General features: G+C 67.6%; 56 protein-coding genes and 1 tRNA gene (2 of these 57 running past the window's edge). 30 read left to right on the forward strand and 27 right to left on the reverse strand.

Annotated features, from left to right (window positions below):
- On the reverse strand, positions 1–1180 hold the 5' portion of the coding sequence (locus M3330_RS13325; protein WP_255024920.1) for a cytochrome P450. It extends 32 nt beyond the left edge of the window; 1180 of the gene's 1212 nt are visible here — the first part of the coding sequence; its start codon is at positions 1178–1180; its stop codon lies off the left edge, out of view.
- Positions 1181–1345: 165 nt separating this feature from the next.
- On the opposite strand from M3330_RS13325, the gene M3330_RS13330 reads away from it, so the two are divergent.
- The gene (locus M3330_RS13330; protein ID WP_112320135.1) at positions 1346–2269 is read left to right on the forward strand and encodes an AraC family transcriptional regulator; all 924 of its coding nucleotides are present in this window, start codon (positions 1346–1348) and stop codon (positions 2267–2269) included.
- Positions 2270–2346: 77 nt separating this feature from the next.
- Here M3330_RS13330 and M3330_RS13335 read toward each other — a convergent pair whose 3' ends face one another.
- The 3 genes from M3330_RS13335 to M3330_RS13345 all read right to left on the reverse strand — a co-directional run bounded on the left by M3330_RS13335 (position 2347) and on the right by M3330_RS13345 (position 5146).
- Positions 2347–2841 carry a hypothetical protein gene (locus M3330_RS13335; RefSeq protein WP_006553160.1) on the reverse strand — a complete coding sequence of 165 codons (495 nt, stop codon included), beginning with the start codon at positions 2839–2841 and terminating at the stop codon, positions 2347–2349.
- Positions 2842–2931: 90 nt separating this feature from the next.
- Positions 2932–4545 (reverse strand): 4-hydroxyphenylacetate 3-hydroxylase family protein, encoded by a 1614-nt coding sequence (locus M3330_RS13340; RefSeq protein WP_006553161.1) that lies wholly within the window; start codon positions 4543–4545, stop codon positions 2932–2934.
- Positions 4546–4579: 34 nt separating this feature from the next.
- Positions 4580–5146, reverse strand: coding sequence for a flavin reductase family protein (locus tag M3330_RS13345; protein WP_019288825.1), 567 nt, complete (start codon positions 5144–5146; stop codon positions 4580–4582).
- Between the two features lie 254 nt (positions 5147–5400).
- Between M3330_RS13345 and M3330_RS13350 the strand changes: the two genes are divergently transcribed.
- Entirely contained in the window at positions 5401–6321 is a 921-nt protein-coding gene (locus M3330_RS13350; RefSeq protein WP_200360267.1) for an AraC family transcriptional regulator, read from the forward strand.
- 10 nt (positions 6322–6331) lie between these two features.
- On the opposite strand, the gene M3330_RS13355 is transcribed toward M3330_RS13350, so the two are convergent.
- Complete coding sequence (locus tag M3330_RS13355) at positions 6332–7129, reverse strand: IclR family transcriptional regulator C-terminal domain-containing protein (protein WP_255024921.1); 798 nt, start codon at positions 7127–7129, stop codon at positions 6332–6334.
- 190 nt (positions 7130–7319) lie between these two features.
- Between M3330_RS13355 and catA the strand changes: the two genes are divergently transcribed.
- From catA to M3330_RS13380, 5 genes are all read left to right on the forward strand, one after another.
- Positions 7320–8171 carry a catechol 1,2-dioxygenase gene (gene catA, locus M3330_RS13360; RefSeq protein ID WP_006553165.1) on the forward strand — a complete coding sequence of 284 codons (852 nt, stop codon included), beginning with the start codon at positions 7320–7322 and terminating at the stop codon, positions 8169–8171.
- A 151-nt stretch (positions 8172–8322) separates the two neighbouring features.
- Entirely contained in the window at positions 8323–9450 is a 1128-nt protein-coding gene (locus tag M3330_RS13365) for a muconate/chloromuconate family cycloisomerase (RefSeq protein WP_006553166.1), read from the forward strand.
- A gap of 37 nt (positions 9451–9487) precedes the next feature.
- Entirely contained in the window at positions 9488–9769 is a 282-nt protein-coding gene (gene catC / locus M3330_RS13370) for a muconolactone Delta-isomerase (protein WP_006553167.1), read from the forward strand.
- Between the two features lie 34 nt (positions 9770–9803).
- The gene (locus tag M3330_RS13375; RefSeq protein ID WP_064852572.1) at positions 9804–10940 is read left to right on the forward strand and encodes an alkaline phosphatase family protein; all 1137 of its coding nucleotides are present in this window, start codon (positions 9804–9806) and stop codon (positions 10938–10940) included.
- Between the two features lie 75 nt (positions 10941–11015).
- On the forward strand, positions 11016–11984 hold the full coding sequence (locus tag M3330_RS13380) for an alpha/beta hydrolase (RefSeq protein WP_006553169.1): 969 nt from the start codon (positions 11016–11018) through the stop codon (positions 11982–11984).
- Between the two features lie 4 nt (positions 11985–11988).
- Here M3330_RS13380 and ygiD read toward each other — a convergent pair whose 3' ends face one another.
- The gene (gene ygiD / locus M3330_RS13385; RefSeq protein WP_019288822.1) at positions 11989–12831 is read right to left on the reverse strand and encodes a 4,5-DOPA dioxygenase extradiol; all 843 of its coding nucleotides are present in this window, start codon (positions 12829–12831) and stop codon (positions 11989–11991) included.
- 37 nt (positions 12832–12868) lie between these two features.
- Entirely contained in the window at positions 12869–13705 is an 837-nt protein-coding gene (locus tag M3330_RS13390) for an alpha/beta hydrolase (RefSeq protein ID WP_064852571.1), read from the reverse strand.
- 128 nt (positions 13706–13833) lie between these two features.
- Here M3330_RS13390 and M3330_RS13395 point away from each other — a divergent pair, with 128 nt between their 5' ends.
- Both M3330_RS13395 and M3330_RS13400 read left to right on the forward strand, forming a co-directional pair.
- On the forward strand, positions 13834–14580 hold the full coding sequence (locus M3330_RS13395) for a hypothetical protein (RefSeq protein ID WP_064852570.1): 747 nt from the start codon (positions 13834–13836) through the stop codon (positions 14578–14580).
- A gap of 205 nt (positions 14581–14785) precedes the next feature.
- Positions 14786–16465, forward strand: coding sequence for an ABC-F family ATP-binding cassette domain-containing protein (locus M3330_RS13400; RefSeq protein WP_219129594.1), 1680 nt, complete (start codon positions 14786–14788; stop codon positions 16463–16465).
- Positions 16466–16993: 528 nt separating this feature from the next.
- On the opposite strand, the gene M3330_RS13405 is transcribed toward M3330_RS13400, so the two are convergent.
- Positions 16994–17890, reverse strand: a complete 897-nt coding sequence (locus M3330_RS13405; RefSeq protein WP_006553175.1) for a LysR family transcriptional regulator — start codon at positions 17888–17890, stop codon at positions 16994–16996.
- 153 nt (positions 17891–18043) lie between these two features.
- On the opposite strand from M3330_RS13405, the gene M3330_RS13410 reads away from it, so the two are divergent.
- From M3330_RS13410 to M3330_RS13450, 9 genes are all read left to right on the forward strand, one after another.
- Positions 18044–19417, forward strand: a complete 1374-nt coding sequence (locus tag M3330_RS13410) for an NAD(P)/FAD-dependent oxidoreductase (RefSeq protein WP_006553176.1) — start codon at positions 18044–18046, stop codon at positions 19415–19417.
- Positions 19418–19652: 235 nt separating this feature from the next.
- Positions 19653–20081: a holo-ACP synthase gene (acpS, locus tag M3330_RS13415; RefSeq protein WP_033097557.1), complete on the forward strand. Its 429-nt coding sequence runs from the start codon at positions 19653–19655 to the stop codon at positions 20079–20081.
- On the forward strand, positions 20078–20320 hold the full coding sequence (locus tag M3330_RS13420; RefSeq protein WP_024102340.1) for an acyl carrier protein: 243 nt from the start codon (positions 20078–20080) through the stop codon (positions 20318–20320). The genes acpS and M3330_RS13420 overlap by 4 nt, the downstream gene beginning before the upstream one ends.
- Positions 20317–21504, forward strand: coding sequence for an acyl-CoA dehydrogenase family protein (locus M3330_RS13425; protein WP_248690812.1), 1188 nt, complete (start codon positions 20317–20319; stop codon positions 21502–21504). The genes M3330_RS13420 and M3330_RS13425 overlap by 4 nt, the downstream gene beginning before the upstream one ends.
- Positions 21501–22457, forward strand: a complete 957-nt coding sequence (locus tag M3330_RS13430) for an amino acid--[acyl-carrier-protein] ligase (protein ID WP_064256452.1) — start codon at positions 21501–21503, stop codon at positions 22455–22457. The genes M3330_RS13425 and M3330_RS13430 overlap by 4 nt, the downstream gene beginning before the upstream one ends.
- On the forward strand, positions 22454–23413 hold the full coding sequence (locus M3330_RS13435) for a DUF1839 family protein (RefSeq protein ID WP_255024922.1): 960 nt from the start codon (positions 22454–22456) through the stop codon (positions 23411–23413). Before M3330_RS13430 ends, M3330_RS13435 begins: the two co-directional genes overlap by 4 nt.
- A gap of 177 nt (positions 23414–23590) precedes the next feature.
- Positions 23591–25915, forward strand: coding sequence for a glycoside hydrolase family 2 protein (locus tag M3330_RS13440; protein ID WP_255024923.1), 2325 nt, complete (start codon positions 23591–23593; stop codon positions 25913–25915).
- A 165-nt stretch (positions 25916–26080) separates the two neighbouring features.
- Positions 26081–26245, forward strand: a complete 165-nt coding sequence (locus M3330_RS13445; protein WP_169823814.1) for a hypothetical protein — start codon at positions 26081–26083, stop codon at positions 26243–26245.
- An 87-nt stretch (positions 26246–26332) separates the two neighbouring features.
- Positions 26333–27367, forward strand: coding sequence for an NADP-dependent oxidoreductase (locus M3330_RS13450; RefSeq protein ID WP_024102335.1), 1035 nt, complete (start codon positions 26333–26335; stop codon positions 27365–27367).
- A 34-nt stretch (positions 27368–27401) separates the two neighbouring features.
- On the opposite strand, the gene M3330_RS13455 is transcribed toward M3330_RS13450, so the two are convergent.
- The 5 genes from M3330_RS13455 to pcaB all read right to left on the reverse strand — a co-directional run bounded on the left by M3330_RS13455 (position 27402) and on the right by pcaB (position 32473).
- On the reverse strand, positions 27402–27836 hold the full coding sequence (locus M3330_RS13455; protein ID WP_255024924.1) for a hypothetical protein: 435 nt from the start codon (positions 27834–27836) through the stop codon (positions 27402–27404).
- Between the two features lie 66 nt (positions 27837–27902).
- Positions 27903–29114 (reverse strand): acetyl-CoA C-acetyltransferase, encoded by a 1212-nt coding sequence (locus M3330_RS13460; protein ID WP_219129590.1) that lies wholly within the window; start codon positions 29112–29114, stop codon positions 27903–27905.
- A 22-nt stretch (positions 29115–29136) separates the two neighbouring features.
- Positions 29137–29958: an IclR family transcriptional regulator C-terminal domain-containing protein gene (locus M3330_RS13465; RefSeq protein WP_219129589.1), complete on the reverse strand. Its 822-nt coding sequence runs from the start codon at positions 29956–29958 to the stop codon at positions 29137–29139.
- Positions 29955–31127 carry a 3-oxoadipate enol-lactonase gene (gene pcaD / locus M3330_RS13470; RefSeq protein ID WP_219129588.1) on the reverse strand — a complete coding sequence of 391 codons (1173 nt, stop codon included), beginning with the start codon at positions 31125–31127 and terminating at the stop codon, positions 29955–29957. The genes M3330_RS13465 and pcaD overlap by 4 nt, the downstream gene beginning before the upstream one ends.
- Positions 31124–32473 carry a 3-carboxy-cis,cis-muconate cycloisomerase gene (gene pcaB, locus M3330_RS13475; protein ID WP_255024925.1) on the reverse strand — a complete coding sequence of 450 codons (1350 nt, stop codon included), beginning with the start codon at positions 32471–32473 and terminating at the stop codon, positions 31124–31126. Before pcaB ends, pcaD begins: the two co-directional genes overlap by 4 nt.
- Before the next feature lie 154 nt (positions 32474–32627).
- Between pcaB and M3330_RS13480 the strand changes: the two genes are divergently transcribed.
- Entirely contained in the window at positions 32628–33374 is a 747-nt protein-coding gene (locus M3330_RS13480; protein WP_006553189.1) for a CoA transferase subunit A, read from the forward strand.
- The gene (locus tag M3330_RS13485; RefSeq protein WP_019288227.1) at positions 33371–34018 is read left to right on the forward strand and encodes a CoA transferase subunit B; all 648 of its coding nucleotides are present in this window, start codon (positions 33371–33373) and stop codon (positions 34016–34018) included. The genes M3330_RS13480 and M3330_RS13485 overlap by 4 nt, the downstream gene beginning before the upstream one ends.
- Before the next feature lie 55 nt (positions 34019–34073).
- Here the strand turns inward: M3330_RS13485 and M3330_RS13490 are convergent, their stop codons facing one another.
- The 4 genes from M3330_RS13490 to M3330_RS13505 form a co-directional block, all read right to left on the reverse strand.
- Positions 34074–35204 carry an AI-2E family transporter gene (locus M3330_RS13490; protein WP_019288228.1) on the reverse strand — a complete coding sequence of 377 codons (1131 nt, stop codon included), beginning with the start codon at positions 35202–35204 and terminating at the stop codon, positions 34074–34076.
- 130 nt (positions 35205–35334) lie between these two features.
- Positions 35335–35411 (reverse strand) — tRNA-Met (locus M3330_RS13495).
- 148 nt (positions 35412–35559) lie between these two features.
- Positions 35560–36390: an SDR family NAD(P)-dependent oxidoreductase gene (locus tag M3330_RS13500; RefSeq protein ID WP_255024926.1), complete on the reverse strand. Its 831-nt coding sequence runs from the start codon at positions 36388–36390 to the stop codon at positions 35560–35562.
- Positions 36390–36872 carry a nuclear transport factor 2 family protein gene (locus tag M3330_RS13505; RefSeq protein WP_024102330.1) on the reverse strand — a complete coding sequence of 161 codons (483 nt, stop codon included), beginning with the start codon at positions 36870–36872 and terminating at the stop codon, positions 36390–36392. Before M3330_RS13505 ends, M3330_RS13500 begins: the two co-directional genes overlap by 1 nt.
- 227 nt (positions 36873–37099) lie before the next feature.
- On the opposite strand from M3330_RS13505, the gene M3330_RS13510 reads away from it, so the two are divergent.
- A protein-coding gene (locus M3330_RS13510; protein WP_255024927.1) for an IS3 family transposase occupies positions 37100–38316 on the forward strand; the annotation gives its coding sequence in 2 pieces (ribosomal slippage) (positions 37100–37352 and positions 37352–38316; 1218 coding nt in all).
- Positions 38313–39563 carry an IS701 family transposase gene (locus M3330_RS13515; RefSeq protein WP_255024928.1) on the forward strand — a complete coding sequence of 417 codons (1251 nt, stop codon included), beginning with the start codon at positions 38313–38315 and terminating at the stop codon, positions 39561–39563. The genes M3330_RS13510 and M3330_RS13515 overlap by 4 nt, the downstream gene beginning before the upstream one ends.
- Before the next feature lie 161 nt (positions 39564–39724).
- Here M3330_RS13515 and M3330_RS13520 read toward each other — a convergent pair whose 3' ends face one another.
- The 5 genes from M3330_RS13520 to M3330_RS13540 all read right to left on the reverse strand — a co-directional run bounded on the left by M3330_RS13520 (position 39725) and on the right by M3330_RS13540 (position 43594).
- Complete coding sequence (locus M3330_RS13520; RefSeq protein WP_064852561.1) at positions 39725–40345, reverse strand: LON peptidase substrate-binding domain-containing protein; 621 nt, start codon at positions 40343–40345, stop codon at positions 39725–39727.
- Positions 40345–40818: a DUF309 domain-containing protein gene (locus M3330_RS13525; RefSeq protein WP_006553195.1), complete on the reverse strand. Its 474-nt coding sequence runs from the start codon at positions 40816–40818 to the stop codon at positions 40345–40347. Before M3330_RS13525 ends, M3330_RS13520 begins: the two co-directional genes overlap by 1 nt.
- A 37-nt stretch (positions 40819–40855) precedes the next feature.
- Positions 40856–41599: an ESX secretion-associated protein EspG gene (locus M3330_RS13530; RefSeq protein WP_039584226.1), complete on the reverse strand. Its 744-nt coding sequence runs from the start codon at positions 41597–41599 to the stop codon at positions 40856–40858.
- A 5-nt stretch (positions 41600–41604) separates the two neighbouring features.
- The gene (locus M3330_RS13535; protein ID WP_255024929.1) at positions 41605–42888 is read right to left on the reverse strand and encodes a PPE domain-containing protein; all 1284 of its coding nucleotides are present in this window, start codon (positions 42886–42888) and stop codon (positions 41605–41607) included.
- Between the two features lie 103 nt (positions 42889–42991).
- Positions 42992–43594 carry a TetR/AcrR family transcriptional regulator gene (locus M3330_RS13540; RefSeq protein ID WP_255024930.1) on the reverse strand — a complete coding sequence of 201 codons (603 nt, stop codon included), beginning with the start codon at positions 43592–43594 and terminating at the stop codon, positions 42992–42994.
- A gap of 292 nt (positions 43595–43886) precedes the next feature.
- Between M3330_RS13540 and M3330_RS13545 the strand changes: the two genes are divergently transcribed.
- From M3330_RS13545 to M3330_RS13555, 3 genes are all read left to right on the forward strand, one after another.
- Positions 43887–44648, forward strand: coding sequence for an SDR family NAD(P)-dependent oxidoreductase (locus M3330_RS13545; RefSeq protein ID WP_255024931.1), 762 nt, complete (start codon positions 43887–43889; stop codon positions 44646–44648).
- 32 nt (positions 44649–44680) lie between these two features.
- The gene (gene fabG / locus M3330_RS13550; RefSeq protein ID WP_033097457.1) at positions 44681–45439 is read left to right on the forward strand and encodes a 3-oxoacyl-ACP reductase FabG; all 759 of its coding nucleotides are present in this window, start codon (positions 44681–44683) and stop codon (positions 45437–45439) included.
- Positions 45440–45559: 120 nt separating this feature from the next.
- On the forward strand, positions 45560–45772 hold the full coding sequence (locus M3330_RS13555) for a DUF4287 domain-containing protein (RefSeq protein WP_006554713.1): 213 nt from the start codon (positions 45560–45562) through the stop codon (positions 45770–45772).
- Between the two features lie 13 nt (positions 45773–45785).
- On the opposite strand, the gene M3330_RS13560 is transcribed toward M3330_RS13555, so the two are convergent.
- Positions 45786–46889, reverse strand: a complete 1104-nt coding sequence (locus tag M3330_RS13560) for a CaiB/BaiF CoA-transferase family protein (RefSeq protein WP_064852557.1) — start codon at positions 46887–46889, stop codon at positions 45786–45788.
- Positions 46886–48073, reverse strand: a complete 1188-nt coding sequence (locus tag M3330_RS13565; protein WP_019288237.1) for an acyl-CoA dehydrogenase family protein — start codon at positions 48071–48073, stop codon at positions 46886–46888. Before M3330_RS13565 ends, M3330_RS13560 begins: the two co-directional genes overlap by 4 nt.
- A 120-nt stretch (positions 48074–48193) precedes the next feature.
- Here M3330_RS13565 and M3330_RS13570 point away from each other — a divergent pair, with 120 nt between their 5' ends.
- Complete coding sequence (locus M3330_RS13570; protein ID WP_019288238.1) at positions 48194–49225, forward strand: LacI family DNA-binding transcriptional regulator; 1032 nt, start codon at positions 48194–48196, stop codon at positions 49223–49225.
- Between the two features lie 6 nt (positions 49226–49231).
- Here M3330_RS13570 and M3330_RS13575 read toward each other — a convergent pair whose 3' ends face one another.
- Positions 49232–50557 carry a serine/threonine-protein kinase gene (locus M3330_RS13575; protein ID WP_064852556.1) on the reverse strand — a complete coding sequence of 442 codons (1326 nt, stop codon included), beginning with the start codon at positions 50555–50557 and terminating at the stop codon, positions 49232–49234.
- A gap of 194 nt (positions 50558–50751) precedes the next feature.
- On the opposite strand from M3330_RS13575, the gene M3330_RS13580 reads away from it, so the two are divergent.
- From M3330_RS13580 to eutC, 3 genes are all read left to right on the forward strand, one after another.
- Positions 50752–51582 carry an SGNH/GDSL hydrolase family protein gene (locus M3330_RS13580; protein WP_255024932.1) on the forward strand — a complete coding sequence of 277 codons (831 nt, stop codon included), beginning with the start codon at positions 50752–50754 and terminating at the stop codon, positions 51580–51582.
- A gap of 120 nt (positions 51583–51702) precedes the next feature.
- Positions 51703–53115, forward strand: coding sequence for an ethanolamine ammonia-lyase subunit EutB (locus M3330_RS13585; RefSeq protein WP_193902782.1), 1413 nt, complete (start codon positions 51703–51705; stop codon positions 53113–53115).
- A complete protein-coding gene (gene eutC, locus M3330_RS13590) occupies positions 53112–53879 on the forward strand; it encodes an ethanolamine ammonia-lyase subunit EutC (protein ID WP_255024933.1) in 768 nt (255 codons plus the stop codon). Before M3330_RS13585 ends, eutC begins: the two co-directional genes overlap by 4 nt.
- A 319-nt stretch (positions 53880–54198) precedes the next feature.
- On the opposite strand, the gene M3330_RS13595 is transcribed toward eutC, so the two are convergent.
- Positions 54199–54843 (reverse strand): RNase H family protein, encoded by a 645-nt coding sequence (locus M3330_RS13595; protein ID WP_255024934.1) that lies wholly within the window; start codon positions 54841–54843, stop codon positions 54199–54201.
- A gap of 252 nt (positions 54844–55095) precedes the next feature.
- On the opposite strand from M3330_RS13595, the gene M3330_RS13600 reads away from it, so the two are divergent.
- Entirely contained in the window at positions 55096–55869 is a 774-nt protein-coding gene (locus tag M3330_RS13600; protein ID WP_255024935.1) for a PASTA domain-containing protein, read from the forward strand.
- Here the strand turns inward: M3330_RS13600 and M3330_RS13605 are convergent.
- Positions 55866–56038: the final stretch of an NAD(P)/FAD-dependent oxidoreductase gene (locus tag M3330_RS13605; protein ID WP_255024936.1), read on the reverse strand. The gene runs 1012 nt beyond the window's last position; only the last 173 of its 1185 coding nucleotides appear in the window; the start codon falls outside the window, past its right edge; the stop codon is at positions 55866–55868. The two genes, M3330_RS13600 and M3330_RS13605, sit on opposite strands and share 4 nt — an antisense overlap.

Consider the following 56038-nt stretch of genomic DNA (forward strand, 5'->3'; position numbering starts at 1 on the left):
GGCCGCGGAAGCCCCAACCCCAGAATTCGACGTCCTCGGAAGTGCCCCGCTCGAGATTGGGGATGGTCTCGAGCAGTTCTTCGAGACCGATGCGGCTCACGTTGTTCGCGAAGTAGATTCCCGCGCAGGCATGCTTGCCGGCACCGAAGGCGAGGTGGGGGAGCGGCGGGCGGGTCAGGTCGTAGCGGCTGGGGGCGTCGAACACGTCGATGTCGTGGTTCGCCGACCCGTAGGACAGCATGACCACCGACCCTTCGCTGATCTCGATTCCTGATACGACGGTGTCGCGCTTGGCGATACGTGCGGTGCCGGACCAGATCGGGGCGGTCCAGCGCATCCCTTCGGCGATCGCGCGGGGGATGAGTCCCGGTTCGTCCACCACGGCTTCGAACTGTTCGGGGCGGGTGAACAGGCCTGCCAGGGTGGAACTCATGGCGTGTCCCGGTTCCTGCATGGCGCCGAGGAGGAAGACGTACAGCGTCGGGTAGATGTAGTCGCGGTCCCGCGTCTGCCCTTCGGGCATCCCGTCGTGCAGCCAGTGCGAGATGGCGCTGTCGTCGGGATGCTCGATCCAGTGGTCGATCAGCGGGTCGACGACGGAACGGATCTCCTCCTTGGCGCGGTCGCCCTCGTCGAAACGTTCCTGGTTCAGAAAGTTTCCGTCCTCGTCCATCGCTGCGTTGGTGAACGAATCCGACAGTTTGTGGAACCATTCGCGCAGTTTGTCCGAACTGACGTCCTTCAGTCCGAGGAGATCACCGAGCGACCGCACACTCACCGGCTCGCAGAACTGGGCGACGAGATCGGCCCTGCCGTCGGACTCGAACGCCTCGACGTAGCGTCGTGCGATCGGGCGGACGAGATCCTCGATCCAGCGGTCCACCTCGGCGGGCTGGAGGGCGGGTTCGACCATCGACCGCAGGTCGCGGTGGATGTCGCCGTTGACGCCGATGATCGCGGGATGACCGAAGGTGCGGCCACCGGCGGGGGTGATGATGCCGTCGAAGTCGTCGCCGGCCGCGACCGCACGGCACGCTTCGGTCGTGGACGCTACGTAGGCGCCGAGGACGGGCACGAAGGCGACCGGAGCTTCGGCACGCAAGCGCTCGTAGACCGGGTACGGATTGCGCTCGAGTTCTTCCATGGTGATCTCGTCGAGCCACGAAAGGGTGCTGGTCATCGGTGTACCTCCGGGTCGGGAGCCGTCCGGCGACGGCCGGGCCGTTGTTGACGTGGCCAGGACCATACGAGTCGGCCGACGGGCCGGTCGATGCACATTGCGCGGTCCCTGGACGAATCACGCGACTATGTGATCCAGGTCTCGGAAGCGGTTAGTCTCGAAGGCGTGAGTGTGCCCGAGATCGAGGACTGGGACGACGCCTCGCGCGTCGTGGCGGACGTGTACTTCCCGCACCGATTGACGGACCTCGGAAAGGTGGATCGTCCTGAGCTCGAATTGGTCTCGGCCGATCTCGGAGGTGTCACGATCGGTCGGATGGGCTGGGGAGCGGACGTCGCGATCGAATGCGAGTATCCGGGCGCCTACGAGGTGAACATACCGCTGAGCGGGCGGCTCGAATCGCGGGGGCGCTCGGGCACCGTCGTCTCCGAACCCGGCTCGGCGACAGTCTTCCGCGCGGACACCCCGTCGCTCATCACACGGTGGGACGCCGAATGTTCGGTCCTCGGAATCAAGTTCGATCGAGAACATCTCGAACGCGAAGCGGACCGCATTCTCGGTGGTCCGTTGCGGTCGCGCCTCGAACTTCCCGACCGCCTCGATCTGCGGGGGTCGGCGCAGGAATGGCACCGTCTCGTGGCAGCGCTGAGCGAGCAGCTCGCCGGGCCGACCCGGGTGCTCACGAATCCTCTCGTGTCGGCCCAGCTCGGCGGTGCGGTCACCACGGCCTTCGTCCTGGCGGTCGCGCCGGCCGACGAAATGTCACCGGCACCCCGCCCGGGCATGGTCCGGCGGGTGTTGAATGCTCTGCAGGAGGATCCGGGTCGTGTCTGGACGGCAGCCGACATGGCGGAGATCGCCGGAACCAGTGTGCGCAGGTTGCAGGAGGCGTTCTCCGAGTACGTGGGCAGCAGTCCGTCCGCGTGTCTGCGCGACATCCGGCTCGATCGCGCCCACGCGGATCTTACTGCCGGGGGAATCACCGTGGCAGATGTGGCTTTCCGGTGGGGTTTCGGCCATCCGGGGCGTTTCGCCGCCGCCTTCAGGAAGCGGTACGGCGTCACCCCTACGGAAGTCCTGCGGGGCTGAACGCATGCGGATTCGGACGCACGTATGCGGGTGACGACCTCGTGGTCGTCACCCGCTCGTGCGTCCTCCCGGACGGCTCAGCCGAACCAGAGGATGGGTGTGGGCCGATCGAACGAAAGCTCAGGGTAGTCGTCGTCCGCCACCGGCGTCCGCAGCCGCCGCTCGACGTAGTCCAGACCGTTGCTGCGCATGTATTCGATGCAGGACACCGTGTACCCGACGGAATCCGTGCGCGTACTGACGATGGGGCGGAACAGATTCGGGAAGCCGTGCACCGTCAAGGCATCGCGCTCGAGCGCGGCGCCGTCTCGGCCCTGCAGTGTGAGGCCGCCGTGCCCGTCTACGACGAACTTCGCTCGGCCGACGACGGTGCCGCCGATGAGGATCTCCCACCGATGGTCGATGTCGTCGTAGCGGACGGCGCTCGCGGTGCCGATCTCGTGGACCGCCAGCCGTAGTTCGTCGCGCAACCGGGCCGAGACCCGATGGGAGGCGAAGGAGCGTCCGAGGACTACCGCGTCGAATTCCGGTGCAGGGGGATGGGACACGGAGGTCGAAGCGGTCGTGGTCATCTCGGACGCTCCTTCGCGGTGGGTGGAGGTTGGGGGCCGCGCGCGGACGGGCAGGAGAACGGAGATCATCCGCCCGCGCGCGGGAGTCGGTTACTTGTAGAACGCGCTGACGTCGGAGTTGCCGATCAGGTCGGGCACGGTCCAGCCGTCGAGGTCGTACTCACTCATGAACTGCTCCGCGAAGCCCTTCATGGAGGCGACGTCACCGCGGCTCTCGGCGGCGAACAGCAGCTCGGCCTTGACGTTCTCGTGGTTGCCGGCATAGTTCCGTTCGTACAGTTCGTGGCGGCCACCGAACTCGGAGCCGATCGAATCCCACAGTGCCTTCATGACCTTCACGCGGTCGACCGCCTGGATGCCGTCGGAGCCGCGGACATACTTGTCGAGGTAAGGACGCACGTCCGGGTTCTTGAAGTCGGCGGCGGACGAGGGCAGGTAGATCAGGCCCGAGGCGACGTCCTGCTCGATGATCTCCTTGATGCGCGGGTAGCCCTGCATCGCGAACATGCGGTAGGTGAGGCCGTATTCGAGCTTGGGGATTACAGTGCCGTCGATCCACGGCTCCGGGTTGTTCACCATGGAGTCGGTGAGCGACCAGAACAGGTTGCGCCAGCCGATGACCTCACCGACACGGGTCTGCACGCCGCGGAATCCGCCGGCGCCGGTGGCGTCGAGAGCCTTCATGAGGAGACCGGCGATGAAGTCGAGCTTGACCGCGAGTCGCGTGCAGCCCTGCAGCGTGAAGCGCTGGAGGAAGCCGGAGCCGCCGAGGAAGTTGTTGATCTTCTCGACGTCCCCGTACATGAAGACGTTCTCCCAGGGCACGAGCACCTTGTCGAAGATGAAGATCGCGTCGTTCTCGTCCATCCGCGAGGAGATCGGGTAGTCGAACGGGGAGCCGACGATGTTCGCGTTCTGAGAGTAGGAGGCGCGCGAGATGAGCTTGATGCCGGGTGCGTCCATCGGCACCGTGCAGATCAGCGCGAATTCCTTCTTCTTGATCGGCAGACCGTAGTGAGCGATGAAGTTGTAGTTCGTGATGGCCGAGCCGGTCGCGACGACCTTGGCGCCGGAGACGATGAGGCCGGCGTCGGTCTCCTTCTCGACCTTCATGAACACGTCGCCGACCTGGTCCGGCGGTAGCTGACGGTCGACCGGCGGATTGATGATCGCGTGGTTCCAGTACAGGACCTTCTCCTGCGACTCGCGGTACCAGCGCTTCGCGTTGTCCTGGAAGGGCGAGTAGAACTCGTCGTTCGCGCCGAGCGTGCCGAGGAAGGACGCCTTGTAGTCGGGGCTGCGGCCCATCCAGCCGTAGGTCAGCCGTGCCCAGGTGGCGATGGCGTCGCGGTCGGCCCGCAGGTCGTCGGCGGACTTCGGGGTGCGGAAGAACGGCATGGTCACGCCGCCGTTGCCGGTGTCGGTGGGGGCGGTGAGGGTGTTGACGTGCTCACCGGTGTGGAGGGCGTCGTAGAGGCGCGCCGTCATCCGGATCGAGTTGCGGAAGGCCGGATGGTTGGTGAAATCCTTGACTCGCTCACCGTGCAGGTAGATCTCGCGACCGTCGTCGATGGAGGCGATGTACTCGTCGCCGGTCATGGGGCGGGAGGCGAAGTTCTTCTGCTGGTTGGCCGGGGAGTCCGCGGCGACGTTCACCTTGGAACGATCGAGGGTCTCCGAGGGCCGGGGTTCGGTGGTGGTCATGAAATTTCTCCTTGTCCGGGGGAGTGGAAGATGTTCAGGCGTGGGCTGCGGCGAGGTGGAACGGCACGAAGCGGGTCTGCGAGTCGAACCATCCGCTGTGCGGATCGTCGAGCGAGCCGTTCCACGCGGTGGACGTGCTCGGGGCGCCGAGATCATGGAAAGTGCTGCGGTAGAACAGGAGCGGGTCGACCGTCTCGTCGAAGGTGGCGTCGACGATCTCGCCGATGTAGATGATGTGGTCGCCGCCGTCGTATTCGCGCCAGGGCGTGCACGACAGTGTCGCGGCGGTGCCGGCGAGGATCGGGGCGGTGGGGCCCTGCTCCCAGACCGGCTCGGGCGACTGGGGGCGTCCTGCGAAGTGCAGTGCAGTGTCGAGCTGGTTTGCGGCGAGGATGTTGACCGCGAACGGCGCGTCGGACAGGAACCGGCAGGCCTTGGAGGTGCGGGTCAGGGTGACCTGGCACAGGCGGGGCTCGAGCGAGACGGCGGTGAAGGCGGTGACGGTCGCGCCGTGGGGCTCTCCGTCGCTGTTCGCGCAGGTGATGACGGTGACGCCGCTGGCGAACTGTCCGAAGATATTGCGGAGTGTGCGCTGATCCATGTCTGCGTCCTCCTGTCCGGTGCGGGTTGTGGTGGACTTCGATTCGATGTGACACAGACCATATGGACGTCGTGGAACTTGTGCGATCCAGTGAGCGCGGTCACTATCCACCTAGCGCGGTGAGTGGGCCGAAGGGCCCTGTTTGCCTGGGGCCGTGTTCCGCATCACACTTGATCGCACGCGCTCGAACCACACGGATGCGCAGGTCGGAGCGCCGACGACGAGCTGGAAACGAAGGTGAGGGGCCGATGGCAATGGAGCCGACTCCGGGGCCGGTCGATTGGGAAGAGGTGGAAGAGGCTGTCTCGAATGCCTATTTCGAGCACGAACTGACGCCGCTCGACGACGTCGCGCCCTCGCTCCGGCTCCGCACACTGCCGCTCGGGCCGATCCGTCTCACGCGCATCGGTTGGGGAGCGGCGGTGTCGATCCGCAGCGAACATCCCGGGGCGTACGCGGTGAACATTCCGATCGCCGGTCGGATCGCCGCCGGCAACGGGTTGGTGTCGGAGGTCGGGCACGCCGCCGTCTTCCGTCCCGACACCGCAGCTCCGGAACAGAAGTGGACGAACGACTGCGAGATCGTCGGGATCAAGCTCGAACGCGACTATCTACAGCGCGAGATGTCGCGCATCCTCGCCCGTCCCGACCTGCAGCTCCCGAGTCGGGTGGATCTGACGACGCAGGCGGGCCAGAGCTGGATGACGCTGTTGCGCTCGGTCGTGGAACAGCTCAAAACGGACGAATCGCTCTGGCGGAATCCGCTTGTCTCGGAGCAGTTGTCGGGTGCTCTGACGACCTCGTTCATCCTCGCGGTCATGCCGGAGGACGCGGATCCGACCGGCGGGGCGCGCCCGCGCATCATCAAGCGTGTCCTCGACCGGTTGCACGAGGATCCCGCCTCGGCGTGGACCACCGCCGAGATGGCCGAGGTGGCCGGGGTCAGCGTGCGGCGCCTGCAGGAGGGGTTCCGCGAATATCTCGGGGTGTGCCCGCGCGACTATCTGCTCGACCTGCGCCTCGAGCGCATCCACGAGGAACTCGCGGTGGGCGATGCGGCGGAACTGTCGGTCACCGATGTGGCTCTGAAGTGGGGTATCACCCATACCGGCCGGTTCGCGGCGGCCTACAAGCGTAAGTACGGGGTGGCACCGTCGGTCACGCTGCGTGGATGATCGAGGGCCGTCAGTTGTGGTGGTAGCCGAGCTCGCTGCTGAGCCTTTCGGCGCAGTTCACGACCCTTTTCGTAGCGAGATCGCAGAACGAGTCGAGGGTGTGCCGACCGGTCGACGTCGAGCACGCGAGCACTCCCACGGCATAGCCGGAGGGGTCGAAGACGGGAGCGGCGATCGTGATGAGCCCTTCCTCGAGTTCGGCGGAGGTGATCGCGTAGCCGCGGTTGCGCACGTGGGCCAGTTCGGCACGCAGGTCGTCGGGGTTGTCGATCGTCGCGCTCGTGAATCGTACGAACTCGGTTTCCTCGAGCACGCGATCGACGATGTCGCGTGGTGACCAGGCCAGCAGCGCCCGACCCATCGACGTCGCGTAGGCGGGGACGCGGGTGCCGACGGAGACGTTGATGCTCATGATCCGGCGGACCGGGACGCGTGCGGCGTAGACGACCTCGGTGCCGTCGAGTACGCCGAGGGATGCGGATTCGTTGGCGTGCTCGGCGATCTCGACGAGTTTCGGCAATGCCGAGTCCACGAGAGTGTGGGATTCGGTGTAGTGCCGGCCGATACTGAGCACGCGTGGAGTGAGCGACCATCTCGTGCCGTGCGAGGTGACGTAGCCGAGTTTCTGCAGGGTCAGCAGGATCCGGCGGACCGCGGGTCGCGACAGGCCGGTCTTGGCGGCCAGCTCGGCCAGGCTGGGGTTCGGGTCCTTGTCGTCGAAGGCGTGCAATACCGCGAAACCACGTTCGATGCTCTGGATGAAGTCTCGATCGTTGCTAGGGCCATTACCTAGGTCGATGCTCGGCATCCTGCCTCCTACCTGCGTACTTGTTGATACTGCCCGATCCGGTGTTGACAAGCTGTGTGACACCACGCACAGTATGTGATGTACGCACTGCGATACACAAGTACGCACAGCGTACTGACCGGTGATCACCGCAGCCCCTGTGTCGCACCGGCCCCACACTTCCGATAGTTCAGTCCCCACGAGGAGAGCCATGACCACCATGGAGAACCCCACCGCCCACGGGTCCGGCAACGCTGCGACCGACAAGTTCAAGTCCGAGCGGGTCACGTCCGACACCTCGGTCGAGCGTGCGTCGGCGATCTACCAGGACGTGATCGGGGCTTTCGCCGACATCATCCAGAAGCACCAGGTGACCTACGACGAGTACCGGGTGCTCAAGCAGTGGCTCATCGACGTGGGTGAATACGGCGAGTGGCCGCTGTGGCTGGACGTCTTCCTCGAGCACGAGATCGAGAAGGTGCACTACAACCGCAAGGGCTTCACCGGCACCAAGGGCTCCATCGAAGGCCCCTACTACGTCCCGGACAGCCCGAAGCTCCCGGCCAAGTGCACGATGCCGATGCGCGAGAAGGACAAGGTCGCGCCGCCGCTGGTCTTCAAGGGCCAGGTCACCGACCTCGAGGGCAACGGCCTGCATGGCGCCACCGTCGAGCTGTGGCACGCCGACGAAGAGGGCTTCTACTCGCAGTTCGCCCCCGGTATCCCCGAGTGGAACCTGCGCGGCACCGTCGAGGTCGACGAGAACGGCAACTTCGAGATCACCACGCTCAAGCCGGCTCCCTACAAGATCCCGGCCGACGGACCGACCGGCTGGTTCATCAGCTCCTACGGCGGACACCCCTGGCGTCCGGCCCACCTGCACCTCATGGTGAAGGCTCCCGGCAAGCGCGCCATCACCACCCAGCTGTACTTCAAGGGCGGCGAGTGGGTCGAGGACGACGTCGCCACGGCCGTCAAGCCCGAGCTCATCCTGGATCCGCAGCCCAACGCCGACGGCATCGACGAAGTGACCTACAACTTCGTACTCGACCCCGAAGCGTGATCCGCACCGCGGAAACCGCCCGATCCGGCCCCCGCGCGCGAGTCGGTTCTGCGTAACGAATGCCGGTGCCCCACTGGGGTACCGGCATTCGTGCTGAATGCAGGGTCGACGTATTCCCCGTCACACCCCGATCCGATTGTGAGCAATTCCGATGTCCGACCCCGATCTGAAGATCGCCTCCGTCACCACGACGATCATCGATGTACCGCTGATCCGACCCCACAAGTTCGCCACCACCACCGCCGAAGCGCAGCCGATCCTGCTCGTCGCGGTGACCACCGAGGGCGGCGTCACCGGTTACGGTGAAGGCGTCGTGCCGGGCGGGCCGTGGTGGGGCGGCGAATCGGTCGAGACGATGCAGCAGATCGTCGATCGCTACATCGGGCCCTACATCATCGGACGCGGAGTCGACGAGATCAGTGGCGTCATGGTCGATATCGAGCGCATCGTCGCCAACGCGCGATTCGCGAAGGCCGCCGTCGACGTCGCGATGCACGACGCGTGGGGACGCGCGCTGGGTGTGCCGGTCGCGTCGCTGCTCGGCGGTGCCTTCCGGACCGGCGTCGACGTGCGGTGGGCGCTCGGCGCCGCGCCGCTCGAAGAGATCGTCGAGGAGGTCACCCACAAGCGTGAGCAGCGTCTGAACTACTCCTTCAAGCTCAAGATGGGTGCGCTCGACCCGGCAGTCGACACCGATCGTGTCGTCAAGATCGTCGAGGCGTTCGGCGGCGAGGTCGGATTCAGCATCGACGTCAACGCCCGCTGGGACCGTTTCACCGCGCTGCGCCACGTCCCGCAGCTCGTCGACGGTGGAGTCGAGCTCATCGAACAGCCCACTCCCGCAGATCAACTCGACGTGCTCGCCGAGATCAACCGACGCGTCTCGGCGCCGGTGATGGCCGACGAGTCCGTGCAGACCCCGCACGACGCGTACGAGGTGGCCAAGCTCGGCGCCGCCGACGTCGTCGCGCTCAAGACCACCAAGTGCGGCGGACTGCAGCGCAGCAAGCAGGTCGTCGCCGTCGCGAAGGCGGCCGGCCTGCGGTGCCACGGTGCGACCTCCATCGAAGGCCCCATCGGGACCGCCGCGTCCGTCCACTTCGCCTGCGCCGAACCGGGGATCGACTACGGCACCGAACTGTTCGGTCCGCAGTTGTTCGCCGTCGAACTGCTGCAGGAGCCGCTCGACTACTCCGAGGGCCAGGTGCACCTGCCCGAGGGGCCGGGACTCGGCGTCGAACTCGACATGGACGTCGTGAAGAAGTACGCGCGTTCCTGATTCGCGCTCTCGTCAGAACAGAAGAAGGAGAAACATCATGGCACTGTTCCACGTTCGGATGGACGTCGACATCCCCCGCGATCTGGACCCCGACGTGCGCGCCGAGACCGTCGCGAAGGAGAAGGCCTACAGCCAGGATCTCCAGCGCCAGGGCAAGTGGCGGGAGATCTGGCGGATCGTCGGCCAGTACAGCAACATCTCGATCTTCGACGTCGAGTCGGCCGACGAATTGCACGAGATCCTGTGGAACCTGCCGTTGTTCCCCTACATGAACATCGAGGTCATGCCGCTGACGAAGCACGGCTCCGACATCAAGTGACCCTCGGCGCAGGCGAGTGGCTCATACTCGGGTTATGAGCCTGCCACTGCGCGACGTCTACGCCGAGCCGACCCTCGCCGACCTGATGCCTTCGGTGCTCTCGTCCGCGGGGGTCGCCGGTGAGACCAACCGACTCGATCTCACTCCCGTCGATCACACCGTCGTCCTACTCGTCGACGGGATGGGATGGGAGCTGCTGCAGCGCAACGCGAAAGCCGCTCCGTACCTGACGCAGGTGCCGGGGAGACCGATGCGTGCCGGCTTCCCGACGACCACCGCCGTCAGCCTCGCTTCCCTCGGGACGGGGCTGCCGTCCGGCCTCCACGGCATCACCGGTTACCAGTCGTACGTCGACGAGATCGAGGCCCCGGTCAACTGGCTCCGCTGGACCCTCGCCGGAACCGCGATCGACCAGCGCGACGATCTTGTACCCGAGACCGTGCAGCCCCACCCGACGGTGTTCGAACGCGGCCGCGAGGCGGGCCTGACCGTCACCACCGTCGTGCCGAATGCCTTCGAGGGCAGCGGCCTCACCCGGGCCGTGCTGCGCGGCGGCAACTTCGTCGGGGTCTCCGCCTACGGCGATCTGCTCGCCCAGGTCGTCGCCGCGGTGAGCGCCGGCGACCGCAGCCTCGTCTACTGCTACATCGGCGAGGTCGACACCCTCGGACACGTCTACGGACCGGAGTCCGCGGCGTGGCTCGCGCAACTCACGGTGGTCGATCGTTTCGTCGAGCAACTCGCCGACGCGCTGCCGACCGGCACCCGCCTGCTCGTCACCGCCGATCACGGCATGGTCGACGCCTCGCGGGGTCGCCGCATCGACTTCGACCACACCCCGGGTCTCGGTGAGGACGTCACCGTCATCGCCGGGGAACCGCGGTGCCGCCACATCTACACCTACCACGTCGACCGGGTCCTCGAACGCTGGCGCAACGAACTCGGCGACCACGCGTGGGTCGGCACCCGCGACGACGCGTTCGCGGCGTGCCTGTTCGGATCCGATCCCGATCCGGCGCTGGCCAAACGGATCGGCGACATCGTGGCCGTCGGACGCGGCGAATCGACGGTGATCCGCAGCGACGGCGAGCAGGTCATGTCGAACCTTCCCGGGCAGCACGGGGCGTTGACCGACGAGGAACTGCTCGTGCCGCTGCTGCGGATCGGGTGACGCGTTCGAGGTCCGGGGCCGCCGGGTGTCGGAACTCTCGATGCCCGAGACGTATCGGTCACATAGTGTGTGCACATGCGTACCGATGCGGTGACCTGGCACGACCGCAGCAGTAGGGTCGCGCTGATCCTCCTGTGGGTGGTCCGGATCCTCTTCAAGCCGATTCTGAGTCTCTGGCCGAGCAACGACTTCGGCATCGCCGTGCTCGGCCGGCTGTCGTGGGTGGTCGACAGGATCACGCCCACGCCGCGCGCCGTGCACGTCACGCAGACCGAACTCGGCGGAGTGCCCGGTGAGCGGATCATCTCCCCGAAGCCGGTCGACGATCCGCTCGACGACGCCACCATCCTCTACTTCCACGGCGGCGGCTTCATCTTCTGCGGCCCGTCCACCCACCGTCAGCTGTGCGTGCAGCTCGCGCTCGATTCCGGTGCCCCGGTGTACTCGATGGACTACCGGCAGGTGCCCGCGGTGCCGATCGCAGGTTCGGTGCAGGACGCGATGAACGCGTACACCGCTCTGCTCGAGGTGGCCGACGATCCCACGCGCATCGTCGTCGGCGGCGACTCGGCCGGCGGTTATCTCGCGGCGAAGGTCGCCGAACTCGCCGCGCGTCGCGGCATCCAGCGACCGGCCGCGGTGATCGGGTACTCGCCGCTGCTCAACCTCGACCTAGACAAGCACGACCCGAAGTACATGGCGAGGGACGCCTACCTGCCCATCAAGGCACTCGGGAAGATCAGTCCGCGCTGGTTCGCCGGGGAAGAGGCGATCGAGGGCGAGACGAACCCTGTCGACGCCGATCCGGCGCTGTTCCCTCCCATGTTCATGTGCGCCGCCGAATACGAGCTGACCAGGCCGGACGTGGAGATCATGACCGAACGACTCGCGTCGGCGGGACGCACCGTGGAGACACATCTGTGGCGCGGGCAGATCCACGCATGGCCGGTCCTGGCCCGCGCGATCCCCGAAGCCATGGAACTGATCGGGCTCAGCACCCGGTTCGCGCGACGCGCGATCGTCGCAGTGGACGACGCCGCCTGAACGCTCACAGGTTGGTGTCGGGCGGCTCCGGGCTCTCGGGCAGTCCGGCGCCGTGGCCGTCCCCGTCGCGCGGCGGACAGTTCCCGCCGACGGCGTAGGACGTCATCGACAGCGATCCGTATTCGACACCGTCGACGAGGGTCTCCGGTTGCTCCCCGGACTCGGCGGCCAGACCCGCGACGTACAGCAACGGCAGGAAATGATCGGGGGTCGGCACCGCGTGGCGGTAATCGGGGTGCTCACCCAGTGCCGCGGCGTCACCGGGACGGTCGCGCAGAACGGCGAAGGCATCCTCGTCGAATCGGTGCGCCCAGTCGAACCCCGCGCCCGGGCGTCGCGGATCCATCGTGCCGAGGTTGTGGACGACGTTGCCGCTCGCGACGATCAACACCCCGCGATCGCGGAGTCCGGCGAGACGGGCTCCGAGTTCGACGTGATAGTCGAGCGGCTTGTAGGCGTTGAGGCTGAGCTGCACCACCGGGACATCCGCCTCCGGGAAGGCGTGGGTGAGCACCGACCAGGTGCCGTGGTCGATACCCCACGAGTCGACGTCGGCACCCACCCACGTCGGGTGGACGAGGTCGGCGATCTCCTCCGCCAGTTCCGGAGCACCGGGCGCCGGATACTCGACGTCGAACAACTCCTGCGGGAACCCGAAGAAGTCGTGGATCGTGCGCGGCGACCGCATCGCGGTCACCGCGGTGGCGTTGATGAACCAGTGGGCGGAGATCGCCAGGATCGCGCGGGGCGTCGGCACGGATCGCCCGAACGCCGCCCAGGCCTGCGTGTACCGATTCGATTCGAGCGCGTTGAGCGGACTGCCGTGGCCGACGAACGCGACCGGCATGCGTGACGACACGCCCTCTCCTTCCGATTGTCGAGCCTCAGTTGTCGAGTCGTGTCTTCAACCAGGCCGTCAGGTCGTCGAGCACGCGGTCCTTCTCCGGCTCGTTGAACACCTCGTGGTACAGCCCGTCGTACAACTTCAGCGTCAAGTCCTTCGAACCCGCACGGTCGGCGATGAGCTGCGACCCGGCCGGATCGGCGAGCGCATCGGCGGTTCCGTGCATGACGAGCAACGGCAGCCTCAGGTTCGGGAGGCGCCGCTCGAGGCTCTGCTCGTTGAGCACCAGCACCCGCGCGAGTCCGGCGGGCACGAGACCGTGGTGCACGAGCGGATCGGCGTCGTACGCCGCGACCACCGCGGGATCGCGCGAGACCGCTTTGCTGTCGAACTGCTGCACCGGCACACCCGGCAGGAAACGCCCGATCAGCTTGCCGATCTCCACGACCGGCTTCGGTGTGCCCGACGTGACGATCACCGCCGGCCCCGACAACACGAGCGCGTCGAGCCGGTCCTGATGGTCGAGCGCGTAGGCCAGAGCGATCGCACCGCCCATCGAGTGACCGAGCATGAAGACCGGCAGGCCGGGATGCGCATGGGTCGCCAGATCGATCAGGCTGTCCAGGTCGTCGGTGAACTCGCGCATCTCCCGGGCGCCCACACGCTTGCCGCCCGACCGTCCGTGACCGCGGTGGTCGGGGGCGTACACGACGAGGCCGAGATCGGTGAGCCGCGCGACGACGTGGTCGTAGCGACGTGCGTGCTCACCCAGCCCGTGGCTGAGGATCAGCACGCCGGTAGGGGCCTCCGGCAACCACACGTCGTACACGATCGGGATCGCGCCGACGCCGGTGAACGACGATTCGGTGTGCTCCATGAGCGCCTCCTGCGGCCTCGTCGACAGATGTTCCTCGCATCTTCGCACGAGTACCGGCTCGGAGGCTTGTGTCCGGCCGGAGACAGAGGCACGCTCGAAAGAAGGGGGTGCGACCAAGGAGACCTGTGATGGAAACCGAGATCACCGAGATCGCTCCGGATGTCTACCGCGTGTCCACATTTCTCGACGCGGCGAACCTGACGATGAACCAGTTCCTCGTGGACGGTGACGAGCCTCTGCTGTTCCATACCGGATATCGGGCGTTGTTCCCGTCGGTGTCGGAGGCGATAGCACGGTTGATACCGCTGGATCGGTTGCGGTGGATCACCTTCGGGCACGTCGAGGCCGACGAGTGCGGATCGATGAACTCCTGGCTCGAAGTGGCGCCGGCGGCGGAGGTCGCCCACGGTGCGATGGGTTGTTTCGTCCAGGTCGCCGATCTTGCGGATCGTCCACCGCATCCCCTGCAGGACGGGGACGTCCTGGCCACCGGGCGCCGTCGGGTGCGGCACATCGACACCCCGCACGTTCCACACGGATGGGATGCAGGTCTGATGTTCGAGGAAACGACATCCACCCTGTTGTGCGGTGATCTGTTCACGGCGTTCGGTAGATATCCGGCACGGACGACGAGCGAGATCGTCGGCCCCGCTCTGCAGGCGGAGGACCTGGGTCGCGCGACGTGCCTGACCCCCGAACTCGGACCCACCATCCGCGCACTCGCGGACCTGCACCCGAGCACTCTCGCACCCATGCACGCCCCGGCCTACGAGGGTGATTGCGCCGCGACCCTCGAGGAACTTGCTGCGGCATACGAGGAACGGTTCGCCGCCGAGGCGGACGTGCGCCGTGGCCGAGGACCGAAATCCGATTGACGGTGCTCGGGCGCTCGGTACCCTGGAGATCATGATCCAGGCGCTCTACTTCCACTGACGACACCCCCTCCGCGGCTCGGGACGTCCTCCGAGGTCGCGGTTCGAGCCGTACCCGAATACGGCCGAGTGTCCGGCCGTTCGTCAGCGAGCGCATCCTCCCACCCGTGATCCGGGGACGAGTGCGCCTCCGCACGGAGGAAACCACATGACCATCAGCATCACCATGCCCCGGCGCTCTCGCGCCCAACTCGGCGCCGTCGACGTCCACCTCGCCCGCGACGGCCATCCCGTCCTGCGCGGCGTCGACCTCGCGGTCACGCCGGGCTCCCGGCTGGGCGTCGTCGGGGAGAACGGGCGCGGCAAGTCCACGCTGCTGCACGTCCTCGCCGGCCGCCTCGAACCGGACTCGGGGACGGTGCGTCGGTTCGGCTCGTTCGGTATCGCCGAGCAGGAGATGACCGTCGCCGAGGGGCGCACCGTCGGCGATCTCGTCGACATCGAGCTGGCGCACGTCCGCGCCGCGCTGCGGGCGCTCGACGAGAGCACCGCAGCACTCGCCGACGAACGTCCGGGCGCCGCCGACGCGTACGCCGACGCCCTCGAGATCGCCGAGCAACTCGACGCGTGGGACGCCGACCGTCGCGTCGACACCGCCCTCGAAGCGCTCGGCGCCGTCACCGACCGCTCGCGACCGCTGGCGGAGATGTCGGTCGGGCAGCGCTACCGCGTGCGCCTGGCCGCACTGCTCGGCGCCGAACACGATTTCCTGTTGCTCGACGAGCCGACCAACCATCTCGACGCATCGGGGCTCGACTATCTCACCGAACGCCTGCAGCAGACCCGCAGCGGCGTGGTCCTCGTCAGCCACGACCGCGCCCTGCTGACCGACGTCGCCACGTCGATCCTCGACCTGAACCCGAGCCGCGACGGTCGTCCACGCCTGTACGGCGGGGGATACGCCGGCTTCCGGACGGGACGCGAGGCCGAATATGCCCGTTGGGTGAGCGAATACGCCCGTGAGCAGGCCGAGCGGGCCCGGCTGGAATCGGACCTCGAGTCCGCGCAGGATCGGCTCGTCACCGGCTGGCGGCCGGAGAAGGGCACCGGCAAGCACCAGCGTGCCACCCGCGCGCCGGCGCTCGTGCAGTCGGTGCACCGCCGTCAGGAAGCGCTGGACGACCATGCCGTGGCGGTACCGGTACCGCCGCTGCAGTTCTCCATGCCTGCGCTCGGCGCGGAGGCCGACGGGATCGACCCGGACACACCCTTGGTGCGCGTCGAGGACGTCATGGTGCGCGGCCGACTCGACCGTCCGGTCGATCTGGCCGTCCTCGCCGGTTCGCGGCTCGTCATCACCGGACCCAACGGCGCCGGCAAGTCGACGCTGCTCGCGGTCCTGGCCGGCGAGGTCGAACCGACGGCGGGAACCCGCGAGAGTGATCCCGTCGTACGGATCGGCCGGCTCGCCCAGGAGTCGCCGGCACCGTCGGTGGCGCGGGTACAGCAGGTCTACGACGCGCACGTCGGCGAACTGATCGTCGCCGGCCTCGTCCCCGACCAGGGAGCCGTCGATCTCGACGAACTCGGACTGTTCACCGAACGTGACCTCGGCAAGCGGGTCCGAGACCTGTCGATGGGCCAGCAACGACGCCTCGACCTGGCGATGGTTCTCGCCGCGCGACCGCACGTGCTGCTGCTCGACGAGCCCACCAACCACCTGTCGATCACGTTGGTCGACGAACTGACCGACGCCCTGGGGGCGACCGACGCCGCGGTCGCCGTGGCCACCCACGACCGGCAGATGCGACGCGACATCGCCCACTGGCCGCATCTGGCGCTGGGGCTCGCCCCGAAGGAATGCACCCGGAAGGGGCCGAAGCCATGAGAGTCCGGGTGCCGCGGAGTTGTTCGCCGCAGGGGCCACCGGATCGACGCGCGAAGTGGTCATCGGAGCGCGGAATTACGCGCTCTGATGACCACTTCGCGCTCCGATTCCCGGGCGTCGGTCAGCTCCGCGACTCCGTGGAGACGGCAGGCGCCGGCTCGGACGAGGCGTCCGCCGAGCGCGCCGGGCGCAGCGCGAACAGTGCCACCGCGGCGAGCACGACTACGCCGGCCACTCCGAAGTAGAGCTGTTCGGGCGTCCTCCCGCATCGAGGAGCACACCGGCCGCGGTCGGTGCGAGGATGGCGCCTGCTCGGCCGATGCCGATGGCAGAACCGACGCCGGATGGAGCACGAGGGTCTCGTCGAGGGCGAACAGGTGCGCTGGGGTCCCAACAGCACCAAGACCCGGTACTCGATCACCGGGGAGGGCATCCGGGCCTTCCGCGAATGGATGTCCACCCCGCTGGACTACGCCCCGGTGCGCGACGCCGCCCACACCGTTTCGCGCTCCGACGTGTGCGATCGGATCACGGCGTGCTGTCCGTCGGCGGCACGATCGAATGGGCGAGCGCCCGCATGAGGAACTCGAGTTCGGGATTGGGCGTCGCGTTGCTCCGCACCACCCCGCACACCGGAACCTGCAGCCGGTGGTGGATCTCGCGCATGAACTTCAGCCCCTTGCGGGGTGTGTCGGCCGCGGTGCCGGCGTAGAGCACGGTCCACGCCCTCGGGTTGGTGAGCACCTCGAGAGTCGCGGTGTGGTCGCTCGCGATCGGAGGTCCGAGGCGCACGCGACGACCGACCTCGACGAAGGCGTCCTCGACCACGCGGTGCAACAGCACCTGGCTGCCGCGCGGCGGCAGCAGCAGCGGGTAGTGGGCGAGGTCGCCGAGATCGACGGTGGAGAACGCCGACAGCGGGTGCTCGCTCGACGTGACGATGACGAGCTCTTCGATGCCGAGACGGATCGCCTCGAGCCCCGGGCGGTCGACGTCGCCGCGGATGAGCGCGAGATCGGCATCCCCGGACGCGACGGCGTTGACGCGGTCGGTGAAGTCCTTGATGACGAACTCCACGTCGATCTTGGGGTGACGTTCGCGGACGCTGGAGATGGCGTCGAGGCTCTGCGCCGCGAAGCTCATGTTCGCCGTGATGCGGATACTCTCCCGCGGTTCGTGGCCCACTTCCAGGGCCTTCGCCTCGAGGCTGAGCACCTCGGCGGCGATCGGCATCAGGCGTCGGCCGGCCGAGGTGAGCTTGACCGAACGGGTGGTGCGGTCGAACAGGGTGGTGCCCAGTTCGTGCTCGAGCTTCGCGATCTGATGGCTGATCGCCGACTGCGAGATGAAGCAGCGCTGGGCAGCACGGGAGAAGCTGCCCTCCTCGCCGACGGCGAAGAAGTAGCGCAACTGACGGAAATCCATGGCTCCTCCCGGGAACGTGCCATCCGCATTTATGAGCGAAACAGATAACAGTTTTTCGAATATCCCAGGTTAGTGGATAGCGAGGCTACTTCGTACCTACCTTGGTAGTCATACATCAACGGAGATGACAAGTACGTGGAGGTTTACGACAGCATGGACGATGCGGACACAGCGACCCTGGTCGATCGGACGGACGTCGTCATCGTGGGTTCCGGCTTCGGAGCATTGGCCACCGCCAAGAAGCTCGCCAAGGCCGGCACGCCCTTCGTTCTGATCTCGGAGACCACCGAGCATCTTTTCCAGCCTTTGCTCTACCAGGTCGCCACCGGCGTCCTTTCACCCGGCGAGATCGCCCCGTCCGTGCGCGCGATCCTGGCCGAATACCCCAACGCCGACGTCCGCCTGGGCCGCGTCGTCGATGTGCTCCCCGAGGAGAACACGGTTGTCTACGAGGCCGGCGGTCAGCGCCTGCGTCTCGGCTACAAGTACCTCGTCGCCGCGACCGGCGCCCGCCAGGCGTACTTCGGACGCGACGAGTTCGCCGACCTGACGTACGCGCTGAAGACCGTCGAGGACGCCGAGAAGCTGCGTCGCCAGATCGTGCGCTGCTTCGAGGAAGCACACGTCACCACCGATGCCGAGCGTCGGAAGAACCTGCTCAGCTTCATCGTCGTAGGCGCCGGCCCGACGGGCGTCGAGCTCGCGGGACAGATCAAGGAGCTCGCGCAGCGCTACTTCGCCGAGAACATCGGCAACATCCGCGCCGACGACGTCACCGTCACGCTCGTCGAGGGCGCAGACAAGGTTCTGCCCCCGTTCGGTGGCAAGCTCAGCGAGTACTCCAAGGAGTCGCTCGAGAAGAGCGGTGTCGACGTCGTCCTCGGCACGATGGTCACCGACATCGACGAGCACGGTGCCACGCTCACCACGCCCACGACCGAGGAGACCCGCCGCCTCACCGCGGAGACCATCATCTGGTCGGCAGGCATCCAGGCCAACGACTTCGCCGACGTACTCGCCGAGCGCACCGGCTGCGAGACGGTCCGCGGCGGACGCCTGCTCGTCGACCCCGACTTCACCGTCGGCCGCAGCGACAACATCTTCGCCATCGGCGACATGGTCACCCTCGACAACCTGCCGGCGCAGTCGCCGTTCGCCATGCAGGGTGGCCGCCACGTCGCGAAGATGATCACCGGCAAGGTCGCGATGGGCACCCCGTTCCAGTACAAGGACAAGGGAAGCATGGCGATCATCAACCGGTTCCGCGCCATCACTCGGGTCGGGAAGATCGAGCTCACCGGCTTCATCGCGTGGGTGCTGTGGCTCGCCGTCCACCTCGTCTACCTGGTTGGCTTCCGCAACCGCTACATCGCCGTCATGTCGTGGTGCGGTTCCTTCCTCGGACACCGCCGCCCCCACTTCTACTATGCGCAGGACGCCGTCCCGGTGCCCGCTGCGGAGAAGGAGGAGCCGGCAGCGAAGGACGAGCCGGAGAGCGACAAGGAACCCGTGCGGACGTCCGCATAACTTCAGATCCCCGAAAGGCTCCGACCACCCGGTCGGGGCCTTTCGTCATTGACGCGCCGAATCGGGATCGACGCCGCGTGTTGCGGTGGCGAGCCCCGGTTCACCACGTGAACCGACGCGCCCGGCGGGTGAAAGTCGGGGTGATTTCCGGGATGTCCTGCAAGCCAGAGACGTTCGGCTGGTGTACATCGGCCGACCTGCGGCTACCGTGTGCAGCGCATCCCGAGGAGTGACCATGAACGATGGCAGCGGCCCCCGCGTCGCGACGACACGTGTCGGCTGCGATGTCGTCACCGTCCGAGACATCGCGTCGAGCATCGACCGGTTCGGCGACCGCTACCTGCAGCGTGTGTTCACCCCGCACGAGCTGGACGTATGCACCGGACCGGGGCGCGCCCAACGCCTCGCGGCGCGCTTCGCCGCGAAAGAAGCCGTCATGAAGGTCCTGCGTCCGCGCGAGCACGCGGTTCCCTGGCAGGCCATCGAAATCCGCCGCGCGGACTGGGGCGGATGCGCTGTCGTACTGGCCGGTAACGCGGCCGCCCTGGCGCGAGATGAACAGGTGACCGACATACAGGTCTCGATCTCCCACGAGTCCGAATACGCCATCGCGACGGTCGTGGCGACCCGCGTCGACGAAGCAGAAACTGGAGAACACCCATGACGGAGCAGGTGATCCGCAAGGTCCTCGGTGAGCACGCGAAGCTGTCGGTCGACAGCACGGCGCTCGACCCCGCCGCCGACCTCTACGAGCTCGGCCTGACATCGCACGCCAGCGTGAACGTGATGCTCGCCCTCGAAGACGCCTTCGACGTGGAATTCCCCGACGAACTGCTGCGCAAGAGCACCTTCGCGAGCGTCGGCGCCATCAGGTCGGCGTTGACGGAACTGGGCGTCGCGTGACGTCGACGTCCGCGCCCCTCACCGTCGCGGAGAAGGCCGGGCTGTCGCTGCTCGCCCGTGCCGAACTCGTCGGACGCGAGAGCGCCGGCCCCGCGGCCGCCGCGGTGGATCGTGAGGGACGGTTCCCGCACGAGGCAGTCGACGCGCTGCGCACCCACAAGCTGCTGAACTGCGCCGTCCCCGTCGATCAGGGTGGGGAGGGAGCATCCCTCGGTGAGCTGTGCGCCGTCGCCCGAATCCTCGGCCGGTACTGCGCCTCCACCGCGATGATCTTCGCGATGCACCAGACGCAGATCCTGTCGCTGGTGCATCACTCCACTCCCGGTGTGGCCACCTTCGTCGCCGAAGCGGTGGCGAACGATTACCTGATCGCTTCGGCGACCACCGAACTCGGCACCGGTGGCGACGTGCGCAGCAGCGTCTGCGCCGTGGCCCGCGACGGCGACACCGTCACGCTGACGAAGAACGCGCCGGTCATCTCGTACGGCGAGTACGCCGACGCGATCCTGGTGACCGCGCGTCGCACCGCCGACAGCCCGCCCAGCGACCAGGTGCTCGTCGTGTGCCGACGCGACGACGTGACCCTCGAACCCACCGGCAGCTGGGACACCCTCGGGCTGCGCGGCACGTGCAGCCCCGGATTCGTCCTCACCGCCACGACGTCCGCCGATCTCGTGGTCGGCACGGCCTACGCCGAGATCTCCTCGCGCACCATGCTTCCCGTCTCACACAGTGTGTGGTCGGCGGTGTGGCTCGGAATCGCCGACGCGGCGCTGGAGAAGGCCCGCTCGTTCGTGCGTTCGGCGGCCCGCCGCAGCCCGGGGGTCACCCCGCCCGGTGCGCTGCGACTCGCCGAAGCGGCCGCCGTGCACCAGCAGTTCTCCGATCTCGTCGCCGCGTCCGCCGCCCGGTTCGACGCCGCCGCGTCGGCGCAGGAGGAATCGATGTCGGGCATGGGTTTCTCGCTCGCCATGAACAACCTCAAGGTCACTGCGTCCACGCTCGTCGTGGATCTGGTGAACCGCGCGATGCTCATCTGCGGGATCGCCGGATACCGCGAGGATTCGCAGTACTCACTCGGCCGCCACCTGCGCGACGCGCACGGTGCCGCCGTGATGGTCAACAACGACCGCATCATGAACAACTCGGCCCAATTGTCGATCGCCTACCGGGGGACGCTGTGACAAGTACAGCCATTGCCAGCACCGCAACCGACGAGCTGTCCGAGCTCGAGCGTGCCCGCCTCGACTTCCAGCAGCAGTTGCTCGAGGCCGAACTGCTCGTGGAGACCGGTGTTCCCGGCCTCTACGGTCGGTCGGGTGTCTTCGAGGACATCGTCGACGGCATCGACCGCGTGGTGGTCGCGGCAGGTCCGGGCCGGGCCGCGACGCGCCTGCGCTTCCCGCCGGTCTTCCCGCGGACGAGTTTCGAGCGCACCGACTACATCGCCTCATTCCCGCACCTGACCGGAGCGGTGAACACCTTTGCGGGCAGCAACGCCGAGCACGCCGAACTGCTCGCCGCGCGGTCGAAGGGCGAGGCGTGGGATCCGTGGCTCGAACCCGCCGACACCGTGCTCGTCTCCGCCGCATGCCATCCCGCCTACTCGCGGTACACCGGTACGCTGCGTGAGGGCGGTGAACTGCTCGACGTTCTCGGTTACTGCTTCCGGCACGAGCCGGCCGTCGACCCCGCTCGCATGCAGGCCTTCCGGATGCACGAGTTCGTGCGTATCGGTACCGAGAACGACGCTGCGCAGCACCGTGATTCCTGGGTGGAGCGAGGACTCGAGGTGCTCGACTCGCTGGGCCTCGACGCGACCGCTGTACCTGCCAACGACCCGTTCTTCGGGCGGGCCGGGCGCATGCTGGCCGTCAACCAGCGCATCGAGAACCTCAAGACCGAGCTGACGGTCCGGCTCTACGGCGACCTCGACGACGGCACCGCCGTGGTCTCGTGCAATTGCCACCGCGAGCACTTCGGCGAGACCTTCGAGATCCGCACTGCCGACGGCGAAGTCGCGCACAGCGCGTGCGTCGGATTCGGAATGGAGCGGATCGCCCTGGCGCTGTTACGGACCCACGGACTCGACGTCGACCGCTGGCCCGCACCGGTACGCGACAGGCTGTTCCCGTGAGCGATCGGCTCATCGACGTCCGCGTCGACGGGTACTCGCCGCACTTCGTGCACGCTGCCGACCGGATCTGGACCGAGACCAACTGCTACGTCGACCTGTGGGTAGAGGTGCTGCATTCGCTCGGCCACGATCCGGTCCCCGCTGCCGCGTGCGCGTTCTCGGCCCGGTTCGACGGCGCCCAATGGACCTTCCCCAAGTTCCGCCCCGAGGATCTGTTGGCGCTGTACGGGATCGACGTCGCGGAGATGAACGTCTGGCGCCGCCCCGTGGATCACCTCGAGGACAATGCCGCCGCCGGACTGCTGTCGACGATCGAGGTGGACGCCTTCTGGTTGCCCGACACCGAGGGAACCGGTTACCGGGAGAGTCGTTCGAAGACGACGATCGTGCCCAATCTCATCGATCGCGACAGCGGGACGCTCGAGTATTTCCACAACAGCGGCTATCACGTTCTCACCGGTGAGGACTTCCGCGGAGTCTTCGGCCTCGACGAGCCGGTACCCACCTGGCCTCCCTATCTCGAACAGGTGCGCCTCGACGCGGCACAACCGCAGTGCGACGCCTTCGACACCGTGGTGCTCCGGCACCTGCGCATGCGCGCCGGCTCGAATCCGGTGCGCGAGCTCGGCGAGCGGGTGCTCGCCGACATCGACCCGATTCGCACCGGAGGGATGGACGTCTTCCATCCGTGGACGTTCGGGGTGCTCCGTCAGTGCGGTGCCACCGCCGAACTTGCCGCGGACGTCAGCGTCTACATGGACGGTCGCGGATATCCCGGTGCGGCTGCCGCAGCCGACGGATTCCGCGCGGTCGCCGAGGGCGCGAAGAGCGTGCAGTTCCGGATGGCGCGTGCGGCACGCGGCCGCAATGTCGACCCCGGCGACCAGCTGATAGCGATGGCCGCTGCCTGGGAGGACGCCATGGCGACCGTCGTCCGCGCCGCCGGGGTGCGGTGACAGGATTCGACGCACATGGATCTCCTGCACGATGCGCGATGGTGTTGTCTCCGTGCCGCTCCCGGGGCAGTCGAGCACCCCGGTGACTTTCCGGCGGACGGTCCTTGGCTGCCGGTCCGTATACCCGGGACGGCGGCAGGCGCGATCCGGGAATCCGAGGGAGTCGCGGCGGCCAGGGTGTCGTCTCCCGACAGCGACGACTGGTGGTTCGTCACCGACGTCGAGGTGTCCGGCGACGGACCGTGGCGTCTGACCTTCGACGGGCTCGCGACACTCGCGGACGTGTGGGTCGACGGCACACTCGTCGCGACGTCGGAATCGATGTTCGTGCCGCTGACCGTCGTCCTCGGCTACCTGCCGTCGACGATGCGGATCGCGGTCCGGTGCGCCTCGCTCGACGCTGCTCTCCGCAAGCGTCGGCCACGCGGACGGTGGCGTTCGTCGCTCGTGTCGGCCCAAGGATTGCGGTGGTTCCGCACCACCATGCTCGGGCGAGCCCCGGTGTACGCGGGGGCTCCGGCGTCGGTCGGTCCGTGGCGTCCCGTGCGTCTCGTCGATTCCGGTGAGCCCGTTGTGCTGGAACGTGGGATACGGACAGCTCTGCGGGGATCCGACGGGATCGTCGACGCCGATCTCGTGCTGGCCGGCACCGCCGTCCCCGAGGTGACTGTGGAGATCGGAGGGGCGACGGCGCACGTCCGACCCGAATACGGGCCGGACGGGACAGCACGCGTGCACATGCAGGTGACGCTCCCCGAGGTGGAACGGTGGTGGCCGCACACCTACGGCGCCCCCCACCTGTACGCCGCACATCTGATTTTGGATGGGAAACGAATCACGCTGGGGAACATCGGATTCCGGTCGGTCGAGCGCTCACCGGGCGACGGGTTCGGCTTACGGATCAATGACGTCGACGTCTTCTGCCGCGGCCTGGTGTGGACACCGACCGATCCGATCTCGCTGAACGACCCGAGCGCAACCCGGCGCATCCTCGAACGCTGCGTGTCGGCGGGCGTGGACACGATCCGCATCCCCGGCACGATGGTCTACGAGGACGACGAGTTCTACTCGGCGTGTGCGGAACTGGGCATCATGGTGTGGCAGGACGTCATGCTCGCCACCACCGACCCGCCCGACGACCCGCACTTCCGCTCGCTGCTCGAGGACGAGATCCGTGCGCTGGCGCGCCGATGGGGCGGGAACCCGGCACCCGTGGTGATGTGTGGGGGCAGCGAGACCGAGCAGCAACCTGCCATGCTCGGACTGATGGAGGCATCCATCCCGGCGATCGACGACTGGTTGCCCGCAATCGTCGACCGTGAGCTACCGGGCACGGTGTGGGTGTCGTCGTCACCATCCGCGCCCCCGCGCAGCGACGTACTGCCGATCGCAGTGGGTTCGGGTGTGGCGCACTACTTCGGTGTCGGGGGTTACCGCCGTCCCCTCGGCGACGTGCGTGCCGCCGGCGTGCGCTTCGCCGCCGAATGCCTCGCGTTCTCGATTCCGCCTTCCGACATGGCGATCGAGGCCGAGTTCGGCAGTGTGAATGTCGCGGGTCACCATCCACGATGGAAGGCGGCTGTGCCGCGCGACAACGGGGCGTCGTGGGACTTCGAGGACGTGCGAGACCACTATGTGCGCACGATCTTCGGGGTCGACCCCGCCGAGGTGCGGTGGGTGGACCCCACGCGATATCTCGCGCTCGGACGGGCAGCGATCTGCGAAGCGTTCACCGAGGTACTGCAGTACTGGCGACGATCCGGATCAGGATGTCGCGGTGCCCTGATCCTGTCCGCCCGCGACCTGCAGCCGGGTGCCGGGTGGGGCGTGCTCGACGCCGACGGGAACCCGAAGGCGCCGTGGTGGGTCCTGGCACGGGTGTTCGCCCCCGTCACCGTGCTCCTCACCGACGACGGGCTCGACGGCCTGCGCGTGGACGCGATCAACGACACCGCCGAGATCCTCGACGTCACGCTGCAGTTGCAGGCCCATACGCCCTCCGGTGCGGTACCGGTGGACGTGTCGGTGCCGCTGCGTCTCGAACCGCACGAGACCCGGGTGTTCTCGTGGGCCGCGGTGACGGGCGGTTTCACCGATGTCAATTTTGCGTATCGATTCGGGCCGCGCACTTTCGACACGGCGACCGCCCGACTGGTCGACCACACCGGCGCAGTGTTGGCGGAGTCGGTGTATCTCGTGGGTGGTCCGGCACGTCCCGTCGAGCGCGGGATCGGTCTCGCGGCGACCGCTCGACCCGTCCCGGACGGGTGGAGTGTGGAGGTGCGGACCGAGGGTGCGGCACAGTACGTGCATCTCGACATCACCGGCGGTGACCTGCAGGATTCCTGGTTCCACCTGCCGCCCGGAGGTACTCGCACGATCGCCGTGCGGGCCTGCGTTCCGGCCGCGACGTTGAGCGGCTGGGTGGGGGCATCGAACTCGGCCACGAGTGTGCCGATCCGGGTGCTTCCGACCTCCGAGGGCAACGAGGTCGACGGGTAACCCCCTGGGGCTGCAGGCGGGGGCGGTGTGCGGCGCGCCGAAATCGACAGGTGCATATCGGGCATCGACGGGGTATATGTATTTCCCAAGGGGTCGCTCACCCGATTTGCACCTTCTGCACGGTGCCGGTGGCCACCTCTCCCCGCCTTCCGAGAGGAGATCGACATGGCGATCCGCTCCACGTCACAGATGGGTGCTTCGCGCACCGCTTCGTCCACTCGCCGTCCTGTCCGGGTCGAGCAGGACGGACCGTCCTTCACCGAGGTCATCCACTCGCAGCTGTTCTCGAACTACCAGGTGCCGCGCGGCGAGGTGCAGCACAGCGCCTGATCGGGACCACCTCAGGCGCGGCATCGTGCCTGCCGGGGTGCTCCCGCGCGGCGTTTAGGACGCCAGCGCGTGCGGCACACTGTCGGCATGAGTGAAGCCACGACGAGTCAGAGCACCCGCATCGTTCTCGCATCGCGCCCGGAGGGGGCGCCCACCGCCGACAACTTCCGTCTCGAGACGGTGGATCTGCCCGAGGTCGGCGACGGCCAGATCCTCCTGCGCGTCGTCTACCTGTCCCTCGACCCGTACATGCGCGGTCGGATGAGCACAGCGAAGTCGTATGCCGCGCACGTCGAACTCGGGGACGTGATGGTCGCCGGAACGGTGGGCCAGGTCGTCGAATCGCGGTACGACGGCCTCGAGCCGGGCGACTACGTGCTGGCCGGAGCCGGCTGGCAGTCGCACGCCGTCCTCGACGGCTCCACCGTTCGTAAGCTCGATCCGCAGGCCGCACCGATCTCCACCGCTGTGGGAGTCCTCGGAATGCCCGGCTTCACAGCCTATTCCGGGCTCCTGAAGATCGGGCAGCCGAAGAAGGGTGAGACCGTCGTCGTCGCTGCCGCCACCGGGCCCGTGGGATCGGCGGTGGGGCAGATCGCGAAGCTGAAGGGCGCCCGCGCGGTCGGTATCGCCGGCGGCCCGGAGAAGTGCCGCGCACTGATCGACGAGTTCGGTTTCGACGCGGCGATCGACCACCGCGACCCGAACTTCGCCGACAAGCTGGCGGAGGCGGTGCCCGACGGTATCGACGTGTACTTCGAGAACGTCGGCGGCCCCGTCCAGGAAGCGGTGTGGCCGCTGCTCAACACCTATGCGCGAATCCCGGTGTGCGGTCTGGTCGCGCAGTACAACGGTGCTGACCTCAACCGCAAGGACCGTCTTCCGGGACTGTTCAACTCGATCCTCACCAAGAGCCTCACGATCCGCGGCTTCATCCAGAGCGAGTTCGTGAAGGAGATGTACGGCGACTTCCTGCGTGAAGCCTCGGCATGGGTCCGCGACGGAAAGCTCCAGTATCGCGAGGACATCGTCGACGGACTCGAGAACGCCCCGGAGGCGTTCATCGGCATGCTCGAAGGAAAGAACTTCGGGAAGATGCTTGTGCGGGTCGCGCCGGAGTAACGGGCACCAGGTCCGCCCTCCGGCGCCGGCCGCGTCAGCGTCGGGGGGTTCCGGTGGACCACAGGGCCCACAGGACGAGCACGGGCTGGAAGAACAAGCGGACCAGGCGCTTACGGTCGGTGTCGAGACCGAAGGCGCTGCGCTTGCCGAGATACTGGGCGATGTTGCCCGGGAAGACGGCGGCGAAGAACAGTGCGGCCAGGCGGCCGACACGGACGCGGTCGCGGTTCGCCACGGCGAGTCCGGCGCCGAGCATGATCTCGACACCGCCGGACGCCATGACCACGCCGTCCTTGTCCATCGGCACCCAGTCGGGCACCTGCGCCTGGAAGTCCTTGCGGGCCCAGAAGAGATGGCTCAGTCCGGCGAAGACGAGTGAGGCGGCCAGCAGATAACGCGCGAGGGTCCGGGCTCGTGTCGTGGGCGGAGCAGGGGCTTCGGTCGGGGGAGTTATCTGAACGTCGCTCATGATCACGAGCGTACGGACTGTACGGTGCTCGCGACGGGGATCGCGTCGCGAGCACCGTAGGTCACGTCAGGCGATGCGTTCGAATACAGCGGCGAGCCCCTGGCCGCCGCCGATGCACATCGTCTCGAGTCCGTAGCGACCCTCACGACGATCGAGTTCGCGCAGCAGGGTGGCGAGGATGCGTCCGCCGGTCGCGCCCACCGGATGTCCGAGGGAGATGCCGGAGCCGTTGGGATTCAGGCGCGAGTCGTCGGCCTCGATGCCCCACGAGCGGGTGACGGCCAGGGCCTGTGCGGCGAACGCCTCGTTGAGTTCGATGACGTCCATGTCGGCGAGCGTCAGTCCGAGGCGGCCGAGCGCCTTCTCGCTGGCGGGCACCGGGCCGATGCCCATGGTGCGCGGCGGCACACCGGCCACCGCCCAGCTTGCGAGGCGGGCCAGCGGACGCAGACCCAGCGCCGCGGCCTTCTCTGTGGTGGTGACGATCGCGAGGGCGGCACCGTCGTTCTGGCCGCTGGCGTTGCCGGCGGTGACGGTGGACTCGGGGTCGATCTTGCCGCGGATCGGGCGCAGCTTGGCGAGGGTCTCCATCGAGGTGTCGGCGCGGGGGTGCTCGTCGGTGTCGACGACGAGCGGATCGCCCTTGCGCTGCGGCACGCTCACGGACACGATCTCCTGCGCGAACACACCGTTCTTCTGCGCGGCGACGGCCCGCTGGTGCGACTGCACGGCCAGGGCGTCCTGGTCCTCACGGCTGATGGAGAACTCGGCGCGCAGGTTCTCGGCGGTCTCGATCATGCCGCCGGGCACAGGGAAGTCGCGTCCGCCGGCGGTGACGCGGGCACGGGCCAGGCGATCGGACAGAGCGACGGCTTCGCCCTTGACGCCCCAGCGCATGCCGGTGGCGTAGAACTCGGCCTGGCTCATCGATTCGGCGCCGCCGGCGAGGATCAGATCGCTCGCGCCGGTCTGCACCTGCATGACGGCCTGCACGATCGCCTGCAGACCCGAGCCGCAGCGACGGTCGACCTGCAGGCCCGGAACGTCCACCCCGAGGCCGGCGTTGAGGGCGGCGACGCGGCCGAGGGCGGGGGCCTCACCGTTGGGGGATGCCTGGCCGAGGAAGACGTCGTCGATGTCGGAACCGGCGATACCGGTGCGGGCGACGAGTTCGCGGATGACGGTGGCCGCGAGATCCTCGGGGGCGATGTCCTTCAGGACGCCGCCGAACCTACCTACCGGGGTGCGCAGGGGTTCGCAGATCACTACGTCGGTCATGATGTACCTCGATCGGGGTTGTTCACTGGTGGGTCTGGGTGCGGGCGAGATCGGTGGAGATCGCTCCGGCGGTGGCGAGCAACGCCGGGACGAGCTCGTCGTGCACGGTCTCCATCCGGTAGCGGGCCGCGTGGGTCGACAGGTTCACCGACGCCACAACGGTTCCCGACGCATCGCGGATGGGCGCGGCGAGCGAGCGCAGGCCCTCCTCGAGTTCCTGGTCGACGATGCAGTATCCGTTGCGTCGTACCGTGGCGATCTCGGCGCGCAATTCCTCGGCGGTGGTGACGGTGTTGCCGGTGATGGGAGCGAATTCGGCGCGCGAGAGGTAGGCGTCGAGTTCGTCGTCGTTCAAACCGGCGAGCAGTACCCGTCCCATGGAGGTCGCGTAGGCGGGGAAACGGGTGCCGAGGGTGATGGTGACGGTCATGATGCGGCTGACGGGAACTCGTGCGACGTAGACGACGTCGGTGCCGTCGAGCACCGACACCGAGGTCGATTCCTTGACTTTCTCGGCGAGCGCCTCGAGATGGGGTCGCGCGACCTCCGGCAGCGTCAGTGCCGACAGGTAGCTGTAGCCGAGTTCGAGCACCCGTGGGGTGAGCCAGAACTGGGATCCGTCGGTGCGGACGTAACCGAGTTCGATGAGAGTCAACAGGAATCGGCGCGCAGTAGCGCGGGTGAGTCCGGTCGCGCGGGCGACGTCGGAGAGCGACTGCCGCTGGGCGTGCGCACCGAAGGCCTTGATGACCGACAGGCCACGTGCCAGCGACTGCACGTAATCGGGCGACGCCCCGGGGTTCTCGCGAACGACCTCGGGGGCGGTGACGTCGGGAGTGCTCACGAGCCCGCACCTCCCTCGGTGTCGGCGAGTGCCTGCTTGCCGAGCGCGAATGCCCGGTTGCTGTTGGGGGCACCCGCGTAGACTGCGGTGTGCAGAAAGACCTCGACGAGGTCGTCGGGATCGATCCCGGCGCGCAGGGCTGCACGGATGTGCATGTCGAGTTCGTGCTCGTTGCCGACCGCGGTGAGGATCGCGAGGGTCAACAGCCGGCGGGTGCGGTGGTCCAGACCCGGACGCGCCCAGATGTCTCCCCACGCGGTGCGGGTGATGAAATCCTGGAAGGGCCGGGTGAATTCGGTGGCCGACTCGATGGACCGGTCGACGTGTGCGTCACCGAGGACGGATCGGCGCACCCGCAGACCCTCCTCGAACGCCGCGGTGCGGTGTGCGGCGGACGGCGTGACGCGCGACGAGATGTGCTCGCGGATCAGCTTCGTGACCCGTCCTGCCTGCTCCACGTTGGCGAGGTGTGCGCCGGGGGAGAGGACGTGGAAGGTGGAGTCGGCGATTCCGTCGGCCAGTTGCTGCATCGTCGACGGCGGGGTGGCGGGGTCCTGCTCACCGGCGATCACCAGGGTGGGCGCGACGATCCGGGCGAGGTCGGGACGGCCGTCCCAGGTCGCCAGTGCCTCGCAGCACGCGGCGTAGCCCTCGTCGGTGGTGCCCTTCACCATCTCGACGTGGCGGGCGACGAGCTCCGGATCGTGTTCGGCCAGTTCGGGAGTGAACCACCGCGAGACGATCGAATCGGCGATCGAGGCCAGGCCGTCGTTGCGGACCGATGCCGCCCGGTCGTACCAGGGCTGGGCGGGCTGGAAGGCCGGCGAGGTGCACAGCAGCGTCAGCGTGCGCACGCGCTCGGGGTGATGCGCCGCGAGCCACTGCCCGACGGCACCGCCGAGCGACAGTCCGACGTAGTGCACGGCGCCGAGTTCGAGCGAGTCGAGCAGGGCGACGACGTCACCGGCGAGTTCCTCGATCGTGTAGGGACCGGACGGCGCGGGCGATGCGCCGTGCCCGCGATGGTCGGCCGCGACGACGTTCCAGTCGGTCGCCAGGGCGTGGATCTGCGGTCCCCACATCGACAGGTCCGAACCCAGCGAACCGAGGAACAGGACGGTCGGCTTCGTGGGGTCGCCGTACTGTTCGTAGTTGAGCGTGACGGTCATCGGGCATCTCCTGTGGTTCGGTTCGTGCTGTCGTGACGGGCGAGAACGCGATCGACGATGTCTGCGGCATGGCCGAGATAGCGCGTGGGATCGAGAAGTTCGCGCACGTCCTGCGGGTCGAGATGTGCGGTGATGGCGGGATCCTCGTCGAGCGACCTACCGGCGACCGCCGCATCGGTGACGATCGAGCGGGCGTCGTCGGTGTGTTCGGCGAGTGCGGCCGTGACCTTCTCGGCGAGGATCGCCCCTCCGGTGAGCGCGAGATTGCGGTCGAGCGCGTCGGTGTGGACGTGCAGACCGTTCAGGCTCGTCGAGAGTTGGTGCGCGGCACAGCCGGTGAGGCGCAGGATGTCGGCGAGGGTCTCCCATTCGGCGTGCCAGGCGCCGGCGGCCCGCTGGAACTCGTGGTCGGTCGACGACAGGATCGTCGAGACGAGACCGGGAACGCGCCGGGCAGCGGCGCGCGCGGTGATCGCCGCGACGGGATTGCGCTTGTGCGGCATGGCCGACGAACCGCCGGGCGCATCCTCGCTCACCTCACCGAACTCGGTGCTCGCCATGAGTACGACGTCGGTGGCGGGTTTCGCGACCGCGCCCGCGGCGACACCGAGTGTGCCCGCGAGGGTCGTGACGGGGGTGCGGGCGGTGTGCCACGGCGCGACGGGACGCGCGAGCCCGAGCAGGTCGGCGACCGCGTCGGCGAACGCGAAACCGTCGGGATGGACGGCGGCGAGCGTGCCGGCGGCTCCGCCGTACTGGGCGGGTAGGGCGGACAACACGCGGTCGAGTGCGCCGGCGGCGTCGTCGAGGGACAGGAGCCAGCCGGCGGCGAGCGCGCCGAAGGTGGTCGGCAGTGCCTGCTGGCCGAGCGTGCGCGCGACCATCGGTGTCTCGCGATGGGTGGCAGCGAGGCGGGCTGCGCCGTCGGCTGCGGAGCGCAGGTTCGCCAGGGCGATCCCTCCTGCGCGGCGGGCGAGCAGCATCAGCGCGGTGTCGAGCACGTCCTGGCTGGTCGCGCCGACGTGCACGGCGCGAGCAGGGGCGTCGGCGCGCTCGCGTAGCAGGGAGACCAGGGGGATGACGGCGTTGCCCCCCGCCGCGGACCGTCGACCGAGGTCGGCGGGATCGAGTTCTTCGGCGAGCGAGGCCGCGGCTGTCGCGACGGCGTCGGCGTGGGTGTTCTTGACACGGCCGAGTGCGGCGGCCGCGCGGGTCAGCGCGACCTCCACGTCGAGCAGGGCACCGATCCACGCGCGATCCGACAGGGCGACGCCGAGTTCGTCCGCGCCGAAGACGGGATCGAACAGCGGACCCCGATATCCGGGGTCGGGGGATGAGGGGGACACGGACCTCCGATCCGAAACGTTCGCTATGTGGACGGATGGACGCTATGCGAACAGGCTAGTGCGGCCGTTCTGCGCTTGCAACGATCCTATGCGGATTTGTTCGCATTGCGGACGGGAGTTCACATGACGTACACCTGAGGGTATCGTGGCACACATGGACAAAGTCGTTGCCTCCGCCGCCGAGGCCGTAGCCGACATCCCCGACGGCGTCACGATCGCTGTCGGAGGGTTCGGTCTGGTCGGCATCCCCGAGATCCTCATCAACGCGTTGCTCGATCAGGGCGCCACCGACCTCGAGACCGTCAGCAACAACTGCGGTACCGACGGCTTCGGGCTCGGCCTGCTGCTCGAGAAGGGCCGCATCCGCCGCACCATCTCGTCGTACGTCGGCTCCAACAAGGAGTTCGCGCGCCAGTACCTCGCCGGTGAACTCGAAGTCGAACTCACTCCGCAGGGCACGCTCGCCGAGCGCCTGCGCGCCGGTGGTGCGGGCATCCCCGCCTTCTTCACCCCGGCAGGCGTCGGCACGGCCGTCGAGGAAGGCGGACTCCCGCTGCGCTACGACGGTCACGGCGGCATCGCCCTCGCGTCGCAGCCGAAGGAGACCCGGGAGTTCGACGGCGAAACCTACGTGCTCGAACGCGGCATCGTCGCCGATTACGCGCTCGTGCACGCCTGGAAGGGCGACCGCCACGGCAACCTCGTCTACCGAGCAAGCGCCCGCAACTTCAACCCGCCGGCCGCCGCCTCGGGTCGCATCACGATCGCGCAGGTCGAGCACCTCGTCGAACCCGGCGAACTCGACCCCAACGAAATCCACACGCCCGGCATCCACGTGCAGCGTGTCGTACACGTCGGCCCCGTCGAGGTCGGCATCGAGAACCGGACGGTGCGCTCATGACACAGGCAACGAAGAAGGGGCTGACCCGCGAGGAGATGGCGGCACGCGTCGCCAAGGAACTCGAGGACGGCCAGTACGTCAACCTCGGAATCGGCATGCCCACCCTCGTGCCGAACTACCTCGAATCCGGCGTCGAGGTCATCCTGCACTCGGAGAACGGTGTGCTCGGCGTCGGCCCGTACCCGACCGAGGACGAACTCGACCCCGAGCTCATCAACGCCGGCAAGGAGACGATCACCGCGATCCCCGGCGCGTCGTACTTCGACTCGGCGCAGTCGTTCGGCATGATCCGCGGCGGCCAGATCGACGTCGCCGTCCTCGGCGCGATGCAGGTCTCCGCCAAGGGCGACATCGCCAACTGGATGGTGCCCGGTGCGATGGTCAAGGGCATGGGCGGCGCGATGGACCTCGTCCACGGCGCCAAGCGCGTCATCGTGATGATGGATCACGTCACCAAGAAGGGCGACCCGAAGATCCTCGAGGAGTGCGTCCTGCCGCTCACCGGTCGTGGATGCGTGCAGCGCATCATCACCGACCTCGCGGTCATCGACGTCACCGACGAGGGACTGAAGCTCGTCGAGACGGCACCCGGTGTGACCACCGAGGACGTCGTCGCTGCGACGGCGGCGAAGCTGATCGTCTGATCGGACGACGACGGGGCCGGGCGCGAGAAGATCTCACGCCCGGCCCTCTCGTCTCTCAGTCGTAGTCGTCGTTGTCTGCCGTGAGCTCCGGGGCGTCGGGTTCCGGTTCCTCTCCACCCACCTCCGGGATCAGTTCGTAGCGGTGCCCGAACGACTCGGCCAGCGCCTGCAGGATCGCCACCACCGGCACGGACACCAGAGCCCCCACCGGGCCGAACAGGGTGGCGCCGACGATCACCGAACCGAACGCCACCGCCGGGTGGATCGACACCGTGCGGGCCGTGATGCGCGGGTGCAGCACATAGTTCTCGATCTGCTGGTAGACCGTGCCGAAGGCGATCACCCACACGCCGTCGAGCGGTTGCTGCACCGCGGCGATGAGCGCGGGGAGCCCGATCGCGAGATAGGTGCCGAGGGTGGGGATGAACTGCGAGACCACCCCGGTCCAGATCGCGAGGGGCAGCCAGTACGGAACCCCGATGATGAGGAAGAAGATTCCGGTGAAGATCGACGCCGCGGCGGCGAGGATCAACCGGGAGACGACATAGCCGCCGGCCTTCTCCACCGAGGTCTCCCACACGTTCGCGATCAGCTGCTGCTGCCGGGCCGGGAACCAGCTCGCGATCGTCCGGCGCATCTTCGGCCCCTCGGCCGACATGTAGAAGACGAACAGCAGCATCGTCAGGATCTGGAACAGGGCACCGACCAGAGTGCTGAGGACGCCGAGGACACCGGGCGTGAACCGTTGTGCTAGATCGCGAACCGTATCGGGCGTGATCTTGAACAGTTCGTCCCCGGTCTTGAAGTTGGTGTCGAAGGTGCGGTTCGCCCAATCGGTGATGCGTGTAAGCGCATCCGGAAGTGTGGTGAGCAACTGGGCGATCTGGTCGAACAGGAGCGTGCCGAACACCGCGAAGAACCCGATGGTGAGTGCGATCAGGGAGAACAGCACGAGGCCGGTGCCGGCACCGCGACGCATCCCGAACCGTTCGAGGCGGTCGACGATCGGTTCGATCGTGATGCTGAACAACCACGCCAGGAACAGCAGGCCGAGGAAGCCCTTCAGATTGTGGAAGAGCCAGCCCGACATCTGATAGAAGGCGACGGCCAGCAGAACACCGACGATCGTGGGCCGGAGCCAGCGGGGAGTTCGTGGTCGATCGGCGACGGTTGCGCGCTTGGCCATCACACCCTCCCGCTCTGCAGAGACTCTTCCGCGAAATCTACTCGGTGAGCGCGGCCGGGGGAGCCGTACCGAGACCGAGGAGCATTCACAAAAGAACCGGCCCGGACTCGTGTGAGTCCGGGCCGGTCGGTGGTAGCGGGGACAGGATTCGAACCTGCGACCTCTGGGTTATGAGCCCAGCGAGCTACCGAGCTGCTCCACCCCGCGTTGCATGTCCAACCATACACGACTTCCGAGGGTGCTCTGACCACCCCTCGTCCGGGCCGCCGAATCGAGGGGGAGGTTGTGTGCGACTTCCGCGGTTCCGACGCACACAACCTCCCCTGGCTTCGCCTCCCGACAGCCGCGGTCGTCGTCAGAACAACGGCCCGCCCCCGAAGATGTCCCGGTGTGAATCGGGTTGGTTGCCTTCGGCGTCCACGATGCCGTAGTCGAGTGCGGTTTCGGCGGTGATGAGGGTGCGACCGCTGCGCGCGTTCACCTCGGGGTCGGCCGCGAGCGCGACGATCACCCGTCCGATGAACTCCGGTGTCTCGGCGTTGGCCAGCGAGAAGCCCTCGAAGTTGTCGATGCCGCGGGCGAGCATGGCCTCGTTCTTCACCAGCCCCGGCCACAGCGACAGGGTGGTCACCCCGGTGCCCCGGAGTTCGACGGCCATGTCGGCGGCCATCTTGTCCAGGCCGGCCTTCGACATGCCGTACAGCACCGAATGCAGGTAGCCGCGGGTGCCGAACGACGAGATATTGATGATCATCCCGCTGTTGCGCGGCACCATCAGTTGCGCGGCTTCGACGGAGGCGACGTAGTGCGCGCGGAGACCGACGCCGATCAGGCTGTCCCAGTCGCTGATCGGACGCTTCCAGAACGGTTCGGAGAACCCGGCGAACCCCGGCGGTGACGCCCACACGTTGTTGACGAGCAGGTCGAGGCGGGAGTCCTGCTCGTCGGCGATCCGGCGGAAGAGTTCGTGGATCTGCGCGTCGTCGCGGTGGTCGCACTGCACGGCGATGCCGTGCCCCCCGCGTTCGGTGACCTCCGCCGCGGTGCGGTCGAGTGGTCCGTCGACACCGACCCGGCCGCGGGCGGTGACATAGACGGTCCAGCCGTCGGAGCCGAGCGCGCACGCGATGCCCTTGCCGACGCTGCGACTCGCGCCGGTGACCAGCGCGACCTTTGTTTCTGTCATCACTGCACCACTTCCACGTCGTCGGTGAGAGCCCGCTGGATCGACCACAGCACCTTCACGTGGCAGCGGGAGATCTTCCATTCGCCGTTCTCGACCACGTAGTCGTCGTCGTAGTCGAGCGCGGCGACCCGTTCGGTGCGCGCACGCAGATCCACCTGCCGAAATCGCAGCGTCCAGGCGCCGGTCGCGGTGTCGGACCCGGTCAGGTGGATGCTCGGATGCATGCCGTGATGCATGTCGAGCACGACGTAGCGGTCGTCGACCCGTTCCAGAGCGATCCGGGAGTAGATGTCGACCAGGGCGTCGGCATCGTCGAAGCTGCCCAGCGCCGGTCCGTAGTAGATGTCGGCGCCGTGCGCGACGAAGCATGCACGCATCGCCTCCGGGTCCTTGGCGTCGCACGCCCGGAAGTAGCGATGCTTGAGCATCCTGATCTCTTCGAGAGCTTCGAGTCGGGCCAACCGTTGTTCGACGGTGTCCATCGGGTGCCTTCCGGTCGGGGACGAACGGTGTCCCGGACCCTAGTAGGACTTTGTTAGGTTCACCACTTCTGGTGTGAGGACTCGAGATTCGGCGAAATGCTCGAGACGATGACCAGGTGGATGCCGCAGCCCTGACCGATATCGGTGAACGTCTCGACGTGTGAGGATGCCCCCTGGGAGTGGACACCCTGACAATGGTTCGTACAAGAACCAGGAGGGATGCTCACATGGGACGCCAGTCTCACTACCCGGAGGAGTTCCGCCGGGACGCGGTCGCGTTGTATCGCGCGGCCGCCGGTACCCGCACCTACGCGGCAGTGGCTGCGGACCTGGGCATCAGCAGCGAAACGCTGCGCACCTGGGTCCGCAAGGACAACGCGGCTGGTCGAAGCTCGGCGGACCGCGGAGCCGGCGTCGAAACCCCGGCCGAGGAGTTGGCGCGCCTGCGAGCGGAGAACACTCGGCTGCGCAGCGCCGAGAAGGAGTGGCAGCTCGAACGGGAGATCCTGCGCCGGGCAGCGGCCTATTTCGCGCAGGAGATGAAGTGAAGACCTGCCGCTGGGACTTCATCTCCGCTCATCGCGCCGAGTTCGGTGTGCAGCGGCTGTGCCGGGTCCTCGGCGCGTCCCGGTCCGGCTACTACCGGCACCTGGCCACCGCCGATGCGCGCACCGAGCGTGCCGCCGAGGAAGCTGCCACCGTCGCACAGATCCGCCGGATCCATAGTGAGCATCGCGGCGGGTACGGTGCTCCCTGCATCCACGCCGAACTGCGCGAACTCGGGGTGTGCATCAACCGCAAACGAGTGGCGCGGGTGATGCGTGAGCACCGCATCGTCGGTCGGCATCTGCGACGTGGCCGGCGCACCACCATCCCCGATCCGCAGGCGGCGACGGTGCCCGATCTGATCGGACGGGACTTCACCGCCGAGGTACTCGACACTCGGTGGTGCGGCGATATCACCTACATTCCGGTGGGGTCGTCGTGGTTGTATCTGGCGACGGTGATCGATATCTGTTCGCGTCGGGTGGTGGGCTGGTCGATCGCCGAGCATATGCGTACCGAGCTGGTCACCGATGCACTGCAGATGGCGGTCGATTCCCGTGGTGGCAGCGTGGACGGAGTGATTTTTCACAGCGATCACGGAGCGCAGTACACCTCGACCGCATTCTCGGAATTCTGTGCTGTACACGGGATTCGACGGAGTCGGGGTCGTGTGGGGTCGAGTTACGACAACGCTCTGGCGGAGTCGTTTTTCCAGAGTCTGAAACGTGAATGGCTACACGGCCGGGGACCGACATCGAAAGCTCGAACGCGTCTGGAGTTGTTCGAGTGGTTGTCGTACTACAACCGGCGGCGGCGTCATTCCGCGCTGGGCTATCTGACCCCGATCGAGTTCGAACGACGAATGACCGCATCGGCTACGCTCACATTCGCGGCATGAATTCTGGTGTCCACTCTCAAGGGGCAACCTCAGTGTTCGTCGACGAGGTGTTCTCCTCGCTCAACCGCAAGGATCAGCGGGCGACGGCCGGCGTGTATGCGCGGGGGTTGATGCTCGACGGGCGCCGCAAGTCGATGCAACCGATGGCCGACCGGCTCGGGATCGATCACCAACGCCTGCAGCAGTTCGTCACCACCTCACCATGGGATCCGATACCGGTCCGGAAAACACTGTCCCGCAAAGCGTGTGATCTGATCGCACCGGAGGCATGGGTCATCGACGACACCGGATTCGCCAAGGACGGCGACGCCTCACCATGCGTGGCCCGACAGTATTCCGGCACCTTGGGCAAGGTCGGGAACTGCCAGGTCGCCGTCAGTGTGCACGCCGCCACCGATACCGCCTCCGCACCGCTGGATTGGCGGCTGTATCTGCCCGAGAGCTGGGACGATCAACGTTGCGACGATCCGGAGACGGCCGCGGCGATCACCGCTCGCCGGCGGCGCAGCGTGATTCCCGATGAGGAACGGTATCGCTCCAAGGCGGTGATGGCCCTCGAGATGCTCGACGAACTCGCCTCGTGGGGCCGGATCCCGCCGGTGATCGTCGCCGACGCCGGCTACGGCGACTCGGCGACCTTCCGGCAGGGTCTGACCGACCGCGATCTGGTCTATGTCGTGGCGGTCAAGGGCGCGACCCTCGCGCATCCGGGTGATGCGGTCCCGGCCACCGCGGAATACTCGGGCCGCGGCCGGCCACCGACCCGACGCTACCCGGCGGCGGCGACCTGCACAGACCTCGTCCAGGCAGCCGGCGTCGAAGCACTGACCGAGGCCACCTGGCGCCACGGCACCAGAACCGGCCCGGCCAATCCGGCCGCGGCGATGCGCTCACGGTTCGTGGCGCTGCGGATACGCCCGGCCAACCGCACCATTCCCAGAGACGAGAACGGTGTCCTGCCGCAGGCGTGGCTGCTCGCCGAATGGCCAGCGGGCGCGGCGCAGCCCACCGACTTCTGGCTGGCCACCCTGCCCGAAGACACCCCGCTGTCGGAGTTGGTGCGGCTGGCCAAGATCCGCTGGCGCATCGAACACGACTACCGGGAACTGAAAACCGGTCTCGGCCTCGACCATTTCGAGGGCCGCTCCTGGCTCGGCTGGCACCACCACGTCACCCTCGTCACCGCCGCACACCTGTTCCTGACGACCCTGCGACTGACCGACCCAAAAGCGATTGGGCGGGACTGACCCTCTACGGCATTGTGCGCGAACTCCAACGCGCACTGGCCTATTGGATCGGTACCTGCCCGACCTGCCACCACACCTTTCCAACCTAACAAAGTCCTACTAGCCCGCTACCGCGAGACCGGCGGAGCGATGTTCCCACTCACCGGGTGGGCGCACGCGTCTCAGCCCTTCAGCTTCCATTCCGCGAGATCGACTGCGGTAGAGATCGCTTCGAGCAGCACGGCCATACGTTCGGCCGGACCCGGTGCGGCGAGAACCGCGTACCGGTCCGCTTCGCCCATCGGTACGTACCGGGCGAGCGCGAACAGTCGCGCCCCGGGATCCTCCGGTAGTTCGGTGGTGGCGGGAGGCAACGGAGCACGGCCACCCGTGAGGCGGTCGAGCACCCCGTACAATCGGCCCATCGGTCCGGTGATCGCGGCGAAATCCACCGGCCCCGAATCGGTGTCGGGCCAGGGCTCCACCTCGGCGATGGGGTAGGGATCGTCGGGCAACCATCGGGTGACGCGAATGCGTTCCTCTGCAATGCATTCGAGTTCGCGGCGACCTGCACCGACCTCGGTGTCGACCATGATCCGCGCGACGGTGCCGACGTCGTGTCGCTGCTCGCCTCCGCCCACCTCGTGTCCCCGGGCGATGAGGACGACTCCGAAGCGGGGGCCGTCCGGCGATGCCGTGCAGTCCTGGACGAGTTGCTGGTATCTCGGCTCGAAGATGCGCAACGGCAGGTCGGACCCGGGAAGCAGCGCGGTGCCGAGCGGGAACATGGGCAGTGTCGGCATCAGGGCATCCTCAGGCGCGGGGTCGGGGGAGCGGGGATCGGTTCGTCGCGAGCGATCTCGGTGAGCAGATGATCGGCCCAACTCGCCAGGCCGTCGATGTCGAGCCGGTACGGCGGTTCGTCCTCGTAGTGCCGCACCCGCGCCTGTCCCTGCTTCAACAGTGACTCCGCGCCGGTGGGGTTTCCCCGGAGCAGGTGGGTCAGCCCCACGGCGAGCTGGGCGAGGCCCTGCCACAGGGGACGTTCCTCGGGTGGTGCCTTCTTCCACATTGCCTCGAAGACCTCGTGGGCATGGAACGGAAAACCGTGGTCGAGGAGACGCTGACCTTCGGCGATGGTCTCCTCGACATCCAGATCGAGGTCTTCGGGAACACGTTCGACGCCTTCTTCGCCCGGCGGCAACGGACGCCCCAGGGCGTCGCGCGGACGCGCGTTCTGCGGCCTGCCGTCGGGTGTGCGGTCCCGGTCCGTCATGTCGCCAGCCTAGACGAACGGCCGCTTCGGGAAGGGATCACTGGCGTCGCAGAACGCCGCTCCGACCCTCGTGCGAGGGCCTGCGCATCCGGGACAGTTGCGCCGACAGTTCCCGGACGAAAGCGTCGACGGTGCCCGGTGCGACGCGGAGGTCGGGACCGGGGACGAAGAGATACCGGCCGTCGCCCACGACGTCGAACCAGCCGATGTCGGCGACGGGCGTGTACCCCGGATTCGAGTACCGCAGGACGCGGATACTGCCGGTGGCCGTGCGCTCGCGACGCAGCAACCGGCGCAACGACTCTGCGTGCGTACCACCCGCAGGGCGCCGGACCGCGCCGAACTCGGAGGGCTCGAGCACGTCGCGGCTCGAGGCGGTGCGTGCGTGTTCGCGGCCCGCTGCCACGACCGGAAGGTGCCCGAGGATCGCACCCGCGAGGTCGGTGGTCGTGGTGATGCGGATGTCGCCTGCGGCAGGCGCCTGACGGGCGAGGACGGCCTGCTCGCCGGTCGCGGCGGCACGGACGAAGACCTCGTAGGCCGGGTCGGTGGAGCGGCCGTAGACCTCCACCGCGACCTCCCCGATCAGCAGGATCCGCATCGCGTCGTCGAGGGCAGGGTCGGGTGTCTCGTGCAGCCACGTGCGGGCGGCCTGGAGGTTCGCGGCGTGCTCGTCCTCCCATATCGCTGAGGTGCGATAACGCAGTGGGAAGGGGAACTCGTCGCCGCCCGCGGCGGTCCACGCCGCCAGGAATCGGTCGGGTGTGAGATGCCGGTCCATAGCGTTCAGGCCCCCAGAACCGGCGGGGCGGTGTCGGGCAGCGACCCGATCAGTTCGTTCCCGTTCTCACCGGTGACGAGATAACCGGCCGCGCGTTTGTCCTGCTCGTCTCCGCGGGACGAGGCGGGCGGGATCATTCCCGGCATCATGCCGAACGGACGGGCGCCGGCACCCCGCGCTGCGGCGGCACCGGGCCCACCGGCGACACCACCGGCGGGCGCAGCTCCGGCGACGAGCGGAGCGGGACCCGCCGCGGGCGATGCGCCCGCAGAGCCGACACCCCCGGCGCCCGGTAGGCCACCGCCGACACCTCCGCCCGACCCGGGGGGCCGCGAACCGTACGACTGACCGGTCGGGCTCGCGGAGTTGCCGCCCGCGGCCGGGGAGGTGGATGCAGGAGTGGTCGCTGCGGACTCGTTCGAACCCACGCCACCTGCCGAATCGGTACCTTCCGCCCGGCCGTCCGTGCCTTCACCGGACGACGGTGCGTCCGTACGGTTCTCCGCTTCCGTGGCGGTCTGCCCACCCGGACGTTCTCCGTCCCCGCCCGGGATTCCCGTCGGGTCGCCGGTGGTCCGGGCGCCGCCGACACCTGGTGTGCCGTAACCCTGGGGAACGAATGCCTCCGTGGCGCGACTCGTCGTGGCGGCATACGGGGAGGGCAGGACCGGAACCGCCGTGCCGGAATCGCGGTAGTACGGCTTGTAGAGGGCTTCCATCACCCGCACGGCCTGGGCGCGAACGGCTTCCTCCTGGCGGGCGGCAGCAGCACCTGCGACGGGATCGAGCGCGTACAGGACCGACGACGTAATCACCGTGGGTGGAGGCACGGACGCTCGCACCCGTTCGCCGACGTCGGCGGCAATACGGAGTTTCTCGGACGTCGCGCGTGCGGCATCGGACAACTGTTGTGCGGATTCGCCGAATCGCACCGTCGCGCCCATCGCGGCGTCGGCCGCCGGACCCTCCCAGTGTTGGCCGATGAGCTTGCGGATCATCAGCGTTCCCCACGCGACGGTGAGGCTGAAACCCTTTCCGAGTTCGGCCCATTCGGTGGCCAGGGTGGTCATCGCGACGGGATTGATGCTCTGGGCGAGCCGGTGGATGTCGGCATGCTCCATGCCGTGGAAGTTCTCGAATGCTGCGATGTATTCGGGATCGACTCCCGCGTCGATGCGCGCGGCCAGCGCGTCGTAATTGGACTGCCGGCGGGCGACGGAGTCGGGGGCTGGGGCGTCGACCCCGAGCGACACCAGTAGTCGGTCGACGACGTTGTCATTCGTGGACATGGACGACAGCTCCCCCTCGATGCTCTCGCGTCTCGAGGAGCCGACGGCGGCGCGATATCCCCCTGCCCACGTAGATCCCCCCGATCCGATGGTGGCGACGATGCTAACGCACGGCACCGACCAGACGCAGGGCAAGATCGGCATACAGGTCGCTGATCGTCGCGGCGTCGTCGTAACGGCCCGAGGGATACCAACGGCACACGTCGACGCAGAGCGACATCAGGGCGAGAGTGACACCTTCGGCATCCGGGAGGGTGAACTCGCCCGAGACGTGGCCGGCGTCCACGACACCCCGCACGACCTGCGTGGTCTGCCGTCGTAGTCCGACGATCGTGCGGTAGTGCTCGCGGTCGAGCGCGGCCAGCTCGTACTGGATGACCCGGCTCCATCGGTGGTTCTCCGCCTGCCAGGCGGCGAAGCGGCCGATGACGGAGGCGAGCCGAACGGACGGCTCGGCATCGGGGCGGTCAGCGTTCTCGACGACCTGCAGAGCGAGGGCGTGTCCCTCGTAGGCGATGGCGAAGAGCAGCTCCTCCTTGGACGCGTAGTGCGGATACATCGCGGCGGGACTCATGCGGAGTCGCGCCGCGATCCGGCGCGTCGTGGTGCCGCCGTAGCCGTGCTCCGCGAACTCGTCTATCGCGGCCGTGCGGATGCGAGCCGCGGCCTTGGATCCGCCGACGACGTCGTCCCATGCGTCACTCACGAGAGCGCTTCCGTTCTGTCCGGTTGGTGTTGACAAGCCCGCTACGGCATCGCACGATAAGCGAGCGCTTAGAAATAAGCCAGTGCTTATCGACTTGGTAACGGTGTGTGCGACGCGGGGTCCTCTCCGCGCTGCAACGCCCGCGGCAACATAGGATCCGCCGAAGAGAAGAATAGGACCTGGCTCTGAAAGGCAGTGCTGTCCAATCAAATTGGATACAGGCTGTTTGGTGGATGAGAAGGCGGTCGGCTATACAGTTCCTGTAGGCCCCGTCACAGCGAGGAGATGACGTATGTCCGTGCTCGACCGCTTCCGTCTCGACGGCCGCGTTGCCATCGTCACCGGTGCCTCTTCGGGCCTCGGTGTCGCATTCACCCGAGGGCTGGCCGAGGCAGGGGCCGACGTCGTGCTCGCCGCACGCCGCCTCGACCGTCTCGAGGAGACCGCCGCGCTGGTCCGGGAGACCGGACGGCAGGCCGTCACGGTCGAGACCGACATCGCCGATCCCGAACAGGCGCAGCGCATGGTCGATCATGCGGTCGAGCAACTCGGCCGGGTGGACATCCTCATCAACAATGCCGGTATCGGCACCGCCGTGCCCGCCACCAAGGAGACCCCCGAGCAGTTCCGGCAGGTCATCGACATCAACCTGAACGGATCCTATTGGGCGGCACAGGCCGTCGGCCGTGTGATGCAGCCCGGTAGCTCGATCGTCAACATCTCGTCGGTTCTCGGTCTCACCACGGCAGGCCTGCCGCAGGCCGCGTACTCGGCCAGTAAGGCGGGCGTCATCGGCCTCACGCGCGACCTCGCGCAGCAGTGGGGAGCACGCAAGGGAATCCGCGTCAACGCCATCGCACCCGGCTTCTTCCGGACGGAGATGACGGACGAATACCAGCCCGGATACCTCGACTCGATGAAGCAGCGAATCATCCTCGGCCGGACCGGCGATTCCGAGGAGATCGCGGCCACCGCAGTCTGGCTGGCATCCGACGCCGCCGCCTACGTCACCGGTCAGACCATCGCCGTGGACGGCGGACTCACCATCACCTGACGGCACCACCCATCCCCCAACGGAGGAACGCTATGAGCACACAGCCCCGCACTGCCATCGTCACCGGAGCCGCACGCGGCATCGGCGCAGCCGTAGCGAAGCGGCTCGCCGGCGACGGCTACCGGGTCGCCGTCCTCGACCTCGACGAATCCGCCTGCCAGGACACCGTTTCGGCTATCGAGTCCGCCGGTGGCAAGGCACTCGCCGTGGGCGCCGACGTCTCCGACGAGAAGTCCGTCGCCGCTGCCGTCGAGAAGGTCGCCACCGAACTCGGCGAGCCCACCGTCCTGATCAACAACGCCGGCATCACGCGCGACAACCTGCTGTTCAAGATGACGGTCGAGGACTGGGACGCCGTCATGAACGTGCACCTGCGTGGCGCCTTCCTCATGACGCGTGCCGTCCAGAGCTACATGGTCGACGCCAAGTTCGGTCGCATCGTCAACCTCTCGAGCACCTCGGCCCTCGGCAACCGCGGCCAGGTCAACTACTCCGCTGCCAAGGCCGGCATGCAGGGCTTCACGAAGACCCTCGCGATCGAGCTGGGCAAGTTCGGTGTCACCGCCAACGCCATCGCGCCGGGCTTCATCGCCACCGAGATGACCGCCGCGACCGCCGAGCGTCTCGGCCTGTCGTTCGACGACTTCAAGTCGAACATCGCGGCCGACATCCCGGTCGGCCGTATCGGCGAGGTCGACGACATCGCCCACACCGCATCGTTCCTCGCGTCCGAGGGCGCGGGCTTCGTGTCCGGTCAGGTCATCTACGTGGCCGGTGGCCCGAAGGCCTGATCCCCTTCCGTACATCCGTGCCGCCGCGTTCCATCCGGGACTGCGGCGCCGCGGTCTTTTCTGTTGCGGATCGAACGGAACGGCCCGACCGTGTCGGTCGCCGCGGTTGACCTCTCCGGCATGAGCGAGAAGGTCAAGGGGCCCCAGTCGTACTTTCCGTCGATCGAGCAGAAGTACGGACGCCCGATCGAGGAGTGGAAGAACATGATCCGCGCCTCGGATCTCGCCGAGCACATGGAGCTCGTGAACTGGCTGAAACAGGAACACGGGATGGGCCACGGGCACGCGAATGCTCTCGTCGCCCACACTCTGAAGGAACAGAAGTCCGAGTGACGAGAGCGTCCGACTACGCCAGCCGCGGGGGTGCGGTGCGGTAGGTCGCAGGGGTGGCGCTGAGCCGGATCGGGTTGGCGATCTGACGAAGCGGAGCGTCCCGGTCGGGATCGTCGATCGACACCACCGGCGACAGGCCGAGTCGTTCGGCGAGCGCGACCGCGTCAGCGATGTCGTTGAGCGGTCCGCATGGCACCCGGGCTGCGGTCAGAGCGTCGAACCACGCGTCGGCGGTGTCCGTCGACAGCAATTCGTCGAGGATCTTCGTCAGCTCCTCCCGGTTCGCGACGCGGGCGGTGTTCGTGGTGAACCGCTCGTCGGTGGCGAGTTCGGGCGCGCCGAGAACCGCGACCAGGGAAGCGAATTGACGGTCGTTGCCCACGGCGAGGACGAACGGCCGGTCTGCCGTGTGGAACACCTCGTAGGGCGCGATGCTCGGATGGCGATTGCCCATCGCCTTCGGCACCACCCCTGCCGCGACGTAGCCGGACGATTGGTTCGCCAGCGCCGACAACAGGGACGACAGCAGGTTCACCTCGACACGCTGGCCCTCGCCGGTGCGGTCGCGGTGCCGTAGCGCGGCGAGAATGCCGAGCGCAGCGTGCATTCCGGTGATGATGTCGACCACGGCGACACCGACCTTGGTGGGTGTCGCATGGTCGGGCCCGGTGATGCTCATCAGACCGCCGACGGCTTGGATGAGCAGGTCGTAACCGGGCAGGTCGTTGTGCCCGCCGAAGCCGGTGATCGAGGTGTAGACGATGCCGGGGTCGAGTTCCCGGACCTGCTCGTATCCGAGCCCGAGCCGAGTCATCGTGCCGGGCAGGAAGTTCTCGACGACGACATCGGCGCGGGCGACGAGATCGCGTGCCTGCTCGAGTCCTTCGTCGGTGGTCAGGTCGATGGCCACCGATCTCTTGTTGCGGTTGACGCCGAGGAAATAGGTCGACTCGTCGCCGGCCCAGGGTGGTCCCCAGTGCCGGGTGTCGTCCCCGAAGACGGGTCGTTCGATCTTGACGACCTCTGCCCCGAGGTCGGCGAGCAGCATGGTGGCGTAGGGGCCGGCGAGCACGCGACCGAAGTCGGCGATCACCAGCCCTTCCAACGCTCCGCTCACCGGAAGGCCGCCTCACCGGTCAGCGCCTTGCCGATGGTCAGCTGATGGACCTCGGAGGTGCCCTCGTAGGTCAGCACCGATTCGAGGTTGTTGGCGTGACGAATGACGGGGTACTCGAGCGTGATTCCGTTGGCGCCGAGGATGGTCCGGCACTCGCGGGCGATGGCGATGGCCTCACGCACGTTGTTGAGCTTGCCGAGGCTGACCTGTTCCGGGGCGATCTCGCCGCGGTCCTTGATGCGACCGAGGTGGTAGGCGAGCAGGTGGCCCTTGCCGACCTCGAGCGCCATGTCGGCGATCTTGGCCTGGGTGAGCTGGTAGCCGGCGAGCGGCTTGTCGAACACCTCGCGGGACTGCGAGTACTCGACGGCGGTCTCGAGGCAGTCGCGGGCGGCACCGATGGCACCGAAGACGATGCCGAAGCGGGCCTCGCCGAGGGAGGTCAGCGGTCCGCGCAGACCCTCGGCCTTCGGCATCATCGCCGAGGAGGGCAGACGCACGCCGTCGAGGATGAGCTCCGATGTGACCGAGGCGCGCAGCGACATCTTGGAGTGGATCTCCGGTGCGGAGAAACCGGGGGTGTCGGTGGGGACGACGAAGCCGCGGATGCCCTTGGCGCCTTCTTCGAGGTCGGTCTGCGCCCAGACGACGGCGACGTCGGCGATCGAGCCGTTGGTGATCCACATCTTGGTGCCGTTGAGGATCCAGTCGTCGCCGTCGCGCTTTGCGTTGGTGCGCATCCCGGCGGGGTTGGAACCGAAGTCGGGCTCGGTCAGGCCGAAGCAACCGATGGCCTCACCGGCGGCCATGCGGGGGAGCCATTCCTGCTTCTGCTCCTCGCTGCCCCAGTGGTGGATGGAGAACATCGCCAGCGAGCCCTGCACGGACACGAGGCTGCGGATGCCGGAGTCGACGGCCTCGAGTTCGAGGCAGGCCAGGCCGTAGGCGGTGGCGCTCATGCCGGCGCAGCCGTAGCCGTCGAGGTGCATGCCGAGCACACCGAGCTGTCCGAGTTCCTTGGCGAGCTCGCGTGCCGGGAGCTTGGCTTCCTCGAACCACTGGGCCACGTGCGGGCGGATGCGCTCGTTGCCGAACTTGCGGACGGTGTCGCGGATGTCGATCTCCTCCTGCTCGAGCAGGGAGTCGAGGGCGAACAGCTGGGTGAGCGACTGAGCGTTGGACATGGCCTTCTCCGGTGGTCGAGGAAACGTTTGTCAGAACGATTGTGAGAACGTTTGCGCGATCGATTGCATGGCCTACGCTAAAGATACGTTCCGGGCACGTCAACTCGGAATACGAACTCGATGCCGTACGAGCAGGAGAGCCGCATGCCCCGTCCCGACCGCGCCCCGACGCTCAAGGAGATCGCCGAGCGCGCCGGTGTCCACGTCTCGACGGCATCCCGTGTGCTGCGCCAGCCCGAACCGGTCGACGGCTGGTCGGACTCGGCACTACGGGTGCGGGAGGTCGCGGTCGAACTGGGATATCGCCCCAACCTGTGGGCGGCGAGCTTGCGGACCCGCAAGACCACGACCCTCGGTGTCGTCATGCCGCGACTCACCGACGGCGTGGTCGCCACGACCTACCAGGGCATCGAGGAAGCCGCCACGAAAGCGGGCTACTCGGTACTGCTGTCGAGCCCACCCGACGACCTCGAGGCGCAACGTCGCGCCATCGCGCTGCTCGTGGGCCGGCAGGTCGACGGCCTGCTGCTGAGCAGCATGCACCTCCCGGGTGGTCCGTTCGTCGAGTCGCTGGTACTCGGATCGCTGCCCATCCTCGCGGTCACCCGGCACGCCGATGCGGGGTTGCCGTTCGTGGTGGGCGACGACTACCGGGGTGGAGCACTGGCCGCCCGGCACCTTCTCGACCGCGGCTACGACGACTTGGCGATCATCGCCGGCCCCGACCACGCCAGCACCGCCCGCGACCGCCGCGACGGCTTCGTCGACACTCTGAAGGAAGCGTCGGCGCCACTGCCGCCCGAGCGGATCATGCGGTCGAGCTTCGACGTTGCCGGGGGTGTGGAGGCCGCGCGTGCGCTGCTGGACCGCCCCGACCGTCCCCGCGCGATCTTCGCGGTCAGCGACACCATCGCCATCGGCATCCTCGGTGTCGCCCGCGACCTCGGTCTGTCCATCCCGGACGATCTCGCCGTGGTCGGCTACAACGACATCCCCGTCGTGGCGCAGCTGCCGGTTCCGCTCACCACCGTGCGATCGCCCGCGCACGATATCGGGGTGACGGCCATCGAGCGGCTCCTCGAACTCGTGCGAAACGGAGAAACGGAATCGACGCGACTTCCCGTCGAACTCGTGGTGCGCGCCTCGAGCTGAGCGATCTCACCCGTTACCGCGGCCACTGTTCCCGTTGCCGGTGTTCCCGTTCCCATTGCCGTTGTTGCCGTTGTGGTTCCCGTTGTTCCCCTGCGAGTTTCCGTTACCGTTGTTGTTGCCGGGTCCGCTGTTTCCGCGGGACTCGGGTTCGGACCTCGTGGGCCCGGCATCCGCAGGCGGTGCGACGGGAGCGGTCTCCGGAGCGGGCACGACGGGCGGAACCACGGCGGTCTCGTCCGCTGTGCGCGCCGGGGCGACCGTGGATTCGGGGGTCGCAGGAAGCTCGGTGGTTGCCGGTACCCGCTCGGGCGTCGATGCGGACATGCCCGGCGTCCGCGTCTCCGGTGTGGCCGCCGGCGGGGAAGCGCCCCGCCCGAATCCGAGTGCGAGACCGCCCACGGCGAGCGCCCCGACCAGCGTCAGACCCGCTGCGACGAGAACTCCACGGGACCGGTCCGTGCCTGCAGTGGTCGTCGGTCCGCCGATCTCACTCGCCGGCAGGAAGGCTGTCGCAGCGCGGTTTCCGTCGGAATTCTGCAATGCCGCGAGCATCTCGTGCGCACTGCGGAACCGGTCGGAAGGCTCTCGTGCCATGGCCCGTTCGATCACTGCGACGAACCCCGGATGGGCGTCCGGGCGGAGATCGGCGAGTGGCCGTGGACGGTCGTGCGTGATGGCCCGTGCCAGCGCGAGGATGTTGTCCTCGGCGAACGGCCTCCGCCCGCAAAGGGACTCGTAGCCGACGACCCCGACCGCGTACAGATCGTCCGTCACGGACGCGGGGTGTCCGGTGATGCGGTCCGGGCTCAGATAGGCGACGGTCCCCACGAGTTCACCGGTGTGGGTGAGGTCGTCGCCGACGCTCTTCGCGATACCGAAGTCGGCGACCTTGATCTCGCCGTTCTCTGTGATGAGCACGTTCGCCGGCTTGATGTCCCGGTGGAGGATCCCCGCACCGTGCGCGGCGACGAGCGCCTCGAGAATTCCGGCGAGCACCGTGCGCACCCGATCGGCGGGTAGGGGTCCGCGGGTGATGTCGTCGGCGAGGGTCCGCCCGGAGAGCCGTTCCATAACGATGTAAGGACGTCCGTCGTGTTCACCCGTGTCGTACACGGCGACGATGCGAGGGTGGTTCAGGGCCGCGGCGGCCCGGGCCTCGACTTCGAAACGACGTCGTACGTCCGGTCTGCTGCAGACCTCCCGTCCGAGCAGTTTGACGGCGACGGGCCGGTGGAGGCGGGTGTCCCAACCGTCGTGGATCTCGCCGCTGCCGCCCACGCCGAGCAGACCGCTCAGCTCGTAGCGGCCGTCGAGAACTTTGTGGACGGTCACAGGTCGACGGTAGCCGTTCGAAGGGGGGAGTAAACAAAATGCGCTGGTGGGAGGATGTGTGCCCGAGCTTCATCCGTGATCTTCACCCGGTGCTCGTAACGCGTTTGTAATTCGTGCCGATCTCATGCCCGGGAGAACCACGCTGCCGGAGGGTCTGGATGAAGACGATTGTGCGAGCCGGGATCGTCGCCGGCATGGCAGCTGCATCGATGGTGTGGCCGGTGTCCGCGATGAGCGACCCGGGTAGCGAGCAGGGCATCCGATACGTCGCGCTCGGTGACTCGCGTGCCGCCGGACCCTACCTCGACGCAGCGGCGATGCTCAGCGGATGTGCCCGCGCGGATGCGGGATATCCGAACCTCGTCGCGGGTTCGCTTCAGACCGTCAGCTTCGTCAACGTCGCGTGTTCGGGTGCACGCACCGAGCACATCACGTCCGTCCCGCAGCAGACGTCGACCGGATCGGTCCCGCCGCAGATCGATTCGCTCCCTCCGGACACGAATCTCGTCACGCTGAGCATCGGCGGCAACGATGTCGGCTGGGCGGGGCTCGTCTCGGCCTGTTACACCGAGCTTCCGGGCGGCGATGCGCACTGCCGCACCGATCCGGGCACCACGTCGCGCATGGACACCGCCCTGAGTGCACTCGGACCGAAGCTCACCGCGACACTCACCGCCGTCCAGCAACGCGCACCGCGCGCACGGGTTTTGCTGGTCGGGCACGGCGGTGTTTTCGGCAACCGGGGTTGCTGGCCCAACATCCCCACCAGCGATGCCGACGCCTCCTTCGTGACGAACTTCTTCGTGCGGATGAACCGAGTACTCGCCCGCTCCGCCGGCGAGGCCGGTGCCGAGTTCGTCGACGTCATGGCCGGATCGGAAGGGCAGGATGCGTGTGCGCCCTCCGAGCAGCGCTTCTACGAGGGACGGCAGTCGCTGTCGCTGGCGAAGGCACTGCACCCCACCGCTGCGGGGATGCGGCACATGGCGCAGCGGGTGACGAACGTTTGGTACCAGCGAGGCTAGGAACCGACGACCAGCGACGTTTCGTTCGCGACACTCGCCGGACACGACAGCGAAAAAGTGGAATGCTGCACTCCACTGCGTGCTCACATCCGTCGAACCGGTCCTGCGCGGGAGGCCTCGATGACGATCTACCGACAACAGCTCGGCGGAACCGGTTACGTCTTCGACGGCCTCGTCGATCTGCTCGGCAAAGCATCCCCGCGCCGCTCGGGTGATGAGCTCGCCGGCTGCGCCGCCACCTCGGACGCCGAACGCGCCGCGGCACAGCTGGCCCTCGCCGACCTCCCGCTGACCACCTTCCTCACCGAGGCAGTCGTCCCGTACGAGACCGACGAGGTCACCAGGCTGATCGTCGACACCCACGACGCGACGGCCTTCGCGCCGGTCTCGCACATGACCGTCGGGGAACTGCGCGACCACCTCCTGGAGGTCGCGGCCCGACCGGACTCCGCCGACGTGCTCGCGGCACTCGCGCCGGGACTCACCCCGGAGACGGTCGCGGCGACCAGCAAGATCATGCGCAATCAAGACCTCATCGCGGTCTCCCGCGCTGCGACGGTGACCAGCGCGTTCCGCACGACCATCGGATTGCCCGGGCGGCTCGCGACGCGCCTGCAACCGAACCATCCCGTCGACGACCCGCGTGGGGTCGCCGCGTCCGTTCTCGACGGCCTGCTGATGGGATGCGGCGACGCGGTCGTCGGCATCAATCCGGCGAGCGACTCGCCGCACGCCGTGTCCGACCTGCTGCACCTGCTCGACGAGATCCGGCAACGATTCGAGATTCCCACCCAGTCGTGCGTGCTGACCCACGTCACCACCACCATCGATCTGATCGAGAAGGACGCACCCGTCGACCTGGTGTTCCAATCGGTCGCCGGCACCGAGGGTGCCAATCGCAGCTTCGGTGTGGACCTCGCAGTGCTGAGGGAGGGCAACGAGGCCGGCAGGTCGCTGCGACGGGGGACCGTCGGAAACAACGTCATGTACTTCGAGACCGGGCAGGGTTCGGCGTTGTCGTCGGGAACCCATGTCGGCACCGGGGGCAGGCCGGTGGATCAGCAGACGCTCGAAGCGCGCGCCTATGCCGTTGCGCGCGAGTTCGAACCGCTGCTCGTCAACACCGTCGTCGGGTTCATCGGACCGGAATACCTGTACGACGGCAAACAGATCATCCGCGCGGGTCTCGAAGACCAGTTCTGCGGCAAACTCCTCGGCCTGCCTATGGGTGTGGACGTCTGCTACACCAATCATGCCGAAGCCGATCAGGACGACATGGACACCCTGCTGACCCTGTTGGCCGTTGCCGGAACAGCATTCGTGATCACCGTGCCGGGTGCCGACGACGTGATGCTCGGCTATCAATCGCTGTCGTTCCACGACGCGCTGTACGTGCGGGAGGCCGCCGACCTGCGGCCGGCACCGGAGTTCGAGGACTGGCTACGCAGGCAGGGTATGGCGGACGATATCGGTCGCATCCTGCCGGTGGACGTCGGCACGTCCCCTCTGCGCGCACTCGGAGGTGCCTTGTGAGCGACCTGTGGGACGAACTGCGTCGGCACACTCAGGCCCGGATCGGACTGGGACGCACCGGGAACAGCATCCCGACGCGCCGTCATCTGGAATTCGTGGCGGCCCATGCCGAGGCGCGCGACGCCGTGCACGTCCCGCTCGATGTGCATTCCTTGGCTCAGCGGGTTCGTGATCTCGGGCTCGGTGAGCAGTTGATCGTGGAAAGCGCAGCAGGAGATCGCAGTACGTATCTGCGTCGCCCCGACCTCGGCCGGCGGCTCGCCGAGGGGACCACGCTGCCGCGCATGGAGGCCGATCTCGGTATCGCGCTGTGCGACGGGTTGTCGTCCACCGCTCTCGACGCCCACGGACCCGATCTGCTCGCGGCGATCGTCAATGCCCTGCCGGGGCTGACGGTGGCGCCGCCGGTGATCGCGACGCAGGCGCGCGTCGCGCTGGGCGACCATATCGGTGAGCGGCTCGGCGTCACGACGATGCTCGTGATCATCGGCGAACGGCCCGGCCTGTCGGTGGCCGACAGTGTCGGCGTGTACCTGACGCACCACCCGAGACCGGGACGCAGTGACGCCGAACGCAACTGCGTGTCGAATATCCACCCGCCCGGCGGGATGACCTACGAGCACGCGGCGCGCGTCGTCGCGGCCCTCGTGAACGGGGCGCGGCAGTTGGGGGCCTCGGGGGTCGCGCTGAAGGACACCTCGCGGGATCCCGCACTCACCGACCCCGACAGCGGAGCGGGAATCGGTCATCGGAGCGCGCAATAACGCGCTCCTATGACCACTTCGCGCTCCGCTGCCCTCGGCCGAGGGCGCAGGATTGCGCCGTTGTGTGCAGATTGCCAGGGTACATCTCACTCGTCCCACTGCCTATGTTGCTGTGCCCGAGCAAGCTTCTCGAGAGGTAGACAACCTGAAGATGAGACTCACAACCCTGCTGGTCGACCATCTGGGTCAGGGGCCGATGCTGCCGAGCATGATGCCGACGCTTGCGGCGAGCGACGCGATCAGATGTGCGTTGTAGCGCTGGTCGAACTCTCGAGTACTCATTGGGTCTCCTATTTGCAATTCGTGGAACTTGTTCGGGTCAAGCGGTTTCGGGAAGCGAGTTCTTCAACGGGGCGACGATGTTGTTCGCGATCGTCGACGCCACCTCCGGCGAAACGTTCGCGTCGTGGCAGCGCCTCGCCGCGACCGCCAGCCGATCGGCGACCTCGTTGAGCGGGTGTCCGCTGTGCCCGCGCACCCACGAGAACTCGACAGTGCGACCCTTGATCCGATTCCGGATGCGCTCCACGACGTCCGCGATCTCGGGACGGCCTTCGTAGGTGCCCTCGATGCAGGCGAGGGCAAGCCGGCTGTCGGTGAGGATGTGCAGCTTGGGGTGCATGAAGCGAGCGACGGCCATGTCGATCGCGAGGAGTTCGCCTTCGAGGATCGAGCGGGCGTCGCAGGCCATCCGCATGTGATGTGCACCGGCGTTCGATACGCAGCCGAGTCCGGTGCCGCGACGATTGCGAGCCTTCGATGCGTCGGTCGCGACCACCAGCGGCGGACGGGCCTCGAGTTCCGCCTCGCGGCGTGCTTCGTCCGCTGCGAGCAGGGCCGCGACGTGTGCCCCGATGGTGTCGGATGCGCGAGTGAGAAGCACGCCGAACGGGCCGAAGGCCGTATCGACGAACTGTGCGGCCGGGAACGACTCGGCGACGTCCTTCAAGGTGCGACGCAACACGCCGTCGGAGATGTGGACCCGGGCGGGTGAGGTCTGCGCCCGCCGGACCGCCAGACCGTCGCACCAGCGCTACCAAGCTCGTTATCGAGCAGATGGAGGCCATCGCACCCACCATGGCCGCATGACCTCCATCAACGGCCTCCCGTAACGACGAGGGGCGGTGCTCCGACACCAGTTCAGGAAGGCGCTCAGCGCGTGTGCGGTCGAGAAAGCAGCGGCACACGTGGCCTGGTGTCGGGTTGAAGGAGAAACATGAAGTTCGTCGTCCCCTACCTGCGAGTCGTAGCGGGGATGTTCGCCGCCATCACGCTGTGGCTGGCGATCGTGGAAGTAGTCAACGGCAACTTTGCCGACGCGATCCTGTTCGTGGCATTCGCGGCCGGCCTGGGATATCTCGCGATCGGCAAGCCTCTGCGCGACCGTCGCAGGCGGATCAAGGCCGAGCAGGACGCGATCGCCGCACGCGCCGAAGTCGGTCACCGCGCGTTCCTCGCGGGGGATGTGCGGGCCGCGATGGCGCCGCCGCCCGAGCCGCCGAAGCCTCCGAGGATCCGGCGCGGGGTGATCATCGCCGCTGCCGTCGCCGGACTGATCGTCCTTATGGGAATCATCGGTGACATCTCGGACGGGCTGGATTCACCCACGAAGGACGACGCGAGTACGACTCCTCGCGCTGCCGCACCGACGACCACCACGCCGTACACGACCTCGGCTGCCACCACCGCACGGACCGTCGCTCCGGAAACCACTCCCACCATGAGAGTTTCCGCCACGCAGGTCGCGGCTGTCGCGTCCACCGCGGTGATGCCGAACGTCGTGTGCATGGATCTTCAAGCGGCACAGGATGCTATCCAGGCTGTGGGCGTGTTCTACTCCACGAGCGTCGACGCGACCGGTCAGGGACGCGCGCAGGTATGGGACAGGAACTGGGTCGTCGTCGACCAGACTCCCTCGGCGGGAGCATCGATCGGTGAAGGCGACCCAGTGCTGTCGGTTCTGAAAGAGGACGAGTTCAGCGGTTGTTAGGCCATCGGTTGCTCCGTGCGGGAGAGATCCTCGGGGGCGGTGTTCGACGGATGCCGGCCGCCCCTCGGGAATCCCACCGATCCCGGCCGTAGGGCCTCGACCCGCAGGCCCGCCATCGCGGCCTTCAGTCCGAGATCTTTGATGGTCGAGGCGATTCGGCCGGCATACG

This window comes from Rhodococcus sp. GA1 (assembly GCF_024321955.1).
Taxonomy (GTDB): domain Bacteria; phylum Actinomycetota; class Actinomycetes; order Mycobacteriales; family Mycobacteriaceae; genus Rhodococcus; species Rhodococcus pyridinivorans.

What these genes read in the sequence shown, in the direction of transcription:
- M3330_RS13515 (WP_255024928.1), top strand. Translation starts at nt 38,313, where the DNA reads ATGAATTCTGGTGTCCACTCTCAAGGGGCAACCTCAGTGTTCGTCGAC.
- M3330_RS13555 (WP_006554713.1), top strand. Translation starts at nt 45,560, where the DNA reads ATGAGCGAGAAGGTCAAGGGGCCCCAGTCGTACTTTCCGTCGATCGAG.
- M3330_RS13505 (WP_024102330.1), bottom strand. Translation starts at nt 36,872, where the DNA reads ATGGACACCGTCGAACAACGGTTGGCCCGACTCGAAGCTCTCGAAGAG.
- M3330_RS13445 (WP_169823814.1), top strand. Translation starts at nt 26,081, where the DNA reads ATGGCGATCCGCTCCACGTCACAGATGGGTGCTTCGCGCACCGCTTCG.
- M3330_RS13420 (WP_024102340.1), top strand. Translation starts at nt 20,078, where the DNA reads ATGACGGAGCAGGTGATCCGCAAGGTCCTCGGTGAGCACGCGAAGCTG.
- fabG (WP_033097457.1), top strand. Translation starts at nt 44,681, where the DNA reads ATGAGCACACAGCCCCGCACTGCCATCGTCACCGGAGCCGCACGCGGC.
- M3330_RS13340 (WP_006553161.1), bottom strand. Translation starts at nt 4,545, where the DNA reads ATGACCACCACCGAACCCCGGCCCTCGGAGACCCTCGATCGTTCCAAG.
- M3330_RS13375 (WP_064852572.1), top strand. Translation starts at nt 9,804, where the DNA reads ATGAGCCTGCCACTGCGCGACGTCTACGCCGAGCCGACCCTCGCCGAC.
- M3330_RS13355 (WP_255024921.1), bottom strand. Translation starts at nt 7,129, where the DNA reads ATGCCGAGCATCGACCTAGGTAATGGCCCTAGCAACGATCGAGACTTC.
- M3330_RS13570 (WP_019288238.1), top strand. Translation starts at nt 48,194, where the DNA reads ATGCCGTACGAGCAGGAGAGCCGCATGCCCCGTCCCGACCGCGCCCCG.
- M3330_RS13480 (WP_006553189.1), top strand. Translation starts at nt 32,628, where the DNA reads ATGGACAAAGTCGTTGCCTCCGCCGCCGAGGCCGTAGCCGACATCCCC.
- M3330_RS13450 (WP_024102335.1), top strand. Translation starts at nt 26,333, where the DNA reads ATGAGTGAAGCCACGACGAGTCAGAGCACCCGCATCGTTCTCGCATCG.
- M3330_RS13395 (WP_064852570.1), top strand. Translation starts at nt 13,834, where the DNA reads ATGGAAACCGAGATCACCGAGATCGCTCCGGATGTCTACCGCGTGTCC.
- catA (WP_006553165.1), top strand. Translation starts at nt 7,320, where the DNA reads ATGACCACCATGGAGAACCCCACCGCCCACGGGTCCGGCAACGCTGCG.
- M3330_RS13345 (WP_019288825.1), bottom strand. Translation starts at nt 5,146, where the DNA reads ATGGATCAGCGCACACTCCGCAATATCTTCGGACAGTTCGCCAGCGGC.
- M3330_RS13525 (WP_006553195.1), bottom strand. Translation starts at nt 40,818, where the DNA reads ATGACGGACCGGGACCGCACACCCGACGGCAGGCCGCAGAACGCGCGT.
- M3330_RS13455 (WP_255024924.1), bottom strand. Translation starts at nt 27,836, where the DNA reads ATGAGCGACGTTCAGATAACTCCCCCGACCGAAGCCCCTGCTCCGCCC.
- M3330_RS13410 (WP_006553176.1), top strand. Translation starts at nt 18,044, where the DNA reads ATGGACGATGCGGACACAGCGACCCTGGTCGATCGGACGGACGTCGTC.
- M3330_RS13400 (WP_219129594.1), top strand. Translation starts at nt 14,786, where the DNA reads ATGACCATCAGCATCACCATGCCCCGGCGCTCTCGCGCCCAACTCGGC.
- M3330_RS13585 (WP_193902782.1), top strand. Translation starts at nt 51,703, where the DNA reads ATGACGATCTACCGACAACAGCTCGGCGGAACCGGTTACGTCTTCGAC.
- M3330_RS13600 (WP_255024935.1), top strand. Translation starts at nt 55,096, where the DNA reads ATGAAGTTCGTCGTCCCCTACCTGCGAGTCGTAGCGGGGATGTTCGCC.
- M3330_RS13500 (WP_255024926.1), bottom strand. Translation starts at nt 36,390, where the DNA reads ATGACAGAAACAAAGGTCGCGCTGGTCACCGGCGCGAGTCGCAGCGTC.
- M3330_RS13350 (WP_200360267.1), top strand. Translation starts at nt 5,401, where the DNA reads ATGGAGCCGACTCCGGGGCCGGTCGATTGGGAAGAGGTGGAAGAGGCT.
- M3330_RS13565 (WP_019288237.1), bottom strand. Translation starts at nt 48,073, where the DNA reads ATGTCCAACGCTCAGTCGCTCACCCAGCTGTTCGCCCTCGACTCCCTG.
- M3330_RS13520 (WP_064852561.1), bottom strand. Translation starts at nt 40,345, where the DNA reads ATGCCGACACTGCCCATGTTCCCGCTCGGCACCGCGCTGCTTCCCGGG.
- M3330_RS13405 (WP_006553175.1), bottom strand. Translation starts at nt 17,890, where the DNA reads ATGGATTTCCGTCAGTTGCGCTACTTCTTCGCCGTCGGCGAGGAGGGC.
- pcaD (WP_219129588.1), bottom strand. Translation starts at nt 31,127, where the DNA reads ATGACCGTCACGCTCAACTACGAACAGTACGGCGACCCCACGAAGCCG.
- M3330_RS13460 (WP_219129590.1), bottom strand. Translation starts at nt 29,114, where the DNA reads ATGACCGACGTAGTGATCTGCGAACCCCTGCGCACCCCGGTAGGTAGG.
- ygiD (WP_019288822.1), bottom strand. Translation starts at nt 12,831, where the DNA reads ATGCCGGTCGCGTTCGTCGGCCACGGCAGTCCGCTCAACGCGCTCGAA.
- M3330_RS13535 (WP_255024929.1), bottom strand. Translation starts at nt 42,888, where the DNA reads ATGTCCACGAATGACAACGTCGTCGACCGACTACTGGTGTCGCTCGGG.
- acpS (WP_033097557.1), top strand. Translation starts at nt 19,653, where the DNA reads ATGAACGATGGCAGCGGCCCCCGCGTCGCGACGACACGTGTCGGCTGC.
- catC (WP_006553167.1), top strand. Translation starts at nt 9,488, where the DNA reads ATGGCACTGTTCCACGTTCGGATGGACGTCGACATCCCCCGCGATCTG.
- M3330_RS13580 (WP_255024932.1), top strand. Translation starts at nt 50,752, where the DNA reads ATGGCAGCTGCATCGATGGTGTGGCCGGTGTCCGCGATGAGCGACCCG.
- M3330_RS13335 (WP_006553160.1), bottom strand. Translation starts at nt 2,841, where the DNA reads ATGACCACGACCGCTTCGACCTCCGTGTCCCATCCCCCTGCACCGGAA.
- M3330_RS13545 (WP_255024931.1), top strand. Translation starts at nt 43,887, where the DNA reads ATGTCCGTGCTCGACCGCTTCCGTCTCGACGGCCGCGTTGCCATCGTC.
- M3330_RS13530 (WP_039584226.1), bottom strand. Translation starts at nt 41,599, where the DNA reads ATGGACCGGCATCTCACACCCGACCGATTCCTGGCGGCGTGGACCGCC.
- M3330_RS13490 (WP_019288228.1), bottom strand. Translation starts at nt 35,204, where the DNA reads ATGGCCAAGCGCGCAACCGTCGCCGATCGACCACGAACTCCCCGCTGG.
- M3330_RS13380 (WP_006553169.1), top strand. Translation starts at nt 11,016, where the DNA reads ATGCGTACCGATGCGGTGACCTGGCACGACCGCAGCAGTAGGGTCGCG.
- M3330_RS13365 (WP_006553166.1), top strand. Translation starts at nt 8,323, where the DNA reads ATGTCCGACCCCGATCTGAAGATCGCCTCCGTCACCACGACGATCATC.
- M3330_RS13485 (WP_019288227.1), top strand. Translation starts at nt 33,371, where the DNA reads ATGACACAGGCAACGAAGAAGGGGCTGACCCGCGAGGAGATGGCGGCA.
- M3330_RS13390 (WP_064852571.1), bottom strand. Translation starts at nt 13,705, where the DNA reads ATGGAGCACACCGAATCGTCGTTCACCGGCGTCGGCGCGATCCCGATC.